General features: G+C 39.3%; 59 protein-coding genes, 10 tRNA genes and 1 other annotated feature (1 of these 70 running past the window's edge). Of the genes, 26 read left to right on the top strand and 43 right to left on the bottom strand.

Annotation, left to right across the window (positions count from 1 at the left end):
* From iscA to ADA56_RS03180, 21 genes are all read right to left on the bottom strand, one after another.
* Positions 1–70, bottom strand: the beginning of a protein-coding gene (gene iscA / locus ADA56_RS03275; protein WP_049369202.1) for an iron-sulfur cluster assembly protein IscA. The gene continues 254 nt to the left of window position 1, outside the view; only the first 70 of its 324 coding nucleotides appear in the window; its start codon is at positions 68–70; the stop codon falls past the left edge of the window.
* A gap of 50 nt (positions 71–120) precedes the next feature.
* A complete protein-coding gene (gene iscU, locus ADA56_RS03270; RefSeq protein WP_005696665.1) occupies positions 121–504 on the bottom strand; it encodes a Fe-S cluster assembly scaffold IscU in 384 nt (127 codons plus the stop codon).
* 54 nt (positions 505–558) lie between these two features.
* A complete protein-coding gene (locus tag ADA56_RS03265) occupies positions 559–1773 on the bottom strand; it encodes an IscS subfamily cysteine desulfurase (protein WP_049369200.1) in 1215 nt (404 codons plus the stop codon).
* Positions 1774–1836: 63 nt separating this feature from the next.
* Complete coding sequence (gene iscR / locus ADA56_RS03260; protein ID WP_049369199.1) at positions 1837–2292, bottom strand: Fe-S cluster assembly transcriptional regulator IscR; 456 nt, start codon at positions 2290–2292, stop codon at positions 1837–1839.
* Positions 2293–2351: 59 nt separating this feature from the next.
* On the bottom strand, positions 2352–3071 hold the full coding sequence (gene trmJ / locus ADA56_RS03255) for a tRNA (cytosine(32)/uridine(32)-2'-O)-methyltransferase TrmJ (RefSeq protein WP_152671321.1): 720 nt from the start codon (positions 3069–3071) through the stop codon (positions 2352–2354).
* 122 nt (positions 3072–3193) lie between these two features.
* Positions 3194–3269 (bottom strand) — tRNA-Lys (locus ADA56_RS03250).
* A 30-nt stretch (positions 3270–3299) separates the two neighbouring features.
* Positions 3300–3375: transfer RNA gene (locus ADA56_RS03245), tRNA-Lys, on the bottom strand.
* A 25-nt stretch (positions 3376–3400) separates the two neighbouring features.
* A tRNA-Lys gene (locus ADA56_RS03240) sits at positions 3401–3476 on the bottom strand.
* A gap of 25 nt (positions 3477–3501) precedes the next feature.
* Positions 3502–3577, bottom strand: a tRNA-Lys gene (locus ADA56_RS03235).
* Between the two features lie 25 nt (positions 3578–3602).
* Positions 3603–3678: transfer RNA gene (locus ADA56_RS03230), tRNA-Lys, on the bottom strand.
* Between the two features lie 25 nt (positions 3679–3703).
* Positions 3704–3779: transfer RNA gene (locus ADA56_RS03225), tRNA-Lys, on the bottom strand.
* Between the two features lie 175 nt (positions 3780–3954).
* Positions 3955–4422: a peptidoglycan-associated lipoprotein Pal gene (gene pal, locus ADA56_RS03220; protein WP_005696669.1), complete on the bottom strand. Its 468-nt coding sequence runs from the start codon at positions 4420–4422 to the stop codon at positions 3955–3957.
* 24 nt (positions 4423–4446) lie between these two features.
* On the bottom strand, positions 4447–5730 hold the full coding sequence (gene tolB / locus ADA56_RS03215; protein ID WP_049369198.1) for a Tol-Pal system beta propeller repeat protein TolB: 1284 nt from the start codon (positions 5728–5730) through the stop codon (positions 4447–4449).
* Positions 5731–5771: 41 nt separating this feature from the next.
* On the bottom strand, positions 5772–7019 hold the full coding sequence (gene tolA, locus ADA56_RS03210; RefSeq protein WP_049369197.1) for a cell envelope integrity protein TolA: 1248 nt from the start codon (positions 7017–7019) through the stop codon (positions 5772–5774).
* An 18-nt stretch (positions 7020–7037) separates the two neighbouring features.
* Positions 7038–7457 carry a colicin uptake protein TolR gene (gene tolR, locus ADA56_RS03205; RefSeq protein WP_032803822.1) on the bottom strand — a complete coding sequence of 140 codons (420 nt, stop codon included), beginning with the start codon at positions 7455–7457 and terminating at the stop codon, positions 7038–7040.
* A 78-nt stretch (positions 7458–7535) separates the two neighbouring features.
* On the bottom strand, positions 7536–8222 hold the full coding sequence (tolQ, locus tag ADA56_RS03200; protein WP_049369196.1) for a protein TolQ: 687 nt from the start codon (positions 8220–8222) through the stop codon (positions 7536–7538).
* 20 nt (positions 8223–8242) lie between these two features.
* Positions 8243–8671 (bottom strand): tol-pal system-associated acyl-CoA thioesterase, encoded by a 429-nt coding sequence (gene ybgC, locus ADA56_RS03195; RefSeq protein WP_014064911.1) that lies wholly within the window; start codon positions 8669–8671, stop codon positions 8243–8245.
* 71 nt (positions 8672–8742) lie between these two features.
* A complete protein-coding gene (gene ybgE / locus ADA56_RS03190) occupies positions 8743–9030 on the bottom strand; it encodes a cyd operon protein YbgE (RefSeq protein WP_049369237.1) in 288 nt (95 codons plus the stop codon).
* Positions 9031–9032: 2 nt separating this feature from the next.
* A complete protein-coding gene (locus ADA56_RS09790; RefSeq protein ID WP_101494276.1) occupies positions 9033–9131 on the bottom strand; it encodes a cytochrome bd oxidase small subunit, CydX/CbdX family in 99 nt (32 codons plus the stop codon).
* 11 nt (positions 9132–9142) lie between these two features.
* Positions 9143–10282: a cytochrome d ubiquinol oxidase subunit II gene (gene cydB / locus ADA56_RS03185; RefSeq protein ID WP_049369195.1), complete on the bottom strand. Its 1140-nt coding sequence runs from the start codon at positions 10280–10282 to the stop codon at positions 9143–9145.
* Between the two features lie 14 nt (positions 10283–10296).
* Positions 10297–11862 carry a cytochrome ubiquinol oxidase subunit I gene (locus ADA56_RS03180; protein WP_049369194.1) on the bottom strand — a complete coding sequence of 522 codons (1566 nt, stop codon included), beginning with the start codon at positions 11860–11862 and terminating at the stop codon, positions 10297–10299.
* Between the two features lie 458 nt (positions 11863–12320).
* On the opposite strand from ADA56_RS03180, the gene ADA56_RS03175 reads away from it, so the two are divergent.
* Positions 12321–12632 (top strand): DUF5339 domain-containing protein, encoded by a 312-nt coding sequence (locus ADA56_RS03175; RefSeq protein WP_049368010.1) that lies wholly within the window; start codon positions 12321–12323, stop codon positions 12630–12632.
* Between the two features lie 55 nt (positions 12633–12687).
* Here ADA56_RS03175 and ruvB read toward each other — a convergent pair whose 3' ends face one another.
* The 8 genes from ruvB to aspS form a co-directional block, all read right to left on the bottom strand.
* Positions 12688–13695 carry a Holliday junction branch migration DNA helicase RuvB gene (gene ruvB, locus ADA56_RS03170; protein WP_049369193.1) on the bottom strand — a complete coding sequence of 336 codons (1008 nt, stop codon included), beginning with the start codon at positions 13693–13695 and terminating at the stop codon, positions 12688–12690.
* 13 nt (positions 13696–13708) lie between these two features.
* A complete protein-coding gene (gene ruvA, locus ADA56_RS03165) occupies positions 13709–14320 on the bottom strand; it encodes a Holliday junction branch migration protein RuvA (RefSeq protein WP_049369192.1) in 612 nt (203 codons plus the stop codon).
* A 58-nt stretch (positions 14321–14378) separates the two neighbouring features.
* Positions 14379–14951 carry a crossover junction endodeoxyribonuclease RuvC gene (gene ruvC / locus ADA56_RS03160; RefSeq protein ID WP_049369191.1) on the bottom strand — a complete coding sequence of 191 codons (573 nt, stop codon included), beginning with the start codon at positions 14949–14951 and terminating at the stop codon, positions 14379–14381.
* 50 nt (positions 14952–15001) lie between these two features.
* Entirely contained in the window at positions 15002–15436 is a 435-nt protein-coding gene (locus tag ADA56_RS03155; protein ID WP_049369189.1) for a hypothetical protein, read from the bottom strand.
* Positions 15437–15453: 17 nt separating this feature from the next.
* The gene (locus tag ADA56_RS03150) at positions 15454–16194 is read right to left on the bottom strand and encodes a YebC/PmpR family DNA-binding transcriptional regulator (RefSeq protein WP_005697071.1); all 741 of its coding nucleotides are present in this window, start codon (positions 16192–16194) and stop codon (positions 15454–15456) included.
* Between the two features lie 35 nt (positions 16195–16229).
* Positions 16230–16700: a dihydroneopterin triphosphate diphosphatase gene (gene nudB / locus ADA56_RS03145; protein ID WP_049369187.1), complete on the bottom strand. Its 471-nt coding sequence runs from the start codon at positions 16698–16700 to the stop codon at positions 16230–16232.
* A gap of 101 nt (positions 16701–16801) precedes the next feature.
* Positions 16802–18070: an NRAMP family divalent metal transporter gene (locus tag ADA56_RS03140; RefSeq protein WP_049369185.1), complete on the bottom strand. Its 1269-nt coding sequence runs from the start codon at positions 18068–18070 to the stop codon at positions 16802–16804.
* Between the two features lie 268 nt (positions 18071–18338).
* The gene (aspS, locus tag ADA56_RS03135; protein ID WP_049369183.1) at positions 18339–20105 is read right to left on the bottom strand and encodes an aspartate--tRNA ligase; all 1767 of its coding nucleotides are present in this window, start codon (positions 20103–20105) and stop codon (positions 18339–18341) included.
* Between the two features lie 184 nt (positions 20106–20289).
* On the opposite strand from aspS, the gene cmoA reads away from it, so the two are divergent.
* A complete protein-coding gene (gene cmoA / locus ADA56_RS03130) occupies positions 20290–21015 on the top strand; it encodes a carboxy-S-adenosyl-L-methionine synthase CmoA (RefSeq protein WP_049369181.1) in 726 nt (241 codons plus the stop codon).
* A gap of 67 nt (positions 21016–21082) precedes the next feature.
* On the opposite strand, the gene ADA56_RS03125 is transcribed toward cmoA, so the two are convergent.
* Positions 21083–23728 carry a GDYXXLXY domain-containing protein gene (locus ADA56_RS03125; protein ID WP_049369179.1) on the bottom strand — a complete coding sequence of 882 codons (2646 nt, stop codon included), beginning with the start codon at positions 23726–23728 and terminating at the stop codon, positions 21083–21085.
* Between the two features lie 166 nt (positions 23729–23894).
* Here ADA56_RS03125 and gloA point away from each other — a divergent pair, with 166 nt between their 5' ends.
* From gloA to priC, 4 genes are all read left to right on the top strand, one after another.
* Complete coding sequence (gloA, locus tag ADA56_RS03120) at positions 23895–24302, top strand: lactoylglutathione lyase (RefSeq protein WP_049369177.1); 408 nt, start codon at positions 23895–23897, stop codon at positions 24300–24302.
* 10 nt (positions 24303–24312) lie between these two features.
* The gene (gene rnt / locus ADA56_RS03115) at positions 24313–25002 is read left to right on the top strand and encodes a ribonuclease T (protein WP_080972330.1); all 690 of its coding nucleotides are present in this window, start codon (positions 24313–24315) and stop codon (positions 25000–25002) included.
* A gap of 116 nt (positions 25003–25118) precedes the next feature.
* Positions 25119–25246 (top strand) — a sequence feature (His leader region).
* A 104-nt stretch (positions 25247–25350) separates the two neighbouring features.
* A complete protein-coding gene (locus ADA56_RS03110; RefSeq protein WP_049369173.1) occupies positions 25351–26703 on the top strand; it encodes a Na+/H+ antiporter family protein in 1353 nt (450 codons plus the stop codon).
* A 39-nt stretch (positions 26704–26742) separates the two neighbouring features.
* Positions 26743–27324 (top strand): primosomal replication protein PriC, encoded by a 582-nt coding sequence (gene priC, locus ADA56_RS03105; RefSeq protein WP_049369170.1) that lies wholly within the window; start codon positions 26743–26745, stop codon positions 27322–27324.
* Between the two features lie 68 nt (positions 27325–27392).
* Here priC and ADA56_RS03100 read toward each other — a convergent pair.
* Both ADA56_RS03100 and rne read right to left on the bottom strand, forming a co-directional pair.
* Positions 27393–27482 (bottom strand) — tRNA-Ser (locus ADA56_RS03100).
* A 155-nt stretch (positions 27483–27637) separates the two neighbouring features.
* Positions 27638–30451 carry a ribonuclease E gene (gene rne, locus ADA56_RS03095; protein ID WP_049369168.1) on the bottom strand — a complete coding sequence of 938 codons (2814 nt, stop codon included), beginning with the start codon at positions 30449–30451 and terminating at the stop codon, positions 27638–27640.
* A gap of 426 nt (positions 30452–30877) precedes the next feature.
* Between rne and rluC the strand changes: the two genes are divergently transcribed.
* The 3 genes from rluC (at position 30878) to hflX (ending at position 33594) form a co-directional block, all read left to right on the top strand.
* The gene (rluC, locus tag ADA56_RS03090) at positions 30878–31858 is read left to right on the top strand and encodes a 23S rRNA pseudouridine(955/2504/2580) synthase RluC (RefSeq protein WP_049369166.1); all 981 of its coding nucleotides are present in this window, start codon (positions 30878–30880) and stop codon (positions 31856–31858) included.
* Positions 31859–31944: 86 nt separating this feature from the next.
* Positions 31945–32229 (top strand): RNA chaperone Hfq, encoded by a 285-nt coding sequence (hfq, locus tag ADA56_RS03085; RefSeq protein WP_005697164.1) that lies wholly within the window; start codon positions 31945–31947, stop codon positions 32227–32229.
* A gap of 9 nt (positions 32230–32238) precedes the next feature.
* Positions 32239–33594, top strand: coding sequence for a ribosome rescue GTPase HflX (hflX, locus tag ADA56_RS03080; RefSeq protein ID WP_049369164.1), 1356 nt, complete (start codon positions 32239–32241; stop codon positions 33592–33594).
* Here the strand turns inward: hflX and ADA56_RS03075 are convergent.
* The 6 genes from ADA56_RS03075 to mepM all read right to left on the bottom strand — a co-directional run bounded on the left by ADA56_RS03075 (position 33584) and on the right by mepM (position 39844).
* Positions 33584–34534, bottom strand: coding sequence for a sigma 54-interacting transcriptional regulator (locus ADA56_RS03075; protein ID WP_049369159.1), 951 nt, complete (start codon positions 34532–34534; stop codon positions 33584–33586). The two genes, hflX and ADA56_RS03075, sit on opposite strands and share 11 nt — an antisense overlap.
* 119 nt (positions 34535–34653) lie before the next feature.
* A complete protein-coding gene (locus ADA56_RS03070; protein ID WP_049369158.1) occupies positions 34654–35562 on the bottom strand; it encodes a siderophore ABC transporter substrate-binding protein in 909 nt (302 codons plus the stop codon).
* Positions 35563–35576: 14 nt separating this feature from the next.
* Positions 35577–36338, bottom strand: a complete 762-nt coding sequence (locus ADA56_RS03065; RefSeq protein WP_049369157.1) for an ABC transporter ATP-binding protein — start codon at positions 36336–36338, stop codon at positions 35577–35579.
* On the bottom strand, positions 36329–37288 hold the full coding sequence (locus ADA56_RS03060) for an iron chelate uptake ABC transporter family permease subunit (protein ID WP_049369156.1): 960 nt from the start codon (positions 37286–37288) through the stop codon (positions 36329–36331). Before ADA56_RS03060 ends, ADA56_RS03065 begins: the two co-directional genes overlap by 10 nt.
* Complete coding sequence (locus tag ADA56_RS03055; RefSeq protein ID WP_049369155.1) at positions 37281–38234, bottom strand: ABC transporter permease; 954 nt, start codon at positions 38232–38234, stop codon at positions 37281–37283. The genes ADA56_RS03060 and ADA56_RS03055 overlap by 8 nt, the downstream gene beginning before the upstream one ends.
* Before the next feature lie 134 nt (positions 38235–38368).
* Positions 38369–39844, bottom strand: a complete 1476-nt coding sequence (gene mepM, locus ADA56_RS03050) for a murein DD-endopeptidase MepM (protein WP_049369154.1) — start codon at positions 39842–39844, stop codon at positions 38369–38371.
* Positions 39845–40022: 178 nt separating this feature from the next.
* On the opposite strand from mepM, the gene znuC reads away from it, so the two are divergent.
* From znuC to tilS, 5 genes are all read left to right on the top strand, one after another.
* A complete protein-coding gene (gene znuC / locus ADA56_RS03045; protein WP_049369153.1) occupies positions 40023–40814 on the top strand; it encodes a zinc ABC transporter ATP-binding protein ZnuC in 792 nt (263 codons plus the stop codon).
* Between the two features lie 9 nt (positions 40815–40823).
* Positions 40824–41609: a zinc ABC transporter permease subunit ZnuB gene (gene znuB / locus ADA56_RS03040; protein ID WP_005699689.1), complete on the top strand. Its 786-nt coding sequence runs from the start codon at positions 40824–40826 to the stop codon at positions 41607–41609.
* 87 nt (positions 41610–41696) lie between these two features.
* The gene (accA, locus tag ADA56_RS03035) at positions 41697–42644 is read left to right on the top strand and encodes an acetyl-CoA carboxylase carboxyl transferase subunit alpha (protein ID WP_049369151.1); all 948 of its coding nucleotides are present in this window, start codon (positions 41697–41699) and stop codon (positions 42642–42644) included.
* Between the two features lie 117 nt (positions 42645–42761).
* On the top strand, positions 42762–43628 hold the full coding sequence (gene pdxY / locus ADA56_RS03030) for a pyridoxal kinase (protein ID WP_049369150.1): 867 nt from the start codon (positions 42762–42764) through the stop codon (positions 43626–43628).
* Complete coding sequence (gene tilS, locus ADA56_RS03025; protein ID WP_049369148.1) at positions 43628–44920, top strand: tRNA lysidine(34) synthetase TilS; 1293 nt, start codon at positions 43628–43630, stop codon at positions 44918–44920. Before pdxY ends, tilS begins: the two co-directional genes overlap by 1 nt.
* A gap of 15 nt (positions 44921–44935) precedes the next feature.
* Here the strand turns inward: tilS and mutH are convergent, their stop codons facing one another.
* The 3 genes from mutH to ADA56_RS03010 all read right to left on the bottom strand — a co-directional run bounded on the left by mutH (position 44936) and on the right by ADA56_RS03010 (position 47616).
* Complete coding sequence (mutH, locus tag ADA56_RS03020) at positions 44936–45607, bottom strand: DNA mismatch repair endonuclease MutH (protein ID WP_049369146.1); 672 nt, start codon at positions 45605–45607, stop codon at positions 44936–44938.
* On the bottom strand, positions 45604–46143 hold the full coding sequence (locus tag ADA56_RS03015) for a methylated-DNA--[protein]-cysteine S-methyltransferase (RefSeq protein WP_049369145.1): 540 nt from the start codon (positions 46141–46143) through the stop codon (positions 45604–45606). The genes mutH and ADA56_RS03015 overlap by 4 nt, the downstream gene beginning before the upstream one ends.
* Before the next feature lie 90 nt (positions 46144–46233).
* Positions 46234–47616 (bottom strand): porin, encoded by a 1383-nt coding sequence (locus ADA56_RS03010; protein WP_049369143.1) that lies wholly within the window; start codon positions 47614–47616, stop codon positions 46234–46236.
* 209 nt (positions 47617–47825) lie between these two features.
* Between ADA56_RS03010 and ADA56_RS03005 the strand changes: the two genes are divergently transcribed.
* The 10 genes from ADA56_RS03005 to mtgA all read left to right on the top strand — a co-directional run bounded on the left by ADA56_RS03005 (position 47826) and on the right by mtgA (position 55530).
* A complete protein-coding gene (locus ADA56_RS03005) occupies positions 47826–48113 on the top strand; it encodes a YfcZ/YiiS family protein (protein WP_049369142.1) in 288 nt (95 codons plus the stop codon).
* A gap of 153 nt (positions 48114–48266) precedes the next feature.
* Positions 48267–49304 (top strand): phosphoribosylformylglycinamidine cyclo-ligase, encoded by a 1038-nt coding sequence (gene purM, locus ADA56_RS03000; RefSeq protein WP_049369141.1) that lies wholly within the window; start codon positions 48267–48269, stop codon positions 49302–49304.
* A 68-nt stretch (positions 49305–49372) separates the two neighbouring features.
* On the top strand, positions 49373–50011 hold the full coding sequence (gene purN / locus ADA56_RS02995) for a phosphoribosylglycinamide formyltransferase (protein ID WP_049369139.1): 639 nt from the start codon (positions 49373–49375) through the stop codon (positions 50009–50011).
* 111 nt (positions 50012–50122) lie between these two features.
* Positions 50123–50878, top strand: a complete 756-nt coding sequence (locus tag ADA56_RS02990; RefSeq protein ID WP_049369138.1) for a hypothetical protein — start codon at positions 50123–50125, stop codon at positions 50876–50878.
* Position 50879: 1 nt separating this feature from the next.
* Positions 50880–51434, top strand: a complete 555-nt coding sequence (locus ADA56_RS02985) for a septation protein A (RefSeq protein ID WP_049366418.1) — start codon at positions 50880–50882, stop codon at positions 51432–51434.
* Positions 51434–51898: an acyl-CoA thioester hydrolase YciA gene (gene yciA / locus ADA56_RS02980; RefSeq protein WP_049369137.1), complete on the top strand. Its 465-nt coding sequence runs from the start codon at positions 51434–51436 to the stop codon at positions 51896–51898. Before ADA56_RS02985 ends, yciA begins: the two co-directional genes overlap by 1 nt.
* An 11-nt stretch (positions 51899–51909) precedes the next feature.
* Positions 51910–52206 carry a YciI family protein gene (locus ADA56_RS02975; protein ID WP_049368043.1) on the top strand — a complete coding sequence of 99 codons (297 nt, stop codon included), beginning with the start codon at positions 51910–51912 and terminating at the stop codon, positions 52204–52206.
* A 66-nt stretch (positions 52207–52272) separates the two neighbouring features.
* The gene (locus ADA56_RS02970) at positions 52273–54465 is read left to right on the top strand and encodes a transglycosylase SLT domain-containing protein (protein WP_049369135.1); all 2193 of its coding nucleotides are present in this window, start codon (positions 52273–52275) and stop codon (positions 54463–54465) included.
* Positions 54466–54497: 32 nt separating this feature from the next.
* A complete protein-coding gene (gene trpR, locus ADA56_RS02965) occupies positions 54498–54806 on the top strand; it encodes a trp operon repressor (RefSeq protein ID WP_049369133.1) in 309 nt (102 codons plus the stop codon).
* The gene (mtgA, locus tag ADA56_RS02960; protein WP_049369132.1) at positions 54784–55530 is read left to right on the top strand and encodes a monofunctional biosynthetic peptidoglycan transglycosylase; all 747 of its coding nucleotides are present in this window, start codon (positions 54784–54786) and stop codon (positions 55528–55530) included. The genes trpR and mtgA overlap by 23 nt, the downstream gene beginning before the upstream one ends.
* 55 nt (positions 55531–55585) lie before the next feature.
* On the opposite strand, the gene ADA56_RS02955 is transcribed toward mtgA, so the two are convergent.
* Together ADA56_RS02955 and gltX are read right to left on the bottom strand one after the other, a co-directional pair.
* A tRNA-Ala gene (locus ADA56_RS02955) sits at positions 55586–55661 on the bottom strand.
* Positions 55662–55741: 80 nt separating this feature from the next.
* Positions 55742–57184, bottom strand: a complete 1443-nt coding sequence (gene gltX / locus ADA56_RS02950; protein ID WP_049369130.1) for a glutamate--tRNA ligase — start codon at positions 57182–57184, stop codon at positions 55742–55744.
* A 172-nt stretch (positions 57185–57356) separates the two neighbouring features.
* On the opposite strand from gltX, the gene ADA56_RS02945 reads away from it, so the two are divergent.
* Both ADA56_RS02945 and ADA56_RS02940 read left to right on the top strand, forming a co-directional pair.
* A tRNA-Val gene (locus tag ADA56_RS02945) sits at positions 57357–57432 on the top strand.
* Positions 57433–57476: 44 nt separating this feature from the next.
* Positions 57477–57552, top strand: a tRNA-Val gene (locus ADA56_RS02940).
* Positions 57553–57671: the final 119 nt, after the last annotated feature.

Here is a 57671-nt window from a genome sequence, read left to right as displayed (position 1 = left end):
TGCCTTTTCCACGGTTTGCAAGAAAAGTACGAACTCGTTCTGCTGCTTTTTCAGTGAGTGTTATAGACATATTCTGATCCTTAAATTGATAAAGTGCGGTCATTTTCAACCGCACTTTGATTACTTACCTTGTTTATTTTTATAGTCAGCGATAGCGGCTTTAATTGCGTCTTCTGCTAAAATCGAGCAGTGAACTTTTACCGGTGGTAATTCAAGTTCTTCCGCAATTTGACTGTTTTTAATTGCGCCTGCTTCATCTAACGATTTACCTTTTACCCATTCCGTAATTAAAGAACTTGATGCAATCGCAGAGCCACAACCATAGGTTTTAAATTTCGCATCTTCAATAATGCCGCTATCATTTACTTTGATTTGTAACTGCATAACGTCACCACAAGCCGGTGCGCCAACCATACCTGTTCCAACTGAATTATCTTTTTTATCCATCGAACCTACGTTGCGTGGATTTTCATAATGATCGATAACTTTTTCGCTGTACGCCATATTATGTTCCTTTCCTAAATAAGTTGCTATCAGGCAGCCTAGCCGCCTTTAAAATTAGTGGGCTGACCACTCAATAGTATTTAAATCAATGCCTTCTTTGAACATATCCCAAAGTGGCGATAATTCACGAAGTTTTGCGACTGCATTACGTGTTAAATTAATGGTGTAATCAATTTCTTCTTCCGTTGTCCAACGACCAAGTGTGAAACGAATTGAGCTATGTGCTAATTCATCATTACGACCTAATGCACGTAGTACATAAGATGGCTCTAAACTCGCAGAAGTACAAGCAGAACCAGAAGAAACTGCCACATCACGTAATGCCATCATTAAGGATTCACCTTCAACATAGTTAAAGCTGATGTTTAAGTTATTTGCTACGCGGTGTTCCATTGAACCATTTACATAGGTTTCTTCAATTTCTTTCAAGCCATTATATAAGCGATCGCGTAAAGCTCTGATACGAGGAATCTCTGTCGCCATTTCTTCTTTTGCAATACGATAAGCTTCACCCATACCAACAATTTGGTGTACAGGTAATGTACCAGAACGCATGCCACGTTCGTGACCACCACCATGGATAATTGCTTCTAAACGAACGCGAGGTTTACGGCAAACATATAGTGCCCCGATACCTTTTGGTCCGTACAATTTGTGGCTAGACATTGACATTAAATCAACCGGTAGTTCAGCGAGGTTAATTTCTACTTTACCAACACTTTGTGTCGCATCTACGTGGAAAATCGTTTTATTTGCACGGCAAAGCTCACCAATTGCTTTAATATCCTGGATCACGCCAATCTCATTATTCACGTGCATAATCGACACAAGAATCGTATCTGGACGCAATGCCGCTTTGAATTTCTCAAGATCGATTAAACCATCTTCTTCAGGATCTAAATAAGTGACTTCAAAGCCTTCACGTTCTAACTGACGACAAGTATCCAATACAGCTTTGTGCTCTGTTTTACAAGTAATAATGTGTTTACCTTTTGTTTGATAAAAGTGTGCGGCACCTTTAATTGCAAGGTTATCTGCTTCTGTTGCACCTGAAGTGAACACAATTTCACGAGAATCTGCGCCAATCAAATCCGCAATTTGATTACGTGCAATATCAACTGCTTCTTCAGCTTGCCAGCCAAATTTATGTGAACGAGATGCTGGATTACCGAATACACCATCAATGGTTAAATATTCCATCATTTTTTTAGCTACACGTTCATCCACTGGACATGTTGCTGCATAATCTAAATAAATTGGTAATTTCATTTTCACTCCTAAATAACTACTAAAAATGCTATCAATTTGACCGCACTTTAATCTACTTTCCCATTATTGGTTGACTACAATTAAGTCATCAAAATCTTTGTGAGCTTTATGCTTCCCAGCTTTTTTCTCTACAAGCTCAGCTAAGGTGATCTCATCTAAAAAATCAGAAATGCGATCACTTAAATCTTGCCATAAAGTATGAGTTAAACACTCTACTCCGCCTTTGCAATTTCCTTTACCAAGGCATCTTGTCACATTAATGTTCTCATTTACGGCTGAAATTACCATACCGATAGAAATTTGATCAGTTGGTAACGCTAAACGATAGCCACCACCTGGGCCGCGAACGCTTTTTACTAATCCACTACGACGCAATTTTGCAAATAATTGCTCAAGATAAGAAAGTGAAATATTTTGACGTTCTGAGATATCCGCTAAACAAACTGGATTTGTTCCTGCGTGTAGTGCAATATCTAAAATTGCGGTAACCGCATATCGTCCTTTAGATGTTAGTTTCATAAAGCATCCCTATAAATCGCCATCTAGGTAGTTTACCTATCTGACTATGATAGTCAATTTTACTCTTTTTGCAGATTAAGGCGTTTTTCAACCGCACTTAACATTCCTCGCAAAATATTTAATTCATTTTTTTCTAGAGAAGAACGGTTATAAAGTCGTCTTAACTTTTGTATAACCCCTTGATTTTGAATAAAACCAAGAGACTGATACACCTGTTCCGTATGAGCAAAAAAATATTCCATTTCTTGTGCTGTTGGATAGATATTTTCTATTGTTGAAAGTGTACTTTCCGTTTTATCTTTTGCTAAAAATGCCATTCGCATTTCATAACTTACCAACTGAACTGCCATCGCTAAATTTAGCGAAGAATATTCAGGATTAGCAGGGATATTTAAATGATAATGACATTTAAGTAATTCTTCATTTGTGAGTCCAACACGCTCACGACCGAATACGATCGCCACTTGACCTTGATGTGTACAGGCTTTCTCCGCACATTCTCTTGGCTCAATCAGTGTACTTTGTAAATGGCGTAATCTCGCACTGGTTCCAATTACTAATGAGCAATCTTCTATTGCTTGTTCAAAAGTATCAACAATATGGGCATTACGCACAACATCATCGGCGCCTGCTGCTAATGCAATAGATTGCTCATCTACCGATTTTGGTGAGACCAAATAAAGATTGGATAATCCCATTGTTTTCATCGCACGCGCCGCTGAACCGATGTTCCCGCTATGTGATGTTTCAACCAAAACAATTCGAATATTTTGTAACATTTTATGCCCGACTTAAATTTGTGGATATTCTACCATAATAACCGCCAAATATAGTCAAGAATTTTGAAAATATTTTAATTTTTTGTAAATTTATTAACAAATAGGAGGAATAAAATGTTGACTGGTGGGCTGTGAGAGGCTCGAACTCTCGACCGACGGATTAAGAGTCCGCTGCTCTACCAACTGAGCTAACAACCCAACCGGTTAAATAATGATCTGTAAAATAGATGGTGGGTCGTGAAGGATTCGAACCTTCGACCAACGGATTAAAAGTCCGCTGCTCTACCGACTGAGCTAACGACCCATTTGGGAATTCTTCGAAATAAAAGTGGTGGGTCGTGAAGGATTCGAACCTTCGACCAACGGATTAAAAGTCCGCTGCTCTACCGACTGAGCTAACGACCCATTTGGGAATTCTTCGAAATAAAAGTGGTGGGTCGTGAAGGATTCGAACCTTCGACCAACGGATTAAAAGTCCGCTGCTCTACCGACTGAGCTAACGACCCATTTGGGAATTCTTCGAAATAAAAGTGGTGGGTCGTGAAGGATTCGAACCTTCGACCAACGGATTAAAAGTCCGCTGCTCTACCGACTGAGCTAACGACCCATTTGGGAATTCTTCGAAATAAAAGTGGTGGGTCGTGAAGGATTCGAACCTTCGACCAACGGATTAAAAGTCCGCTGCTCTACCGACTGAGCTAACGACCCACATCATTTCGTAACAGGTGCGTATATTACCGATTTTATTTTCTGACGCAAGAAAAATCTGAAGAAATTGTGTTAATTGCGTGAATACTCGTCAATTTCTGACAATATCTTCGCACAAATAAAAAGGAGAGTATTTCTACTCTCCCTTTTTCTAAGAATCAAAATTCTCTAAAAATTAGTATGCTAACACTGCACGACGGTTTTTAGAGTATGCTGCTTCATCGTGACCTAACACTGCAGGTTTTTCTTCACCGTAAGAAACAGTTGATACTTTACCAGCGTCAACACCTTTACCAGCTAAGAAACCTTTAACTGCGTCAGCACGACGTTGACCTAAAGCGATGTTGTACTCTGGAGTACCGCGTTCGTCAGTGTTACCTTCAACAACAACTTTAGAAGCTGGAGTTGCATTTAAGTATGCAGCGTGCGCATCTAAGATTTGAACGTATTCACCTTCGATATTGAATTTATCGAAACCGAAGTAAACGGTGTTGTAACGTTGTTGAAGATCTTCAACAGAGTAACCACCGAAAGTTTGACCGTTGTTAGCACCGTTGCCTGCTGCATCGTTGTTTGATGAGCTACATGCTGCTAATGCAGCTACTGAACCAGCAACTAATAATGATTTAACAAATTTGTTCATTAGATTTCTCCTCAATGAGTTTTTTTATTTAGTCAAGTATGGAGACCAAGCTGGAAATTTCACTTGGCCATTACTTCCTGGAAGACTCGCTTTAAAGCGACCATCTGCAGAAACTAATTGTAACACCTTTCCTAGCCCTTGTGTAGAGCTGTAAATAATCATGATACCATTAGGAGAAATACTTGGGCTTTCACCTAAGAAAGATGTACTTAATACTTCAGAACTACCACTGGTGAGATCTTGTTTCACCACGTTGTTATTACCGTTGATCATCACGAGTGTTTTACCATCACTACTGATTTGCGCACTACCGCGACCACCAACTGGTGATGCACCACCACCACTTGCGCTCATGCGATAAACTTGAGGCGAACCGCCTCTATCTGAAGTAAAGAGAATTGAGCTACCATCTGGAGACCATGATGGTTCTGTATTATTACCCGCACCGCGAGTTAATTGAGTTGGTGTACCACCATTTGAGCCCATTACATAGATGTTTAATAAACCATCTTGTGAAGAAGCAAATGCGAGTTTAGAACCGTCCGGAGAGAATGCTGGCGCACCGTTATGTCCTGGGAAAGAAGCAACCACTTTACGAGAACCTGAACCTAAGTCTTGTACAACAAGTTGTGATTTTTTGTTCTCAAAAGATACATACGCTAAACGTTTACCATCTGGAGACCAAGCTGGAGACATAATTGGTTGTGAGCTACGATTTACGATAAATTGGTTGTAACCATCATAATCTGCTACACGAACTTCATAAGGTTGTGAACCACCATTTTTCTGCACTACATAAGCAATGCGAGTTCTGAATGCACCACGAATACCGGTTAATTTTTCAAATACTTCATCACTCACAGTATGCGCACCGTAACGTAACCATTTATTTGTTACTGTATAGCTATTTTGTGCAAGTACCGCACCTGGTGTACCTGATGCGCCTACAGTATCAACCAATTGGTAAGAAATGTTATAACCGCTACCAGTTGATGTCACTTGACCTACCACAACAGCATCAATACCTAAAGCAGTCCAAGCTTCTGGTTTCACTTCTGCTGCAGTCGTTGGTTGTTGTGGCATTTGGCTTACTGGAATTGGGTTAAATTTACCACTATTACGTAAGTCATCCGCAACAATTTGACCAATATTTTCAGGTGCAGAACCTGCGAAAGGAACAACTGCGATAGGACGAGCGCCATCAACACCTTCATCAATCACAATTCGAACTTCATCTTCTGCTATTGCTGTGCTTGCAAATGCAAACATCACCACAAATAGCCCCATAACACGTTTGATCAATTTCATTTAATCACCTTATTTTAACGTTGTTACTTTCCTAAAACCGATTATCGAGCATTGATATCAAAATCGATAGTCGGCGCTTTATATTTCTCATAAATAGCATCAGATGGTGCTGCTGGAACTTTTTTCGTTCTCGCTACCGCACTTAATGCTGCAGTACAAATATCATCAGGTCCAGAAACGCGTTGATAGCCTAAAATAGTACCATCTCGACCGAGTTGGATTTTAATGCTACAAACTTTACCGGCAAAGCTTGGGTCTTTTAAGAAACGGCGTTGAATTTCTCGTTTAATGACACCCGCATATTGGTCACCAACTTTACCACCATCTCCAGCACCAAGTCCTGCACCACTACCTTGTGTACCACCTTTATTTGCATTACCACCTTTAGATGCACTACCACCACCGACATCACCGCCGTTCATGAAGTCATCTAAAGCCGCTTGATCTGCTTTACGTTTTGCTGCGTCAGCTTTTGCTTTCGCATCAGCCTTCGCTTTTGCTTCTGCATCCGCTTTAGCCTTTGCTTCAGCCTTCGCTTTTGCCTCTGCATCTGCTTTCGCTTTTGCATCAGCCTCAGCTTTTGCTTTAGCCTTAGCATCTGCTTCAGCTTTGGCTTTAGCATCTGCTTCTGCCTTGGCCTTCGCTTTTGCTTCAGCATCGGCTTTCGCTTTTGCCTCAGCCTTCGCTTTAGCATCTGCCTCAGCTTTTTCTTTCGCTTTTTGAGCTTCGGCTTGTGCTTTAGCTTTTGCCTCTTCCTCAGCCTGTTTAGCGGCTGCCGCTAAACGTTTCGCTTCTGCATCAGCTTTTAACTTCGCTGCTTCAGCTGCTTGTTTAGCTTTCGCTTCTTCAGCTTGTTTCTGTTTTTCTAACGCCTCTTGACGAGCAAGTTCTTGTAGCTGTTTTTGCTTTTCAATTTCTTGCTGCTTTTGTTTTTCAAGTTCTTTTTGACGTTGAATTTCCTGCTGACGCTTAATCTCTTCTTGTTTCGCAATTTCTTGCTGATTTGGTTCAGGTTCAGGCTCTGGTTTTTTCTCTTCGACTACAGGTTCTGGTTTTTTCTGTTTATCAGTTTGACCTTTTTTCTGTTGTTGAATACGTCCCCATTCCTGCGCTGCGCTGCTGGTATCGACCATCACAGCTCCCATGGCATCACCTTCACCTTCTCCACCACCCATTATTTCAACGGTTTGATAAAGAGAGCTCCAAATCAACAAACCAAACAATGCAAGGTGCATCGCAATAGAGATGACAAACTCATTTGCACGTTTTTTTCGTCGATTATTCTGCACGGTTTTACCTACTTATTCTTAAATTGGGTTGGTCATTAAACCCACAGACTTAATGCCGGCAAGATGTAGTAAATTCAGTGCTTTAATCACTTCTTCATAAGGTACATCTTTTGCTCCGCCCACTAAGAACATTGTGTTATTGTCTTTATCAAATTCTTGTTTTGATAATTGGGTTACCATTTCTTCGTTAAGGCCTTCTTGGCGTTGACCACCAATAGAAATTGAATACTGCCCTACACCCGCTACTTCTAAGATAACCGGTGTTTTATCTTCATTTGATACATTTTGACTTTGCACCGAATCAGGGAGTTCCACTTGAACGCTCTGACTGATAATCGGCGCGGTTGCCATAAAAATTAACACTAAAACTAAAAGAACATCGAGAAATGGCACGATGTTAATTTCAGATTTAATGTCTTTACGCTGACGACGAGCCATAATTTCCTCTAAAACTTCGCTAAAATCCACCGCACTTTTCGTTTTATTTATTAAGTGCGGTCAATTTTTCATTTATTTTTAATGGGGCGCTTTACCAAAAGCTTGACGATGTAAAATTGTGGTGAATTCATCAATGAAGTTACCATAATTTTGTTCAATCGCATTTACACGTAAGCTTAAACGGTTATACGCCATTACAGCTGGAATCGCCGCAAACAAACCGATTGCTGTTGCGATCAAGGCTTCTGCGATACCTGGAGCAACCATTTGTAATGTTGCTTGTTTCGCACCACTTAATGCCATAAATGCGTGCATGATCCCCCAAACGGTACCAAATAAACCGATATATGGACTTACAGAAGCCACTGTTGCTAAGAAAGGCACACGACTTTCAAGCGCTTCTACTTCACGATTCATCGCAAGGTTCATCGCCCGAGTCGTACCTTTGATGATTGCTTCTGGTGCATTCGCATTCACTTGTTTTAATCGAGAGAATTCTTTAAAGCCGACAAAGAAAATTTGTTCGCTACCTGTTAATACTTCACGACGATTAGATAAACCATCATAAAGTTTATTTAAATCTTCACCAGACCAGAAACGATCTTCAAAAGTGTTCGCTTCTTTTAACGCGCTCGTCAAAATACGGCTACGTTGAATGATGATTGCCCAAGAAATAATTGAGAACGAAATTAAGATCACAATTACAAGTTGAACAACGATACTCGCTTTTAGAAAAAGATCTAAAAAGTTCAATTCTGCAGTCATTGCATACTCCGAAAAGTTATTTACTTTAAAAATGCCGCTTTTAATTCTTCAGGAATTGCGACAGGTTTCATTTTGCCTAGATCAACACAGGCTACCTTAACAGTAGCCTTTGATAACACCACCGTCTCACGAACTAACCGCTGTTCAAAGAGGATTGTCGCCCCTTTCACTGCCGTTATTTCAGTTTCGACAATAAGATAATCATCCAATTTTGCCGGAATACAATAGTCAATAGACATGGTTTTGACCACAAAAGCGACTTGTTGTTCCTGCAATAATGATTGTTGGGAAAAATTAAGCGTTCTTAAATATTCTGTTCTCGCACGTTCAAAGAAATGTAAGTAACGTGCGTGATACACTACTCCGCCTGCATCCGTATCCTCATAATAAACACGAACCGGAAAGGTAAAACATTGGTTATTCAAAATAATGCTCAAATTATCAGCCATAACAAGCCGCTTATTTTAGAACCTGTTCATAAGATGTGCAAGATCCAAATAATAATATTTGTCTATCGTTCTTATAAAAACCAATGCTGAACAATGGCAATTATTGTGGTGAAATAACCAATAAATGGCAAGAAAACGAGCTGCCATATTGCTCGGCGAATATCGAATCCGATACCGTGGATCCACAAATTAATCAATCCCCAAAAAATCGCAAGAATCCAAGCTGGATGTGCAGTACGAAGTGCGGTCGAAAATTGATTTAAATTAAAAAAGAAAGCCGCGGTTAAAAATAACGCTAAAATAAACGAAAGGGTTCGCAAGGAACCCTTATTACTTAATTGATAGAGTGAATTAATCATCATTACTCGTCAAATTTGCCTGACTTTTCTTTACCAATGGTCAATTTAGCACTCACCATAACTGCAGCCAACACACCCACTACCCAAATTACATATAACATATTGTTTCTCCTTAGTATAATGAGTTTTTGTTGTCTTCAACAAAGCTTTCATCCAAGCGACCAAACATTTTGTAGTATGACCAAGTGGTGTAAAGCAATGAGATGGTAACGAATACTAATACCAAGTAGAACATTAAGTTTAATGTTAATTGACTTGATGTTGCATCCCACATTAACAAGCTTTGTTCTGGATGAGTACTTGAAGGCATTACAAATGGGAACATTGATACTGCCGCAGTGATAATCACACCAGCCATTGTTAATACTGAGAAGAAGAACGCGAAACCGCAACGATTTGCTTTAGATGCAACCACATTCAATAATGCACCAACTACTACTAATGCTGGGAATGCCCATAAAGCTGGATTTTCATTGAAGTTTTTGAACCATGCACCTGCTTCAACTGCCACTTGTTTACCTGAAGCTGGCGCTGATGCTGCAAAGTGATCAATCACGCTAGTCACCACATAACCGTCTTTGAAAGAAAGCCATACACCTGCAAGTACAAAAGTAATTAATGTCACTAATGCACCAATTTGTGTAATTGCTCTTGCGCGATCACGCAATGCTGCAGTGGTTTTCATTTGTAACCAGTTCGCACCGTGAGTCACTAACATTGCAAGGCTTAACACACCGCAAAGTAATGCGAATGGGTTTAATAATGCAAAGAACGAACCTGTGTAAGTTGCTTGTGAAAGCTCATTTAATTCAAATGGTACACCTTGTAATAAATTACCAAATGCTACACCGAATACTAATGCAGGTACAAAACCACCCGCAAACAAGCCCCAATCCCACATAGCACGCCATGTTGGATTATCAATTTTCGCACGATATTCAAAACCAATTGGACGGAAGAATAACGCAGCTAACACTAAGAATAAGGCAATATAGAAGCCTGAAAACGCTACAGAATAAACAATCGGCCATGCCGCGAAGATTGCACCACCAGCAGTTAATAACCAAACTTGGTTACCATCCCAGTGTGGAGCAATAGAGTTAATCATAATACGTCTTTCTACTTCTTTCTTACCTGCTACGGGTAAAAGTGCGGTCACGCCCATATCGAATCCATCTGTTACAGAGAAACCGATAAGCAATACAACAACTAGCACCCACCAAATAATACGTAGAATTTCATAATCAAGCATAATCCATCTCCTGCTTATTTAGATGATTGCTCAAAATAGTATTTGCCGGTTTTCAATGCACTTGGACCTAAACGTGCATATTTAAACATCAAATACATTTCCGCAATGATGAAGAAGAAGTAAAGTACACAAATTAAACCGATAGAGAACCATAAGTCACCTACACTCAAGTTAGAGGCAGACACACCTACCGGTAATACTTCATAAATCGCCCACGGTTGACGACCAAATTCAGCTAAGAACCAACCAAATTCAATCGCTAAGAATGGTAATGGAATACCCCAAAGCAATGCTTTAAGTAATAAGCGAGAAGAAGTGACTTTGTTACGTAAATTTTGAACAAATGCACCAAAGGTCAGTAAAATAATTAAACCACCTGCTGCTAACATACCACGGAACGCCCAGAAGTTAGGACCTACGTTTGGAATAGTATCACGTGCTGCTTGTTTAATTTGTTCATCCGTTGCATCTACAACTTTATCTGTATAACGTTTTAATAATAAACCGAAACCTAAATCACCTTTGACTTCATCAAATTTAGCTTTAGTTTCTGGATTTACTTGGCCTGCTGATTTTTTCTCTGCTTTTAATTGTGTGAATAAATCATAAGCAACCATACCGTTACGAACACGACCTTCATTTTTTGCTTGAATTTCTTTCAAACCAACAATTTCAGTGTCTAAAGAACGCGTTGCAATTAAACCACCTAAATATGGGATTTCAATCGCAAAATCATTTTTCATTTCTGCAGTATTTGGAATCGCCACTGGGTGGAATGGAGCTGGTGCAGGATGAGTTTCAAACTCAGCTTCCATTGCAGCTAATTTCACAGGTTGTGCTTTACCGATGTCGTAACCTGATTCATCACCCATAATTAATACTGCTGATGCAGCGATAAAGCCAAAGGTTGCTGCTACAGAGAATGAACGTTTAGCAAAACCAATATCACGGCCTTTTAATAAATAGAATGCACTAATACCTAATACAAACATTGCACCGGTTGTATAACCCGCTGTTAATGTGTGTAAGAATTTACTTTGAGCAACTGGATTTAACCAAAGATCTAAGAAGCTGGTCATTTCCATACGAACGGTTTCAAAGTTAAATTCTGCCGCTACTGGATGTTGCATCCAACCATTTGCCACTAAAATCCACATTGCAGAAAGGTTTGAACCAAAGGCTACGCAGTAAGTTGCGAGTAAGTGTTGACCTTTAGTTAAACGATCCCAACCGAAGAAGAATAGCCCCACGAAAGTGGATTCTAAGAAGAACGCAAGTAATGCTTCGATCGCTAATGGCGCACCGAAAATATCACCTACATAGTGAGAATAATAAGACCAGTTTGTCCCGAATTGGAACTCCATGATAATACCGGTCGTTACCCCTAGAGCAAAGTTAATACCAAATAACTTACCCCAGAATTTAGTCATATCTTTATATACTTCTTTGCCCGTTTTAACATAAATGGTTTCCATGATCACAAGAACGAAAGATAAACCTAATGTTAATGGTACAAAAATGAAGTGATATAACGCAGTTAACGCAAACTGCAAGCGTGAGAGATCAACAACGTCTAACATCTCAACTCCTTGTATAAATCTACAAGATTTTCACTTTATGATTACCAAGGATAATCCCAAATAATCACCCCAAACTACTCAACAAAAGTCGTTAAGAAACATTGAATTATTTACGTAATAATTGCCTTTTCTATTCTCAAAACAGAATGCAGTAACCGATTACAATATAAACATTCAAAATTTTGCCATATTCTACTACTATTTATGCGGATAAAAAATAGAAAAAACCGTTATATTGATCACATTTTTTGATATAAGTTACAAAATACCCTATTTTGCATAACAATGACAAAATTGATCCACATCAAATTCTGTATTTTTTTCTCAAAATGGAAAAATTTATCTATCACAAGGAAACTTTATTTAAAAAAAATGGACAAAATAATCACTAGACAGGGCTGCAAGATTTTGCTATTTTTTAGCCTAATAATATTTGGAGAGATTTGTAGGGATTTACAATGAAAAAAATTTGCGTAATTTTGACCGCACTTTTCGGTTCTATGGCATTATCTGCCACCGCAGCACCTCTTACAGAAAACAAAGCTGCTCTTCCACAACAATGTACACAGTTATTTAAAGAAACAGAAAATTTGATTGCTCAAGCAGAAAAACAGCCTGGCACTCATACTCAAGTAGGTAAAATCAAAAGTAAACTGAACCAAAGCAAACAGCAAATTCTTGAAATGGAATTAGCGACTCAACAAAAAAGCTGTGATGTGGGTTTAGCAAGATTAAATAGCATGAAGAGCTATACTGAAGGAACTAACTAAGTAGGTTTCAAAAAGAAAGGACATATTGATATCAATATGTCCTTTTTTCTATCTCTTATTCTAACGGCTTCTGAAGCCCGAAGTGTCGATAAGTTAATGAAGTCGCAATTCGACCTCGAGGGGTTCGCTGTAAAAATCCTTGTTGAATCAAGTAAGGTTCTAAAACATCCTCGATAGTGTCTCGTTCTTCACCTATTGCTGCAGCCAAGTTATCTAACCCAACTGGTCCACCATCAAAACGTTCAATCACAGCGGTAAGCAATTTTCTATCTAAGTAATCAAAGCCTGCATCATCTACATCTAACATTGAAAGCGCTTGTTTCGCAATGTCTGCCGAAATAATGCCATCATTACGCACATCAGCAAAATCTCGAACGCGACGCAATAAACGGTTTGCAATGCGAGGCGTGCCACGTGAACGACGCGCCACTTCAAAAGCCGCTTTATCTTCTAATTCTAGATTTAAGCAAGAGGCACTTCTTGTCACAATAGAAGTTAAATCTTCAACGGAATAAAATTCTAAACGCTGAACAATACCAAAACGATCACGCAATGGTGAAGTTAACGAACCCGCTCTGGTTGTCGCACCAATTAATGTGAAAGGGGGCAAATCCAATTTAATTGAGCGTGCAGCAGGGCCTTCACCGATCATAATATCCAACTGATAATCTTCCATTGCTGGATAAAGCACTTCTTCAATCGCAGGGGAAAGACGGTGAATTTCATCAATAAACAACACATCATGCGGTTCAAGATTTGTCAGCATTGCCGCTAAATCTCCCGCTTTTTCAAGAACAGGACCCGATGTTGTGCGAATATTTACACCCATTTCATTCGCGACAATATTAGCTAGCGTCGTTTTTCCTAAACCTGGAGGGCCGAAGATCAAAAGATGATCTAAGGCATCTTGCCGCAATTTTGCCGCCTTAATGAAAATATCCATCTGCTCTCGTACTTGTGGCTGTCCCACATAGTCCGCTAAAAGCTTTGGACGAATCGCACGATCGATGACATCTTCATCCATCTTTGCCTGACTGCTAATAATTCTATCTGCTTCGATCATATCTGTTTAATCTTTATAATGCGGCTTTTAAGGCTTCGCGAATTAATTGCTCACTGCTTAAATCCGCTTTAGCCACTTTTTTCACCATTTTTTCAGCGTCGGTTAGTTTATAACCTAACGCAATCAATGCAGCAATCGCTTCATCAGCTGAGCTCTCCGCTTGACGTAATTCTGAAGTTGAAGGAATGTGTTTGCTCTCCACAAAGAAATCACTTTGGCGAACATCTTTAAACTTCCCTTTTAACTCCACCAATAAGCGTTCAGCCGTTTTCTTGCCCACACCAGGAATTTTAACTAATTTTGACAGTTCTTCTCGTTCAATAGCATAAGCAAACTGATCTACTGACATTGCAGATAAAATCGCGAGTGCCAATTTAGGACCAACACCATTGGTTTTAATTAATTCACGGAATAAAGTGCGGTCAGTTTTTTGGGCAAATCCAAAAAGAAGATGAGCATCTTCACGCACAACAAGATGAGTAAATAATGTGGTTTCTTGCCCGATTTCAGGTAAGTCATAAAAACTGGTCATTGGTAACAATAATTCGTAACCGACTCCTTGTACATCAAGCAAAATTTCAGGAGGTTGTTTTTCTAATAAGATGCCTTTTAAACGACCGATCATAAGATTTCCATGTAAAAAAATTTTGCATAGAATAAAATAAAACTGGATATTAATCCAGTTAAATTTTTAATCTAAATCGACCTCGGCTGTATCTTGTTTTTAAAAGTGCGGTCATTTTTTCGTGTGTTTCTGTGGTTTTGACCGAGCCTGCAATATGCAAGGAATGTTGAATGGTATGAGCATGAGTGATAGCAATGGCTAAAGCATCTGCCGCATCAGCTTGTGGTTTATCTGAGAGCTTCAAAATTCGTGTCACCATGTCTTGAACTTGAGCTTTATCTGCAGAACCAATCCCAACGACAGTCTGTTTCACCAAACGAGCGGCATATTCAAATACCGGTAAATCATGGTTCACGGCTGCCACAATCGCCGTACCACGTGCTTGCCCGAGTTTTAAAGCTGAATCCGCATTTTTAGCCATAAACACTTGTTCAATGGCAAACATATCGGGCTGAAATTGTGTGATGATTTCTGTCACGCCAGCATAAATTCGTTTTAAGCGTGTAGGTAAATCCTCTACCTGCGTGCGGATTGCTCCACTGCCGAGATATTCTAAATGTCGACCATTTTGTCTAATCACACCATAACCCGTTACACGAGAACCTGGGTCAATGCCTAAAATAATACTCATAAACTCTCAAAAATAAACGGCCGGTCAATGCCGGCCGTTTTTAGCGTTAATTATTGGTTTGCTTTTGCAGTTGCTTTTGCATCTACATCACAGTTTTTCACAACAATTTTATCTGCTTTTTTACCTTTGATTAAAAGATTTACTGGCACAACAGAATCAAATTTATCTAAAGTTAAACCACTATCTACATTCCAAACATATTTGCCAGAAGTAAATGAAGTGAAGTCTTTTTGAGCTGCATCACGAGCAAAATCTTTCGCGATAACTTTGTTACCCACCATCACCATTGCTGCTGTTGGCTCTTGGTTTTCGAATTGATAAACTGCAGTTACAGTTTTCTTGTTACAGGTATAAACTACTGTTTTATCAGTTACAGTAGGGGTTGCCATTTGTTCCGCTTTGTTTTCCATTTTTGGTGCATCGCTTGCACATGCTGATAAAACAACAAGAGCGGCCATTGCTGGTAATACTTTAGCAAATTTCATTATAAATCTCCTTAAAATTACAGCTGAGCTGCAACTTCATCACTAATTTCACCGTTATGATATACGTTTTGTACATCGTCACAGTCTTCTAACATGTCAATTAAACGCAACAATTTAGGCGCAGTTTCAAGATCAAGATCAACTGTTGTTGATGGAATCATTGTCACTTCTGCGTTATCAATTTTAAACCCTGCTGCTTCGATTGCATCGCGCACAGAACCTAAATCTTCCCACGCAGTATAGATTTCGAATGAACCATCATCTTGTGGTTGAACATCATCTGCACCGGCTTCAATTGCCGCCTCCATTAACGCATCTTCTTCACCTTGGCTAATTAAAATCAAGCCTTTTTTGCTGAATAAGTAGCCCACAGAACCTTCAGTCCCTAAGTTACCACCACATTTAGTGAAACTTGGGCGAACCTGTGAGATGGTTCGATTTGCGTTGTCACTTAGACACTCAACCATCACAGCAGTTCCACCTGGACCATAACCTTCGTAAATTCTTGTTTCCATATTGGTGTCATCACCACCGCCTACACCACGTTCAATCGCACGGTTAATGGTGTCGCGAGTCATGTTGCTCGATAAGGCTTTATCTACTGCTGCACGTAAACGCGGGTTTGCACTGACATCACCGCCACCAATTTTTGCAGCAGTCACTAATTCACGAATTAATTTTGTAAAAATTTTACCGCGTTGCGCATCTTGTGCGGCTTTACGGTGTTTAATATTTGCCCACTTACTATGGCCTGCCATGTTGTTTTCCTTCTTATCTTAAAAATGTTTGTAAATTATATCCTCTTCAATAGAGGAAAGCCGTTCATCAAATATTTTTTGATGGCCTCGGCATTATTCGGCGATTTTGTCATTTGGATCGCTTGTTCAGGTGAAACCCATTGATACGCCAAATGCTCACTTAATATCGGCTCAAATTCCTGCTCAACTGCCAATAAAAACCAATGTTCATGACAGTGAGTCACATTCGGTGCGTATTTATAGCGGAAATGCGGGAAAATTTCAAATTCTATACTCTCTTTACAATCAAAAAGTGCGGTCGAATTTTCTTCTATTTTTAATCCAACTTCTTCCCAAACTTCTCGAATTGCTGTTTCTCTTGGTGTTTCGTTGGTTTCCAATGTCCCCGTAACGGATTGCCAAAAAGTGGGATCATCTTGGCGCAGAAGCATAAGAACACGATGCGTGCTTTCCGCATAAATTACCACGAGAACTGATTGATTATTTTTATATTTCAAGCTCGTCATCTACATAATTGAGAATGGGCAGCATCATACCTTTTCTACTAAAAACTTTCAAAAAAATTACCGCACTTTAAAACTAAAGTGCGGTAATTATCTCAATTATTTTAGTTTAACCAGCCAGCTTGTTGGGCGATAAACAAGCCTGCAAAGGCGGTTAAGTAAAATAAACCAATAAGGGATAACCACAATAATCCGCCTTTTACACTGTGTTTCGCGTGCTTAGTCAAAGATAAATTCAACCAAGCAAAGATTGGTGCAGAAACAAATGAAGCAATCATCGCGAATTTCAGCATTGGGCCTACTGCATTATTAAAGTAGAAAATAATCGCTAAACCAGATAACGCCGCAAAAATCATACCGATATTAAGAATTCTCACAGAGCTTTCTTGTTTACCGAATAAGATACGCAAAGATTCAACATTGGTACGAGAGTAACCATCAATTACTGTAATTGTTGTACCAAACATACACATGAACGCAATTACTGCAATTAATAAGCGAGACCATTCACCGATAGTACTTGCATACATATTGATAAGTTGTGCGATATATTTTCCGCCCACCATCTCTACGGTTTCAGGCGAACCATATTGTACCAATGCGCCAAGAGCTAAGAAGACAACAGCTAAAATGGCTGTACCGATGTACCCTACGTTGAAGTCAAACAAACCATCTTGATAAGACACTTTGGTTAAACGGCGTTTTGCCACCACCCACATAGAATTAATTGCAGAAATTTCAATTGGCGCCGGCATCCAGCCCATCAAAGCAACTAAGAATGCTAATTTGCTTAATTCCCATGGAGAAGGTGGCACAAAATCAGGTGCAGCTACGCCATGGATACCATTACGCATAAAGGCAATCACGACGGCGCTCACGGTTGTTACCGTTAAAGCAATCATGATGATTTTAGATAAGCTATCTAATAGACGGTATTTCCCTAACAATAAAATACCGGTTGTCACAAGAATCACTAATGAGCTTAATACTGGCATTGGGAGTGGAATTGGTGTAATGAAGGTTAAAATTGCTGCTGTTAATAACCCTACTGCAGCAGTATTAATCACTGTCGCAAAAATGTTTAAAGCTAAGAATAACCAAAGATAGAATTTCCCTTTTTGACGGTAACCTTCTAATAAAGTATTACCCGTATCTAGAGTATATTGAACACCGAAACGGAAGAAAGGATATTTGAATAAATTAGCAAGAATAACAATGCTCACTAATTCCCAACCATAGATCGCACCCGCTTGGGTGGATGCAATAATATGCGAACCACCGACAGCCGCTGATGCCATCACGATGCCAGGACCTAAGGCAGAGAATTTACTCGCCCATGTTGATTTTTCTACTGGAGTTGAAACTTCACTCATAAAATTTTCTCTTATAAATTGACCATAAACCGAAAAGGCCTTATTTATAATAGAATTTTATCCTTGAGTAAAGTAAACAAAATCCACTTAAAAGCACCAATGAAAAATAAAAATCTAATTATTTTAATTTTTTAGAATATAACTTCAAAACAAATAAGTTTCGCCAGTATTCATACCAAAAAACTGATGTCTTTAAGTGAATAAAATTTTTTTGAAAAAAAGAAAGTGCGGTCAAAATTGACCGCACCCTATATTATAAATTTTAAACTTATTCAGCTTTCACAACCTGAATACTCAACTCACCTAACGCTTGCGGATTCGCAAAACTTGGTGCCTCTGTCATTAAACAAGCTGCCGCCGTTGTTTTCGGGAATGCAATCACATCACGAATATTTTCAGTGCCTGTTAAAAGCATGGTTAAACGGTCTAACCCAAATGCTAAACCAGCATGTGGCGGCGTACCGAATTTTAATGCATCTAATAAGAAACCAAATTTTTCGCGTTGTTCTTGTTCATTGATACCAAGAATGCGGAATACGGTTTGTTGCATTTTCGGATCGAAAATACGAACTGAACCACCACCTACTTCATAGCCATTAATAACCATATCGTAAGCATTTGCTACCGCATCGGTTGGATTCGCTTCTAATTGCTCCGGCGTAAAATCTTTTGGTGAAGTGAATGGGTGGTGCATTGCGGCAAGATTACCCTCTTCATCACGTTCAAACATTGGGAAATCAATCACCCAAAGCGGTTGCCATTCATCTAAACGAGTTAAGCCAAGATCACGACCTAATTTCAAACGTAACGCCCCCATTGCATCAGTGGTGGTTTGCCATTTATCTGCACCGAAGAATAAGATATCGCCAGTTTGAGCTTTCACACGTTCAGCTAAGGCTTTCCATACCTCTTCATTTAAGAATTTCGCAATCGGGCTTTGTACGCCTTCAAGGCCAGCATTAATATCATTTACTTTCGCCCAAGCCAAACCTTTTGCACCGTAAATACCAACAAATTGTGTATATTCGTCAATTTGTTTACGGGTAATTTCTGTACCATTTGGTACACGAATGACTGTCACACGACCGTTTGGATTGTTTGCAGGCTCATTAAATACTTTAAATTCAACATCTTTAACGATATCAGCCACATCAACTAATTCAAGCGGGTTACGCAAATCTGGTTTATCTGAACCAAAACGAGTCATCGCTTCTTGCCAGGTCATTTGTGGGAATTTGCCTAAATCCACACCAATAATGTTTTGCCATAAGCCGTGCACCATGCGTTCCATGATCTCACGTACTTCTGGTGCAGTTAAGAAAGAGGTTTCCACATCGATTTGAGTAAATTCAGGCTGACGATCTGCACGTAAGTCTTCATCACGGAAACATTTCACGATTTGATAATAACGATCAAAACCAGACATCATTAAAAGCTGTTTGAAAAGCTGTGGTGATTGCGGCAACGCATAGAATTTGCCTTTATGCACACGGCTTGGCACTAAATAGTCACGCGCACCTTCTGGCGTTGCTTTGGTAAGCATTGGGGTTTCAATATCAAGGAAACCATTGTCATCCATAAAACGACGCACAAAACTGGTGATTTTTGCACGGGTTTTCAAACGTTGTGCCATTTCTGGACGACGTAAATCTAAATAGCGATATTTTAAACGTTGTTCTTCGGTGTTATTTTGGTTGAAGTCTAATGGTAAAACGTCAGAAGCATTGTAGATGCGTAATTCTTTCGCTAACACTTCCACTTCGCCTGTCGCCATATTTTTATTAACTTGATTATCAGGACGCGCGATCACTTCACCTTTAATTTGAATACAAAATTCATTACGTAAGCCTGAAGCTGCAGTTAATGCTTCTTGATATTTCGGGTCAAAACAAACTTGTACAACACCATCGCGATCACGCATATCAATAAAAATTAAACCGCCTAAATCGCGACGACGATGAACCCAACCGCTTAATGTTACTTCTTGTCCAATATGGTTGCGGTTTAATGCACCGCAATAATGTGTACGCATCATTTCTATATTCCTTTCATTTTTCTAAAAATGGATAATTAACGCGTTGATTATACGGAAAAAGACATGCCTTTTAAATTGAAAAGCGAAATTTATTTGATCCTTTAAAAACTTTCACTAAAATGACCGCAGTTTTTTGCATTTTATCTAAATAAATGCCCTCTCAATACAACAACAGAATTCAATCATGATGAAAGATACAATTTTTGCCGCCCCGATCGAAAAACTGGGCGATTTTACTTTTGATGAAAGCGTGGCGGAAGTTTTCCCCGATATGATTCAACGCTCAATTCCTGGCTACTCCAACATTATCACGGCGATTGGTATGTTGGCAGAACGTTTTGTGACTGCTGACAGCCAAGTCTATGATTTAGGCTGTTCACGCGGTGCAGCAGCCCTTTCTATGCGACGTAATATTAAACAACCGAATGTGAAAATTATCGGTGTCGATAATTCTTTGCCGATGGTGGAACGCTGCCGTCAGCACGTTGCGGCTTATCATAGTGATGTACCCGTAGAAATTCTTTGCAATGATATTCGTCAAATTGAAATTAAGAACGCCTCAATGGTTGTACTCAACTTCACGTTGCAATTTTTACCACCAGAAGATCGCGTAGCCTTGCTCACAAAAATCTACCAAGGTTTAAACCCAAATGGTGTATTGGTGCTCTCTGAAAAATTCCGTTTTGAAGATGGAAAAGTGAATGAGTTGCTTATTGACCTCCACCACCAATTCAAACGTGCTAACGGTTACAGTGAGCTTGAAGTGAGCCAAAAACGCACCGCACTTGAAAATGTAATGCGTACTGACTCGATTAACATCCACAAAGAGCGGTTAAAAAACATCGGATTTTCACACGTCGAATTATGGTTTCAATGTTTTAATTTTGGCTCAATGATTGCAGTGAAATAATCATAACCTAATCAATCATCTAAAAAATAAGGGCGTATCAAATACGCCCTTATTTGTCACCAATGCTTTATAGCCCTTTTAAATCCTTATCTAATAAACGAGCTAGCAACAAAATACCGTCTTTAAAGCGATATTCTGCATATTCTGCTTGTGCATAATATTCACCTTTTCCTTCTGCAAAGAAATAATCTTGGCTTGGTAATTTAGGAAGCCAACTACCATTATAACGAATTGGCAAATAAACATTTGGTGTGCAATGTTTAAAATCTGTTGGTATTTCTGATTGCGCCTCACAAAATGTCGCAACATGATTTTTATCAAGATGAACAAGGATATAAGCTTTATTTCCCGAAGGACTTGATTCATCTATACCTGTGGTTTCAGTGGTTTCATTAGATTCAAGAGTATCAATAGATTCATTGCTTTCAAGGGATTCATTCGATTCAGGTAAAACCTGACTTTGCTGAAACTCAGATAAAATAGCGTAATTCAATATCATATAATCGCCTTGCATCAATGAACGAGGATCCACAGGGGCGATTTTTAAAACAATAGGCTTACCGGTAGCCAGCACATCTTCAAATTGCTGCACTTTATAGTTCACCGCCCCCAATAATGCAATCACAAAGACGCCAACAAGCCAAATCGGTGCTTTAAAAACAGAATGGTTTTCGACCGCACTTTGTGAAGGCGCTTTATAACGTGCATGCAAGAATAAAGTAACAATCGCAAAAATAACGGCAAAGCTTACTAGCAATACCCCTTTATAGAGTAATGGGATGCTCAATTGGTAATAGAACCCACCTAAATAAACAACAAAGGCAAATACCAAAAGACCGAAGAACGCACGGCTGTCCGTCCAATAAACAAGCAATAATAACGCTGTTAAATATAAAATGACGGGTATCCCAACAAAGCCTAATGCAAACAAGGTTAATACTAATAAAATTAACACTGCTTCTGTGTGTTTGGATTCACTATGCTTATTCATTAGTACATAGACAATTAATGGTAATGCACAGATAAGCAGATATAAGATATGGCTAACATCAAACTGGAAGTGTGACCAAAATTGTCCACTTAAAACTTGCAACACATTATCAAGACTCATCGCGTCTGCTGGCATGACATCACTTGAAACATCTGTATCAATAAGGCCATAATCTACCCAAGGAATCGTCATATACGACGGCACAGAGATCCATAGAGAGAATAATACTGTTCCCCAGGCAATAGGCTTTAAATGAATTCGCGCTGATTGATGAGGTCGCATGACCCAATAAAAGAGTACAATCGAACTCAAGAGCTGGATTTTATTAAACCATCTGTTATTAAACCATGTGTTAAACCATGCGTTATTCAAGCTGTAATTATGGAAATATAGATTATAGGAAATTTGCCAAAAAACGAGAAGCTGGGTAACCAGTAGAATCCTCACTAAAGAATTCGGCATCAATTTGTAGCTAACAATAATAATGACTGAAAAAATCAGTGTGGAAATAAAGATACCGAGATTTGAATCTTTGCTAAATTCATTTCCTAATAAAAGAAAAAAATCATCAAATTTAACAAGCAAATAGAATCCTAAAAAACTGTTTGCGATTAGAAAAAATAAACCTGCTAAAATTGTAGTGTATTCATTTTTATTTAAAGTAATCAACCAAGCTATACCAAATAAAAGAATACCAACGATGAATGCACTAGACGCATCTAAACCTAAAAATAAAAATAACCAAACACCTATAGTCACGAAAGCTATCAATAAAGCTATCATCCATAGTATTGAAATCGCCCAATGGGATTTCTTATTATTTGGATATTCTTGTTTATAGCATTTCACTAACCACTTGATTGCCATGACTGTGAAAATAAAGCCAATCAATCCTAAAACCACCCCCTCTTCTACACCACGAATCAAAAGAGATGCCAAAAAGCAATAAGCGCCAAGTAAGGCTAGGACTGAAATAATTAAATTAATAAAATCAAAGCGATATTTGTGATATACATAAAGTGCGATTAAGGCAGGAATAGCAATTAGCAAAGAACTGAGAGGTGAACGACCAAGCTCACCCCAAGCATAAGCATAAAAGTACACATCATAAATTACTATTAAACCGAATAAACTGGCAAAAGTCAGTACTAGAAATACTTTGGGTAAAATGCGCCAATGTTGATCATGAAAAGTTTTACTGAATAATTCCGATATCACAAGTAATCCAGCATTAATCAACACGGCATAACACATTGAGTTATACGAGTTTTGTTCATTAAATAAATAAAACGCAACATTGGCGGTGGCGGCAAATAATAATGCAGAGGCCACATTCGGAAATAATAATAAAAATGGAAGTTGGCAAAGTGTCCAAACAGCAAATAACTGCCATACATCGGCCCCTGTTTGATAGGTTTGGCCGACTAAGGCAAATAAACCGCCAATCAAGACTGAAACAACAAAAAAGATACTATATGTCTTCCACTTTAGTTTTTCTTTGGCTTGTCGACGACTCTCTCGAATAAAGCAATAAATACCTAATACTACTGTCACCACAAGCAATGTTTGTAAGCCATAAATTTTGGCTAAATCAGAAAAATAATCTAAATTAGCTGCAATTAACGTGACTACTCCACTCGTTAAAAATCCCACAGTTAATAATAAAAACAGTAAATTTAAATAACGTTGCCAAGAAAGATTAAAAAGGCCTGTTGTATTCATTCATTTTTTCCTTTTTATAAAAAGATTAGTATTATCTTAGCATAATAGTAAGGTAAATAAATCAATTAAAAAATATGATGCAATTTATCCTATGTTGAAGATTAATTCGCGCCAAATCGCATTCTATGGCATAATTTAGCGAACACAATTAAAGAAGGAAAACGACATGAGAATTTTACACACGATGCTTCGAGTAGGTGATTTAGACCGCTCTATTAAATTTTATCAAGATGTTTTAGGTATGCGTTTATTACGTACAAGTGAAAATCCTGAGTATAAATATTCACTGGCCTTTTTAGGTTATGAAGATGGCGAAAGCGCAACTGAAATTGAGTTAACATACAACTGGGGCGTAACTGAATATGATCTTGGTAATGCTTACGGGCATATTGCTATTGGTGTAGATGATATTTACGCAACTTGTGAAGCGGTACGTGCTCATGGCGGTAAAGTGACTCGCGAAGCCGGCCCGGTTAAAGGCGGCACAACTGTGATTGCATTCGTTGAAGATCCGGATGGTTATAAGATCGAATTTATCGAAAACAAAAGTGCAAAATCAGCTTTAGGGAATTAAGGAATATATTGTGTCAAATACACCTGAAATTCCTTATCATCACCAATTAAAAAATCGCTTCCGTGGCTATTTCCCTGTCATTATTGATGTGGAAACAGCTGGGTTTGATGCAAAAAAAGATGCACTTTTAGAGCTTGCCGCTATTACCTTAAAAATGGATGAAAATGGCAATTTACAACCTGACCAAAAATGCCATTTTCATATTGAACCATTTGAGGGGGCAAATATTAATCCCGAATCTCTCAAATTCAATGGGATTGATATTCACAATCCATTGCGTGGTGCGGTATCTGAATTAGATGCGATCACGGGATTGTTCCAAATGGTGCGTCGTGGACAAAAAGATGCTGAATGTCAGCGTTCTATTATCGTGGCACACAACGCGGCTTTTGACCAAAGTTTTGTCATGGCTGCGGCTGAACGTACGGGCGTAAAACGCAATCCATTCCACCCTTTTGGGATGTTTGATACCGCAACGCTTGCCGGTTTTATGTTTGGGCAAACGGTACTCGTCAAAGCATGCCAAGCGGCAAAAATTCCTTTTGATGGCAAACAAGCACACTCTGCGCTATATGATACTGAACGTACCGCAGAATTATTTTGCTATATGGTGAATCACTTAAAAGATCTCGGGGGATTCCCGCATATTGCTCAAACAGATGAAACGGAAAAAACAGATGAAAATCAGACCGCACTTTAATTTTTAAAATTTTTTAGAAAAAAACTTGCAATCATTTCTGGTTTACCGTATTTTAAAAAGTAATTCAATTTAGTTATCTAAATAAGAGAGTTTCAAATGAACTTTATCCTTCGTCACCATCATCGCCATTCAACTGAATAATCTTTCAGGCTGTTGGCGTGCTTGGAAGATTTCTTCCGAGCTGACAAGATAAAGTTCAAAAAAATCTTACCCCTCGGAAGGCAACTTTCGAGGGTTTTTTGTTTTATTATTAATTTACAGGAGTTTATTACTATGCGACATTTAACCTTAAATCAATTTTCTTTTATGCGACCTTTTTCTTTTAATTAATCAATAAGGAACAACAATATGTTATCGAATCCCGTTGTTATTTCAATTGTCGTGCTACTGGCGTTAAGCTTGCTGCGCGTAAACGTAGTTATCGCACTGGTGATTTCCGCTCTGACTGCAGGCTTATGTGGTGACTTAGGTTTAGGAAAAACCATTGAAGCCTTTACAGGTGGTTTAGGTGGTGGAGCTGAAGTAGCGATGAACTACGCCATGTTAGGCGCATTTGCCATTGCAATTTCAAAATCTGGCATCACTGATTTGCTTGCCTACAAAATCATTACCCGAATGAATAAAACACCAACCGGCAAAAATTTAGCTTGGTTTAAATATACGCTACTGAGTATTTTACTTTTATTCGCTATTTCATCCCAAAACTTACTCCCAGTGCACATTGCGTTTATCCCGATTGTTGTGCCACCGTTACTTTCTATTTTTAACCGTTTAAAAATCGACCGTCGTGCAGTCGCTTGTATTATTACCTTCGGTTTAACAGCAACTTATATGATCTTACCTGTCGGTTTCGGTAAAATCTTTATTGAAAGCGTTTTAGTTAAAAATATCAATCTTGCTGGTGCATCACTCGGTTTACAAACTAGTGTTGGTGAAGTTTCTTTTGCTATGCTTATCCCTGTTATTGGTATGATTCTTGGTTTACTCACCGCCGTATTTGTTACCTATCGCAAACCGCGCGAGTATGTTGTGACAACGGCAGAACCCACTACAGCTGAAATTGAACAACACATTGCGAATATTAAACCTATTCAAATTACCGCAAGTGCGGTCGCCATTGTCGCCACTTTTGCCACCCAGCTTTTCACAAGCTCTACAATTATTGGTGGTTTAGTCGGTTTAATCATTTTCGGGGCATTCGGTATCTTCAAACTCAAAGAAAGTAACGACATTTTCCAACAAGGTTTACGCTTAATGGCAATGATTGGCTTCGTTATGATTGCTGCCTCTGGTTTCGCGAATGTGATTAATACCACAAGTGGCGTGAAAGAATTAGTTGATGCACTTTCAACCGGTGCGATTCAAAGTAAAGGCGTTGCCGCATTCTTAATGTTACTCGTTGGGTTATTGATTACCATGGGTATTGGTTCTTCTTTCTCAACTGTACCAATTATTACCTCAATTTATGTACCACTCTGTCTCTCTTTTGGTTTCTCACCACTTGCGACAGTAGCTATCGTAGGTGTAGCAGCAGCATTAGGGGATGCGGGTTCACCGGCTTCTGACTCAACACTTGGGCCGACATCCGGTTTAAATATAGATGGTAAACACGACCACATTTGGGATTCTGTTGTGCCAACCTTTATTCACTACAATATCCCACTATTAGCGTTCGGTTGGATTGCAGCCATGACCCTTTAATCGTTATAATCCCTGCATACATTATGCGGGGATTTTTTTATGTCTATTCAATCATTACTCAATGCGCTCGAGCAAAAAGTACAGCAACTGACTCAAGCCTATCAAACTGACTCTGATAAAAAAATCAACGCGAAATTTAACCGCACTTTATTTACCGAAGATTTTGAAACCGTCGGTTTTTATCTCAAAGAAATCCAACAAAGCTTAACTAAGCTATGTAAAATTACTCATCAAAATGAAGAACAAATTGTATTTATGGCAGAACATCTTTTAGGGCAATGTACCGCCTTGACCGAAGCCATGAATCGCAAGCATAAAAAGCCCATTCAGCCGAAAATAGCAGAGCCACAAGTTGCAAGTAGTAAATCACAACATAGCATTCATCGTCTCCCTCCTAGAGAGCGTCTAGAAAAGTATTATGAAGCCTTGCAGCAACTCACGGAAAAATACGAAGAAGCTAAAGCACAAGCGGATACGGCACAAACAGATATTCAACGAGATATGCATAAGCAAACTGCGGCAATTTATTTAACGCGCCGTCAAAAATGTTTAGAGGCGATTGAGACCTTAGAAGAATACCTTGCCTTTAAAGAAGCCCAAGAAAGTGCGGTCAAAAAATAAGATATTTTTTAATAGACTGAAAAGCAAAAATCCCTAAATCTTTCGACTTAGGGATTTTTTGAATTTGATGGCGGAGGAAGTGAGATTCGAACTCACGGAGGGCGTAAACCCTCGCCGGTTTTCAAGACCGGTGCCTTCAACCACTCGACCATTCCTCCGTGATTTAAGCGAGGTGAATAATACGTTTTTTCCCCCATCCCGTCAAGCAAGAAAATAAAAAAATTATCTGACTGACTACTTTTAAATCACTATGTTTTAAAAATACACAAAATAAAAAACGGAACCTACTGGCTCCGTCTTTATGATTAAGATATTACTCTGATTTCGCTTGTGTCGCTTCAGAATAAATATGACTAATTGCACTATGATGGCCTGCGGCGCCTTTACCGTTAAAGTAATAGCGAGACTCCGTCCATTCTACAATTGGGAATGGTTTAGACTCTTCATCTGGTGCTTTAGCTAATGTCATCGCTGCTTTAGTGTGTTGTACCGCTGAAATGGTACCTGCACGACCAGTGAACACATAAGAGCGAACAAACTCTGTTTTCTCTTGTGGTTCAACTTCTGTCGTTGCAACTTTAGCAACAGGTTCTGATTTATGATGCAAGCGTTCTAATGATTCTTGCACTTTCTGTTGAACAGCTTCATTTGCCGGTTGAGTAATGAAATCTAACGCTGGTTGTGCTTCAACTGATTTCTCTTCCACGACAATACCTGTTGCTGGCGTAATCACACCTTTTTTCGTTTTTTCTTGCTCAAGCAATTCATCCACCGATAAGAAATTATTTTCTTTCGGTGCATTCACAGCAGAATAATCGATGCATACTTTACCGCTTGCTAATTCAGGCGAAGCAACTGCCGCAAATAATGGCATTGGTGACTTCACTTCATTACGACGACGGCGTTGATTATTCGATGTACGTAAATGACGTGGAGTACGACGCTGACGTTCTTGACGTGGTTTATCTTCAGCATTATCAGCAACATTGTTTTCAACTACTTCATTTTGAACAGTCTCAACAACTGGTACTTCAACCGCTTCAATAGCATTCTCATTTACGTTATTTACATTGTCATCAATACGAACACGTTTACGTAAATCACGACGTTGACGACGCTCTGCTACTGGTTTTTCTGCTTTTTCTTCTTGACGATTATCATCAGAAACATTAGCGAAATTAACCGCACTTTCAGATGTCACTTCTTCATTCGCGTTACGGCGATTGCGACGATTATTCACACGCTCGCGAGTTGGACGCGCATTTTCTTCATCTGTATTTTTCGCATTATCGTTATTTTCGTTATTGCGAGAACGACGATTATTACGACGATCTTGATTACGACGATTATTACGGTTGTTGTTACGATTGTTGCGGTTGTTTTGGTTTTTCTCTTCTTCTTTTGGTTCAGAAGAAAATAAACCTTTAATTGCGGCAACAATTTTTGCAAACAATGACGGTTCTTCTGATTTACGCTCAACTGGTGCTGGTGCAGCCGTTGGAATCGATAGAGATACTGCTGCACTTTCCATTACTTGCTCAGAGGTCACTGCTGCAGTTTCGATATTGCGAGAAACAAGAGACTCTTCAGGTACGAAAGCATCTTCTTGTGTTTCATGGAATTTTGCTAAGTTGTAGCTTAATTCATTAAGTTCTTCACCTTCACGTACGCGGAACACACTGAAGTGCGGGGTTTCCATCGCTTCATTTGGTACTACAATAATCTCTACATCATGGCGTTTTTCGATGCTGCTTACTGCTTTACGTTTTTCGTTAAGTAAGTAAGACGCAATTTGTACAGGCACGATAGTGTGTACTTGTTTGGTATTTTCTTTTAACGCTTCTTCTTCGATTAAACGTAAGATTGAAAGTGATAAGCTTTCGTTATCACGCACTTTACCTGTACCTTGACAGCGTGGGCAAACATGGTGAGAAGACTCACCTAATGATGGACTTAAACGCTGACGTGACATTTCCAACAAGCCGAAGCGAGAAATACGGCTAATTTGAATACGCGCACGGTCTTGACGCACGGCATCACGGATACGGTTTTCTACTTCACGTTGGTGACGAACTGGTGTCATATCAATGAAATCGATGACCACTAACCCACCTAAGTCACGTAAACGTAATTGACGAGCAATTTCATCTGCGGCTTCAAGATTCGTATTTAATGCGGTTTCTTCAATGTCACCACCACGCGTTGAACGCGCCGAGTTGATATCGATCGCCGTTAACGCTTCTGTCACATCAATGACAATCGAACCACCAGAAGGTAAACGCACTTCACGTTGGAAGGCGGATTCAATTTGTGACTCAATTTGATAGTGACTAAATAACGGCACTTCACCTTGATACAATTTCACACGATTGATGAAATCTGGACGTACAAGTTTGATGTGCGCTTTCGCTTTTTCAAATACTTTCGGGCTATCAATTAAGATCTCACCGATATCACGACGCAAGTAATCACGGATCGCACGAACGATCACATCACTTTCTTGGTGAATTAAGAACGGCGCCGGACGGCTTTGTGAAGCTTGTTTAATCGCTTCCCAATGATGTAATAGTACTTTCAAGTCCCATTGTAATTCTTCTGGTGATTTACCCACACCCGCTGTACGCACGATAAGGCCAACGCCTTCTGGTACATCTAAAGAACTCAATGCTTCTTTTAATTCGATACGTTCATCGCCTTCAATACGGCGAGAGATACCACCTGCACGCGGATTGTTTGGCATAATCACCAAATAACTACCGGCAAGGGAAACAAAAGTGGTTAAGGCTGCGCCTTTATTGCCGCGTTCTTCTTTGTTCACCTGAACGATCACTTCTTGGCCTTCAGTCAAAATATCACGGATATTTGGACGACCTTGGAACACATAATCAGCAGGGAAATACTCGCGGGCAATTTCTTTTAAAGGAAGGAAGCCATGGCGCTCTGCACCATAATCCACAAAGGCAGCTTCTAAACTCGGCTCTACGCGAGTGATTTTTCCTTTGTAAATATTGGCTTTTTTCTGTTCATGACCCGGACTTTCAATATCCAAGTCGAATAAACGCTGGCCATCGACCAACGCAACGCGCAACTCTTCTTTTTGAGTCGCATTGATTAACATTCTTTTCATTGTCAATTTCTCGTTTGAATTATCTAAAATACCTTGAAAATTAACCGCACTTTACAGATTGACTGACCTTAGCCATCGACCTCGTGTTTCTCGCGAACAGTCAATCTCACGACTGTGTGTTGCTGGGTGCATTGATAGCATACTCAATTGTTATCTAAGACAATTTTCGTAAAACAATGCGGTGTGTTAATTACGCATTGCAAGGAAGCGTTAACCTTCAAGAAAAATATGTTGATTATCAATGTCTTATGCCATTCGCCGCATTGAGTTTTGACCAACATACAAAATCGCTTTCTAAATGCCAAATTTTAGGCGCAGAAAGACGCTCTATTATCCACATTCAGGGCTAAATTAGCAAGGCATTCTTGCTATTATCACCAGGGATATTGTGATATGATTCAGCCCAATTTTTAAAGGACAGATTCAATGACTGAAAAACAAGAAAAAATCATCAATCAATCCGTCAAAATGCTCACCGCTTCTGAGGATGAAGCAGGACAACGCATTGATAATTATTTATTGGCAAAATTAAAAGGTGTGCCAAAAAGTTTGATTTATCGCATTCTGCGTAAAGGCGAAGTTCGTGTGAACAAAGGACGAATCAAACCTGAATATAAATTGCAAAATGGTGATGTGGTGCGTGTGCCACCAGTTCGTGTTTCTGAAAAAAATACCGCGCCGATTTCTAAAAACTTGAATAAAGTCGCTTCCCTTGAAAGCCATATTATTTTTGAAGATGATTGTTTATTAGTATTGAACAAACCTTCTGGCATTGCGGTTCATGGCGGGAGCGGCTTGAATTTTGGTGTGATTGAAGCCTTGCGTACATTACGTCCTGAAGCCCGTTTTTTGGAATTGGTTCATCGTTTAGACAGAGATACATCAGGTATCTTGTTAGTAGCGAAGAAACGCTCTGCCTTACGCAACTTACACGAACAACTTCGTGTTAAAACGGTACAAAAAGATTATCTCGCACTCGTGCGTGGACAATGGCAATCTCATGTAAAAGTCGTACAAGCGCCTTTATTAAAAAATGAGCTGGCCAGTGGTGAACGCATCGTTAAAGTCAGTGAGCAAGGTAAACCTTCAGAAACGCGATTTGCCATTGAAGAACGCTATCAAAATGCGACCTTAGTAAAAGCGTCGCCTGTAACGGGAAGAACCCATCAGATCCGAGTTCATACTCAATATGCAGGTCACCCAATCGCGCTGGATGATAAATACGGTGATAAAGAATTCGATAAATATATGCAAGATCTCGGACTCAATCGTTTGTTTTTACATGCATTTTCCATTCGATTTGAACATCCTAAAACGGGCGAAACATTACGTTTCAATGCACAACTAGATGAAAAAATGAAAACAATTCTGAAAAAACTGCGTGAAAGCAAAGAGATAAACCCATAGACAAGAAAAATGTTTATTGCTATATTTGGTGATGGAGACAACTCGTTTCTATCATTAATTAACATATAACAACAAAGGATAGCAAAATGGCAAAAGGACAATCATTACAAGATCCTTATTTGAATGCGTTACGCCGTGAACGTATTCCTGTTTCGATTTATCTCGTTAATGGGATTAAATTACAGGGTCAAATCGAATCATTCGACCAATTCGTGATTTTATTAAAAAACACGGTTAATCAAATGGTGTACAAACACGCAATTTCGACTGTGGTTCCAGCACGTTCTGTTTCTCACCACAATAATAATGGCGGTCATCATGCAGCACAAACTTCTGATGCTGTAGCAGAAGTAGAAACACAAGCAGAATAATTCTGTTCAATGAACGATTTCATCAGTTTAAGTGCGGTTGAAAATTCACCTGAAATTTCAACCGCACTTTCGTCATCTAAAACAGTCGACAATAGCCAATCGACAAAAGATAAAGCTGTCGTCGTACATGTTTTCTTTTCTCAAAATAAAAACATTGAAGATCTACAAGAATTCCAACTTTTAGCGGAATCTGCCAATGTTGAGATTTTACAAATCATCACCACAAGCCGAGCTACGCCACAAGCAAAATATTTTATCGGTGAAGGAAAAGCACAAGAAATTGCGGATGCAGTGAAAGCCTTAGATGCCGATGTTGTTTTGGTGAATCATCAATTAACCCCTGCACAAACCCGTAATTTAGAAAGTATCTGCCAATGCCACGTAGTGGATCGCACTGGGGTGATTTTAGATATCTTTGCCCAACGAGCCCGCTCGCACGAAGGGAAATTGCAAGTTGAATTAGCTCAACTTAAGCATTTATCCACTCGATTAGTTCGCCGAAAAACCGGCTTAGATCAGCAAAAAGGAGCGGTAGGATTGCGTGGCCCTGGCGAAACGCAGTTAGAAACAGATCGCCGTTTAATCAAAGTTCGAATTGCGCAGTTGCAAAATCGTTTGGCGAAAGTCGAAAAACAACGCAACCAAAATCGCCAAACCCGACAAAAAGCAGATATTCCGACCATTTCTTTAGTGGGTTATACCAATGCGGGGAAATCAACACTATTCAATTTCATCACGCAAGCCAATGTCTATGCGGCGGATCAGCTTTTTGCTACCCTCGATCCCACATTAAGACGTTTACAAATTCAAGATGTTGGTACGGCCATTCTCGCCGATACCGTTGGTTTCGTTCGCCAACTTCCCCATGATTTAGTTTCCGCTTTTAAATCTACGTTGCAAGAAACGGTAGAAGCCAGTTTGTTATTGCACGTCATTGATGCAGCAGACGCTCGAAAGATCGAAAATATTGAAGCCGTGAATTTAGTGTTGGAAGAAATTAAGGCTGATAAAGTGCCTGCATTGTTGGTGTATAACAAAATTGATTTATTGGAAAATGTGGCGCCTCATATTGAATATGATGACGAGAATAAGCCCGTTGCCGTTTACCTTTCAGCACATTCAGGTGAGGGATTAGATCTACTACTTGAAGCCATTAAAGTGCGGTTGAAAAACGAGATACTTTCTTTCACCCTCACACTGCTCCCACAAGAGGGCAAAATCCGCCACGCACTCTATCAATTAGACAGCATTCGTCACGAACAAATTTCGGATGAAGGTGAATTTATCCTCAATGTACAAATTGATAAAGTCGAATGGCTTAAACTTTGTAAACAATTCCCTAAACTGTCAGAAATTATTTACTAATACCGTATTGTTTTAATTTATTGGCGATCGCCGTGTGTGATACGCCTAATCGTTGCGCCAATTTTCGCGTACTTGGATACTGGGCATAAAAAGCGCGGAGTACACTCGCCTCATATTGTCCCATGATCTCATCTAGTGTTTGCTCACCAAAATCATCCGCAGAAATGACCGCACTTTGTACAGGTTTTAAATTTAAACTTTCAATATCAAGCTGGTTATTCTTCGCTAAGGAACAGGCGCGATACAAGACATTGTAAAGCTCTCTCACATTACCTTGCCAAGGCTGACCTTTCAAATAATTTAGAAAATCAGCATCATATTGCGGCATTGAAATCTTAAGCTGCGTGCTAATTTCTTGTAAAAAACCGTCCGTTAAAGGCTGAATATCTTCTACTCGTTCACGCAGTGGTGGCACATTTAGCGCTAAAACATTTAAGCGATGGAATAAATCACTGCGTAATTTCCCTTGTTCTAACAGTTTTTCCATCGGTTCTTGTGAAGTACAAATCACTCGAACATTTGCATGATGTTCTTTTTCTTCCCCCACTCGACGGAAAGAACCATCCGTTAAAAAACGCAATAATTTTGCCTGTAAACTTAATGAAAGCTCAGCAATGCCATCCAGCAACACCGTGCCTTCGTTAGCATATTCAAAAAAACCGATGGTTTCACTGTCACCCACTTTACGTCCAAACATTTCGCTTTCCGCATCTTCATCCGGCAGGCCTGCACAGTTTACTGCAATGAATTTTTTCTCACGGCGCAAGCTTACAAAATGACAAGCTTTGGCTAATAAGTCTTTACCCGTGCCCGTTTCACCCTGAATTAAAAGCGGCACATCAAACATCGCAAAATGTTGTGCATTTTCGACCGCACTTTTCATGGAAAAGCTTTGAGTGACAAAGCAAGAAAAAGGATCTTGTGGATTAAATGTCAGCATAAAATAAGCTCTGTTTTATTAAATGATGCCGATATGATAGGAAGTTTATTGATATGTGTAAAGATTAATTTACATATAAAAAGGGCAATCCTTGACTGCCCTTTTAGATGATTTTTGTATTATTTTTTCACTGCACGATCAAGTTCTTGTGCGATGATTTCCATACTTTCTAAACCACCAAACGCAAGATACCAATTGGCTGCATCAAGATACACAATGTGTCCATCTTTATACGCTTTGGTTTGTTTGATGATATCGTTATCCAACACTTTTTGTGCATTGTTGGCTTTTTCTGTAATCGCCGCAGTACGATCCACGACAAGTAAAAAGTCTGGATTTTTTTCTAAGATATATTCAAAACCAACACTTTGGCCGTGCGTAGACGATTTGATACTGTCATCAATCGGTTTAAAACCAAATTTTTGATACACCATACCATAACGAGAACCGTCACCAAAGGCACTGATTTTACTTTCATTAACCAATACCAATAATGCTGTTTTGCCTTTCGCATCTTTGGCGACTTGGTCAACCTTACTTTCTAATGCTGAAAGTTTTTCTTTCGCAACATTTTCTTTACCAAAGATCTGACCAAGTGCGGTCACATTTTGTTGAAAACTCGGGTAGTAATTGTTGTAATCATTTTCAACATTAAATACTGGTGCAATTTCTTTAAATTTGTCGATCATTTTTTCTTGACGTTTAGACGCGATGATCAAATCCGGATTGAGTTCGTTAATTTGCTCCAATGATTGTTCTTTCAAATCACCGACATTCTTATATTTTTTGTCTGCAAATTCTGAAAGATAGCTTGGAATTTTTCCACTTTGTGGGAAGCCCACGATTTTATCTTGCACACCTAATGCACGAAGTGTGTCTGCTGCACCGAAATCAAGCACAATGACACGCTGTGGATTTTGTGGCACAACCTGCTTTCCAGCGGCATTTTCAACGGTAATATCTGCAGCTTGTGCAATACCGGCAAATGCAAAGAGTGAAAGTGCTAAAGTTGATAATGTTTTTTTCATGAAGATTTCCTTATTTATCTAAAATAAACGGCAATTTTATGGTTGTCGATATCCTGAATAGGTATCGCCATATCGTAAATATCTTGTAGCACGGGCGATTGCATAATGTGGTTAACTTCCCCTTGGTGCACTAATTTTCCATTTTTCATGGCAACAATGTAGTCTGAGTAACAAGAGGCGAAATTAATATCATGAATCACAATCACCACGGTTTTGTTGAGTTCTGTCGCTAATTTACGCAAAACTTGCATGATCTGCACAGAATGTTTCATATCCAGATTATTTAATGGTTCATCCAACAAAATATAATCCGTATCTTGTGCAAGTGTCATCGCAATATAAGCGCGTTGTCGCTGCCCACCACTTAAATTATCGATATATTGATGACGAATATCATCTAAATTCATATAAGCAATGGCATTATCAATAAAAGTGCGGTCAGTTTGGGTTAAGTTTCCTTTGCTATAAGGAAAACGCCCAAAAGCGACTAAATCTTCAATGGTTAGACGCAAATTAATGTTGTTAGTTTGCTTTAAAATCGCAAGTTGTTTCGCAATATCGCTACTTTTCTTACGATTGAGCAATTCACCGTTGAGATAGATCTCGCCACTATCAGCATTCAACAAACGGCTCATAATAGACAGCACCGTACTCTTCCCCGCGCCATTCGGCCCGATAAAAGACGTAATTTTCCCCGTAGGAATGGTAACGGACACATTATCCACCACCTTTTTGCTTCCGTAACTTTTCGTAATATTGCGAATTTCTATTGCCATTTTTTGTTTGCTCTTAATAACAAATAAATAAAGTACACACCGCCGACAAAATTAACGATGATGCTTAATGTCGTGCGGAACGTAAAAATATGGGTCACTAATAATTGCCCTAAAACCAAGGTAATGATGGAAATTAACATTGCGGCAGGAATGAGTACCTTATGACGATAATCACGAACAAATTCAAAGGTCACGTTCATCACTAATAACCCAAGGAACGTAAGTGGGCCAACAAGTGCGGTCGACACTGACGTTAAAATTGCCACGAGAATTAACAGGACTTTTAAGGTCTTTTGATAATCGATACCTAAGTTAATGGCATTTTCTCGCCCTAACGCCAACACATCAAAGCAATGCCAATATTTTAAACTGAAAACAATCGTCGTCACTAAAATGGCTAATGCGACCCACAAGATTTTAGTATTGATTCGGTTGAAACTTGCAAAGCCAATATCTTGTGCGATCTGAAATTCATTTGGATCAATCAACACTTCCATAAAGGTCGTTAAGCTACCAAAGAAGGTGCCGAAAATAATCCCGACAAGCAACAAGAAGAAAATATTTTGGTTTTCTTTCTTAAACAGGAAGTGATAAAGCACTAATGAAAACGCCATCATTAATCCCGTACACAAGACAAACAATGCAATCGAATTCATAGAAAGCAATGTGCTTGAACCGAAAAGGAAAATAATCGCCGTTTGAATCAGTAAATACAGCGAATCTAAACCTAAAATACTCGGCGTGAGAATTCGGTTATTCACAACCGTTTGGAAAATCATTGTAGCAAGTGCAATTGCCGCGCCTGTAATCACAATCGCAATTAAGGATAAGGCACGATTTTCCAAGGCATATTGCCAACGGTTTGGTAAGTTGTAGCCTAAATAGAGTGCAAGAGAAACAATGGCTAACAACGACAATACAATCAGTTGAGAAGAAGATTTCTTAGCCATTTCTATACCGTTTTAATAATAAAAACAAGAAGATACCACTGCCAAATACGCCAACTACGGCATTAATGGAAATCTCATAAGGATAAATCACACTTCGACCTAAAATATCGCAGAATAAAACAAATACGGCACCCAACAAGGCGGTATGAGATAACACTTTCTTCAAGTTATCCCCTAAATAAAGCGTGACGATATTCGGAATAATTAACCCCAAGAAAGGGATCACGCCAACAGACACGATAATAATCGAAGAGACCACTGCCACAATGAGCAATCCGAGATAAAGTACCTGGTTGTAATTTAGACCTAGATTAACCGCAAAATCTTTCCCCATCCCGACAATAGAAAAACGATGCGCAAATAAATAAGCCACAATGAGTGTAGGAATACTGAAATACAACAATTCATAGCGACCAGACATCACAAGAGAAAAGTCCCCTTGTAGCCACCCGGATAAGTTTTGCAATAGATCTTCTTTATAAGCGATAAAGGCGGTAATTGAACTGATGATATTACCGAACATAATCCCCACTAAAGGCACAAAAATCGTGTCCTTGAATTTCAAACGGGACAGAATCGTCATAAATAATAATGTGCCAAGGAAAGACACGATGACCGCAATGGCGGTTTTTAACAACATTGAAGCTGTTGGGAAAAACAGCATGGCCATTAAAATCCCTAATCTTGCACTATCCATGGTGCCCGCAGTGGTGGGAGAAACAAATCGGTTTCGACTGAGTTGCTGCATCACTAAACCACAAATACTTAGGGATGCGCCAGCAATTAAGATACTAATTAAACGAGGCACGCGACTAATTAAAAAGATCTGCCATTGATTACCTTCAAAATTCAGTAACCCTTGCAAATTAACGGTACTTACCCCGAGAAAAAGTGAAATAAAGGAAAGCACGATCAACAGAAAAATCAGATAACGTCTCTTAATCATAAAAATGAGAATAATTCTAAAATGCAAAGAGAATAGCATATTGAGGAAAAAGAGAAAAGATGAAGTGCGGTCAGTTTTCAGCTAATTTTTTAGGCCTATAAAAAATGCGGTCAAATTTGACCGCATTTTATTCACTATAATTTTAATGTTCTTTCAACTTCTTTCGCTCGGACTAAGAATTGCTTACGCTCTGCAGTTGCCATACCGCTGCTGGTACCTGGTAATTTCACCGTAAGCGGGTTCACCGCTCGCTCATTGATATGAAACTCGTAGTGCAAGTGAGGCCCCGTTGAAATACCCGTATTCCCTGTTAATGCAATACGTTCCCCTTTCTTCACAGCTTGCCCTGCTCGAACTAAAGCACGACTTAAATGCATATACACCGTTTGATATTCACGACCATGACGTATCACAACATAACGTCCTGCACCACCGGCTTGGTAAGCCACTTTTTCCACCACACCTTCTGCTGGCGCAATAACTGGTGTACCTGGTGCGACAGCAAAGTCTACCCCTTTATGTGGGCGAACACGTCCCGTTACTGGATGGCGGCGATTTGGGTTAAATGGTGACGAAATACGTGCTTGGCGTTGTAATGGATAACGCGCAAAGCCTTTACCAAGAGTTTCACCTTGCTTATCGTAGTAACGACCATTCGCCGCTTGAATACCATAATAACTCTTACCATCGGCTATAATATGAATCGCTTCAACGTTACCTTGCCCCGTTAATTTATCGCCTAAATATTCGCGAGACACTAAAATCGCAAATTTAGTCCCTTTACTGAGTTTTTGGAGACTCACCTGCCACTGTAACGCAGAACTTAATTGGCTGATTTGACGACCATCCAAACCTAAATCACGTAAACTTGAAGCAAAGGATCCGTTAATCGTGCCTTTTAGCACTTCTTTCTTCCAGATACTTTTCTTCTCTAGAATTTGGCGTTTAAACTTACCGTCTTCCGTGCGTTCATAAATACGTTCTTCTTTTTCAGACACCAACCAGTTTAAATACTCCAGCTGATCTTCTTTATCTAAAATCCAATAGAACTGCTGACCGGCGCGTAAGTTTTTTAATTCAGGATATTCGGCAATTAAATTTTTCGCCGTATCATCTTCTAAACCAGAAAGCTCTAACACGTCTTTTAAAGAGTCGCCACGCACCACGGTATGACTAAATTGATCGGTAATACGCAATGCCTGATCAGCTACATCTAAAATGCCACTGAGCGCATCTTGTGCATCTTTTGGCAAATCAGTTAGCTCATCAAACTGTGGTTTAATTTCATCTACTTCATCATCTTTGGCTTGAAGATCATCATCGTAAGAAGTCGCATCTTCCGTATTCGCATTCTGCTTAGTTTCAGGATGTTCGCCTGCTTGAGTTTGTTGCTTATCTGATTCTGTTTTTTCAGGTGTAAGGGATTGATATTGAACGTTATCCACCATCTCTGGCTCAAGATTACTTTGCAAAGAAGGATCATAATCAGCGGTATCTTTAAAAGCGAGGAAAATACCCGTTAAAATAAGCAAAAGTGCGGCAAAAAAAATCGCCGCTTTTATACGGGATTTTCGTTTCCGTCGATCTCTAGCTAATTTAACGTGTTGCAAAATAGATACCTTTAAAATGAATAAAAAGCTTTTCGCTCTTCAGACTACAAACTCTAAAAAAAATTCATTTTACCCTAAAAATGTCAAATCTTATGCCTAAATATTAGGCATAGTCAGAATTTCTTGAGAAAAACAAGGAAATGAGCTATTTTAGTGAGCCATTTTTAAAGGGGGGATTATGCAGATTCACGCCATTCAACCAGCCCAACCAACACCATTAATTACGCTGAAAAATATCAATGTGGTCTTTGAACAAAAGACAGCATTACGGGATATTAATTTCAGCATTTATCCTAATTCAATTATCACCATTGTAGGCCCAAATGGTGGGGGGAAATCGACCCTCTTGAAAACCTTATTAAAATTACAACCGCCGACATCCGGTGAGGTGATTTATAGCACCAATGTCAGAATTGGCTATGTCCCACAAAAAATTCACCTCGATCACAGCTTACCAATGACGGTTGAGCGTTTTCTGGCACTCAAAAAAGGTGTTAAAACGCAAGAAATATCAACCGCACTTGAGCAACTCTCTATCACTCATTTGAGAAAAAATAATATGCAAAAACTCTCAGGTGGGGAAATGCAACGCGTGTTATTAGCTCGTGCGATTTTGAACAAACCCAATTTACTGGTGCTAGATGAACCAACTCAAGGGGTCGATATTAATGGTCAAGCTGAACTTTATCAGCTGATTCACCGTACTCAACAAGCCTTAAATTGTGCGGTTTTAATGGTTTCCCATGATTTGCATATCGTGATGGCGGACAGTAAAGAAGTGTTGTGCATCAATCAACATATTCGCTGTGCCGGCACACCCGAAAGTTTATCGAATGATCCAACATTTATACGCCTTTGGGGCAACCAAATCTCACAAAATGTGGGCTTTTATACGCACCATCATAATCATCATAATATGCACGGTGATGTTTGTAGTTGCAGTGCCAATCCATCTGAATGCCAACAATAAGGAAAAATCATGTTTGAGATTTTATTTCCCGCCTTGCTTACAGGCTTACTGCTTTCCTTAATTACCGCACCACTGGGTGCTTTTGTGGTGTGGCGTAAAATGGCTTATTTTGGTGATACCCTTTCCCACTCAGCCTTGCTTGGTGTGGCGTTAGGGATTTTCTTACAAATTAACCCTTATGTTGCCATTGTAATTTTGACGATTATTCTCGCCGTATTAATGGTTTGGCTCGAAAGTAACACGCAATTTTCAGTGGATACCCTTTTAGGCATTATCGCACACAGTTGTCTTTCCCTTGGTGTGGTTACGGTTGGCTTACTAAAAAATGTCCGCGTAGACTTAATGAGTTATCTTTTTGGGGATTTGCTCGCCATTAATTTTAACGACTTACCTTATATTGGCACGGGTGTCCTCATTGTATTAGGCACACTGCTTTACTTCTGGCAAGCCTTACTCTCCACCACTGTCTCACCTGAACTGGCTCAAGTGGAAGGCATTAACATCAAAAAAATGCGATTTATCTTGATGATTTTGACCGCACTTACAATCGCATTAAGTATGAAGTTTGTTGGAGCCCTGATTATTACATCACTATTAATTATTCCAGCTGCAACAGCAAGACGTTTTGCAAAGACACCTGAACAAATGGTATTTATTGCCATTTTAATCAGTATGCTTTCCGTCGTTGGCGGGTTATTCCTTTCCGCCTTTTATGATACCGCTGCGGGGCCTTCTGTCGTGATTTGTTCCGCATTTTTGTTTTTGTTATCATTACTAAAAAAGGAATATTTATAATCCGCTCCAACCAGTGAAAACCATTTGCACCGCACCTTAAATCTTGATAAAGTGCGGGCAACTTTTGACGATATTTTAGGATAAGAAATGAGCCAAGAATATTTAGATTTTGAATTACCTATTGCTGAACTTGAAGCCAAAATTGAAGCACTACGTTCAGCATCTGATGACAAAATTGATTTACACGATGAAATTAAACGCTTACAAAAGAAAAGCGATGAATTAACCAAAAAAACCTTTGCAAATCTTGATGCATGGCAGGTTTCTCGTATGGCACGTCACCCAAATCGTCCATATACGCTTGATTATATCGAACATATTTTTACTGATTTCCAAGAACTTGCAGGCGATCGTGCCTTTGCAGATGATAAAGCAATCGTAGGTGGTCTTGCTCGTTTAGATGGTCGCGCAGTAATGATTATCGGTCACCAAAAAGGTCGTACAGTAAAAGATAAAGTAACACGTAACTTTGGTATGCCGGCACCTGAAGGCTATCGTAAAGCATTACGTTTAATGCAAATGGCTGAGCGTTTCAACTTACCTATCATTACCTTTATCGACACACCAGGGGCTTACCCGGGCATCGGTGCGGAAGAACGTGGTCAATCTGAAGCCATTGCTCGTAACTTACGTGAAATGTCTACCTTAAAAGTGCCTGTTATCTGTACGGTAATCGGTGAAGGCGGTTCCGGTGGTGCATTAGCCATTGGTGTGGGCGACAAAGTGAATATGTTGCAATATTCAACCTATTCTGTTATCTCACCAGAAGGCTGTGCTTCTATCTTATGGAAAAGCGCAGAAAAAGCGTCAACCGCAGCCGAAGTCATGGGCTTAACCGCAACTCGTTTAAAAGAGTTAGGTTTAATTGATAATATCGTTCCAGAACCATTAGGTGGTGCGCATCGTAATTATCATGAAATGGCACGTAATTTAAAACAATGTCTCGTTGAAGAATTAAACGAATTAGATACCTTCGACAAAGATGGCTTATTAGAAAGACGTTACGAACGTTTAATGTCTTACGGTTATTGTTAATAATGTATAAAAAGAGCGGTTAATTTACCCGCTCTTTTTTTGTGTTTTGAGAAATAATGCATGGATGTCAGAAAATGCATCAATGCTAAAATAAAAATAACGTAAAAGGAGTTCAAAATGAAAAATGTATTAGCAATTCAATCTCACGTGGTTTATGGATTTGCCGGTAATAAATCAGCCACGTTTCCAATGCAGTTATTAGGTGTGGATGTATGGGCACTCAATACTGTGCAATTTTCTAATCATACCCAATATGGTAAATGGACCGGAATGGTTATTCCACAAGAACAAATCGGTGAAATTGCCAATGGTTTAGATGCGATTGGGAAACTGCAAGAATGTGATGCGTTACTTTCCGGCTATTTAGGTTCAGCGGAACAAGTTGATCAAATTATCTATGCTTTAGAGAAAATCAAAGCTCGTAACCCCAATGCACTTTACTTGTGCGATCCAGTGATGCCAAATGCCGAAAAAGTCTGCGTAGTAGCTGATGGTGTACGTGAACGCTTAATTGAAAAAGCCATTCCTCGTGCGGACATCATGACCCCAAATCTTTCCGAACTTCGTACACTTTCTGACTTTCCTATCAACACCTTTGACGACGTACTCAAAGCCGCCAATGCATTAGTGGCTAAAGGTGTGAAAAAAGTGTTGGTCAAACACTTAGGAAAAGCAGGTAAATTAAATGATCCTGATACCTTTGAAATCATTATGGCGACACCTGAAGGCGTATGGCATTTAAGTCGTCCGCTTTATAAATTTAACTTTGAACCAGTTGGTGTGGGTGATTTAATTGCGGGTACTTTCTTGGCACATTACTTAAACTGTGGCAACGATGTTGAAGCTTTTGAAAAAATGAATAATGCTGTTGCTGGCGTAATGAAAACTACGTTTGATTTGAAATCTTACGAACTCCAACCGATTGCTGCTCGTTTTGAGATCTTAAATCCAAGCACAAACTACAAAGCTGTTAAAGTTGCCTAATGGATCTTTTTTCATTATTCCAAGCACAAATTCCAACCACCGCCAATAAGCTGCTCATTGCTTTTAGCGGTGGTTTGGATTCCACTGCACTGCTTTCTTTAGTTAAAAAACTCAGCAAAAAACGACCGCACTTAAGCCTGCGAGCTATTCATATCCATCATGGATTAAGCCCGAATGCGGATACTTGGACGGCTCATTGCCAACAACTCTGTGAACAATTTGCGATTCCACTTATTATTGAAAAAGTCAAAGTGGAAATGCACGATGGTATTGAGGCTGGCGCAAGAGAAGCCCGTTATCAGGCCATTTCAACACATATTCAGCCTGATGAATATCTTGTCACAGCGCATCATTTAAATGATCAAACTGAAACCTTTTTCCTTGCATTAAAACGAGGTGCCGGGTTACAAGGTTTAGGCGCTATGCAAAAAGAAAGTCAATTATTCGGGATGCCTATTCTGCGTCCACTCCTTTCTTTTAGCCGTAATGAATTAGAAGATTACGTACAGCAAGAAAATCTGTCTTGGGTCGAAGACGAAAGCAATCAAGATAATCATTACGATCGCAATTTTTTACGCAACCAAATTTTGCCTGAATTACGCCTACGCTGGGGGCATTTTGATTATGCGGTTCAGCGTGCCGCACAACATTGTTTTGAGCAACAGCAACTGATTAATGAATTATTACAAGATTGTTTTAAGCAGCACATTCTTGAGGATCAAAAACAATTTTCGCTCGTAAACTTTCTAGACTATTCATCGCCAAAACAAACCGCACTTTTGCGAATGTGGTTAGCTAAAAATCAGATTGTCATGCCAACACAGGTTCAATTAATGCATATTATTGATGATGTGATTAAGGCTAAAGCGGATGCCTCTCCACTATTTCAACTTGGGGAACATATTATTCGCCGTTATCAACAATGTCTCTATTTAACGGGAAAATTCACTGATTTGTCGCAAACTTGTCTTGATATGCCGCTAAATAAACAGATTACCTTGCCTGATAATCTTGGTACAATTTATGCAACCCACAATGCGAAAGGCATTTTAGTGCATTGGAATGACGAACAGGTTCAACTTGCCGACACACAGGAGCCGATTCAAATACGATTTGCTTATACTGGCAAAGTAAAACGCCAGCATAATCGCCCTGCTGAAACCATGAAAAAAATTTGGCAAGAGCTCGGCGTTCCACCTTGGCAACGAAATCGTATTCCACTCCTTTTTTATGGTGAGACTTTACAAAGTGCGGTCGGTTTTTTCCGTGTTTTTCAACGTGGAGAGAAATAAAAAATGGGTGATGATTCACCCATTTTTATGATTAAGAAAAGCGTTTAAAATACCTGCTGTAAACTCTTTCCGTAAATAAAAACCCAGTGGCAAGGTATCAATTACTTCCCCATTTTGACCGATGCCTTTCGTAATGGCTTTACTATTGGCGCCTTTTGGACGCAGTTGCATAACTTCACCAATACGCGCCGTAATCTGATCTAACTTTCCGAGCACAATATAATCCATCAACTCTTCCCAATCTTGGCGTAATTGATGTTCTTGTTCAGTCGAAGGACGCCATAAAATAGGCTGACCAATATGGCGCTCACGCAAAGGAATGTCTCGACTACCTTCAATGGGAATCCACAAGACTTTCGATAATTTATGACGAACGTGCGAATTTTCCCAATTTACTCCTGAGTTTTGCACCAAGGGCGCAAGGCTCACAAAGGTGGTTTCCAACGGAAAACCTTCGGCATTGATGGGTAAGGTTTTTAATTCGATGCCTAAATGGGAAAAGTCCTGCTCTGCTTTACTGCCGGCAGTCGCTCCTAATGCGGTTTCAAGCAACATTCCAACCCAACCTTTATCGCGTTTTAAATCTGGAGGAACGGAAATATTTAACTCATCTGCAAGTTCGCCAAAGGTTAACCCCGCAATAGATTGCGCTTTTTCTAATAAGGCTTGTTCGGTTTGTGGGATCATTCGTGGTATTTCTTCAATAATTTCGGTTTAACGTATTCTACGCCTTTGTCGATGTAAGGAATATTTTCTAGTTTCAATAAAAAGCGTTTTGCCGGCAATCCACCACCAAAACCAGTGATTTCACATTTTTTCCCTAATACACGATGACATGGAATGATAATACTAATGGGATTACTCCCGACAGCTCCGCCAACGGCTCGCACTGCCTTAGGGTTATTAATGCTTTCTGCTAATCCACCATAACTCGCCGTTTTTCCATAAGGAATTTGACGCAATGCTGCCCAAATCGCTTGTTGAAATGCGGTACCTTTAGGCGATAAAGGAATATCGGAGAAACTTTCTAGTTCGCCATTAAAATAACGCATTAAAGCGCCCCGCACTTTTTCAAAAAGCGGTAAATCCTCTCTCAAAATCCAATTGGGATTCGGCGTGGTTTGTTCTAATTCACAATCTAAATTCGTTAAATATTCACCATCAGAAAGCATCAATAACCGACCAATTGGTGAGTCCATATAAGCATAAAAAAGTGCGGTCATTTTTCTCTCATTTTTTATAAAGTCATATAAGAAAAAAGCACACCGAACATACATTCGGTGTGCTGCGTATTATGCTAAATTTTTTACAAATTAGAAACTGTAGTTTAAGTTTAAACCGTAAAGGTTAGCACTTGCTTTAGAGGTATAATTCGCTGTTACTGTCGCTAAGCCACCAATTGATTGGTTTTCGGTAAAGTGAATTTTTTTACCACGTAAGTGTGCAAAGCCCGCATCAATAGAAAGATTAGGGGTAAATTTATAAGTTGCCCCTACGCTATACCACATACGATCAGTATCTGGAATAGATGCACTTGCATGCTCTGTTGGTGCAGCAGCTTCATCATAAGCAATACCGGCACGAAGCGTTAATTTGTCATTTACATTATAGGTTGCACCTAATGCATAACGAGAATTGCTACGGTATTTTTCATCTTTATGGAAAGCCACTTCACCGTCATTAAATGTTGCGTGTAACTCTTTGAAACGGCTCCAGTGTGTAAATTTGTAGCTGTAGTGTAATGCCAAATTATCTGTAACTTGGTGGAAACCTGATAATTCTAAATAATCGGGTAAGTGTAATGTTAATCCACCAGGACCTGTACGCCCATTTCCAATCGCTGAATCATCTTCAAAATCAATATCAACTTTTGAATGATAGGCTAAACCAACACGGTTATTTTCATTGAATTCGTACACTAAACCGGCATTCCAACCGAATCCCCAGGCAGAGCCTTCTAAATGAGTCACTACACTATCCTTTTCCAATGAACGTAATCTTGCTAAAGATGCAGCTGTTGTTCGATTGAGCAATCCCATAGCTCTAAGACGAGGGGCCATGACAGTCATAACATCTGGATTCTTCGCTGCATCTGATAAAATTCCAGCTCGACGTTGAACTTCTGCTTTAGCATAAATAGCATTAAATCCTAATCCTGCACTTAACCCTTGAGTTACTTTATATGAACCACTTAAATTTAAATTAATTGCGCTTAAATCTGTAGTCCCACCAAATGCACCTGCATCATAGGTATTACTGTATTCGCTTTTCAATCCAAAATTCACATTCATTCCACCACCGATAGCAAATTTGTCATTGATTGGTGCTACAAAATACATATTAGGAATCAGTGAACCAGGAACAACATTATTATAATGCGCAGAACCTGTTGCTAAAGTACCTGTTGGATTTTTTGGGGTTCGATTCAACGGAGAAGTCACTGTAACAGGGCCACTCATGTGAATTTTAGAATCCACATAAACGCCGCCCACAGAGAATTGATTAGTTTTGAATAAGCTCATTAATGCAGGGTTAGTGGCAACTACTGCAGCATTATCAGCAATTGCGGCTTCACCCGCATAAGCACGACCAAGACCTGATGTAGAAACTTCTGCTAATTGGAATGCGGCAGCATTTGCACCGCTTGCTGCTAACAATGTGGTCATTGCTAATAGCGTTTTATTAAATTTTGTCATTTGGAACCTTTTGTTATTAATAATAATGAAAAAAGCCGCGAGATTCTAAAACTCCAATAAATGGAGTGCAAATTATTTTAGATTAATTTTAAAGTGTTCCGACCAGTGATAAATAAATGATATTTAAATTAAAAAAATGTGGCTACTTTGGCAGAGCGTTTTAAAAATGCTAGAATAGAACCAATCTTAATTTTAAATAAGGAAATCCTATGACAGTAACATGCAAAGCAGAAGAATCTCTCACTTGTAGTTGTGTTGATGTGGGTACGATTATTGACGGTTCAGATTGTTCTGTTGATATTCATCAAACCTATGCCAATAAAGCTGAAGCTGAAGCTGCACTTAATCGTTTCATTGAAAAAGCTCGCAAAACAGAAAGCGATCCTTGCGAAATTAAAAGTGAAATCACAGAAACTGAAAATGGCGCAAATTTAACAGCTCGCTTTACATTTAGCTGCCAAGCTGAAGCGATGATTTTTGAATTAGCGAATCGCTAAAAACACGTTTAAAAATAACCGCACTTTATCCTTTAAAATAAAGTGCGGTTATTTTTTTAGTTAAAACCCAATTAAATCACTATCGCAAACGTTTGCTTAATCTGATACAATCACGCAGTTTTATCATTTAACCTAAAAATATAGGATAACATTGTGAGCAAACCATCATTAAGTTATAAAGATGCAGGCGTGGATATTAATGCCGGTAATGAATTAGTTGAACGTATTAAACCACACGTAAAACGAACCACCCGTCCTGAAGTCATCGGGGGATTAGGTGGGTTTGGTGCTTTGTGTGCCATTCCAGGCAAATATAAAGAACCTATCCTTGTTTCTGGCACAGACGGAGTAGGAACCAAATTACGTTTAGCCATTGACTTAAAAAAACACGATACCATCGGTATTGATTTGGTTGCAATGTGTGTTAACGATTTAGTCGTACAAGGTGCAGAGCCATTATTCTTCTTAGACTACTATGCTACAGGAAAACTTGATGTGGATGTTGCTTCAGATGTGGTCAAAGGCATCGCTGAAGGCTGTGTACAATCGGGTTGTGCATTAGTGGGTGGTGAAACCGCTGAAATGCCGGGTATGTACCACGCTGGCGATTATGACCTTGCCGGTTTCTGTGTGGGTGTGGTTGAAAAATCAGAAATCATTGATGGCAGTCAAGTTAAAACGGGTGATGCTTTAATCGCACTTGGTTCAAGTGGCCCGCATTCAAATGGTTATTCTTTAATTCGTAAGGTCATTGATGTTGCTGACGTCAATCCAGCCACTGAGCAATTAGATGGTCGCCCATTAAGTGAACAAGTGCTTGCGCCGACAAAAATCTATGTAAAATCTGTTCTTGCGTTAATCAAACAAACGGAAGTCCATGCTATCGCACACTTAACCGGTGGCGGTTTCTGGGAAAATATCCCGCGTGTATTACCGAAAAATACTAAAGCTGTCATTGATGAAAGCAGCTGGGAATGGCAACCGGTGTTCAAATGGTTACAAGAAAAAGGCAACATTGAAACCTATGAAATGTACCGCACATTTAACTGTGGCGTGGGTATGGTGATTGCATTACCACAATCACAAGTGGAAACCGCTTTAGCGATTTTAAAACAATCCGGTGAAAATGCATGGTTGATCGGTCATATCGAAAGTGCGACAGATAACGAACCACAAGTCATTATTAAATAATTTCTCTTTTCCATTTCAGGGCGAAAATTTCAGAATGAAAGGTTCGCCCTTCTTTTATGTAGAATAATATGAAAAAAATTGCTGTCCTGATTTCAGGGCAAGGATCAAATCTTCAAGCAATAATTGAGGCTTGTCAAACTGGTTTTATCCTAGGAAAGATTGTGACTGTCATCAGTAATAAAATCGATTCATTTGGCTTAGAACGTGCTGAAAGTGCGGGCATTCCTAGCCGCGTTTTTTTACGTCAAGATTTTACGTCCAATCTCGATATGGATAAGTCTATCGGTAATTATTTAGAGGATCTCAATGTTGATCTCATTGTGTTAGCCGGTTATATGAAAATCTTAACCAAACCATTCACACAACGTTTTACGGGGAAAATTTTAAATATTCATCCTTCCCTTCTACCAAAATATCCTGGATTAGATACCTATCAAAGAGCACTTGAGAATGACGACAGCGAACACGGTACAACCGTGCATTTTGTCAATGAAGAGATCGATGGCGGCGCTATTGTATTACAAGCTAAAGTGCCTATTTTCCCTGGTGATACCGTCGAGGAGATAGAGCTTCGAACTCGTGAACAGGAATATCACATTTATCCTTTAGTGATTAAATGGTTTGTCGAAGGGCGGTTAAAACTCATTGAAAATCAAGCTTATTTAGACGGAAAGCCGTTACCACAGAATGGTTACGCTAATGAGTAAAGCAATATGCGCTCTTGAAAAGAGTGACTCAAATCACCATTAAACAATCTGATTTTATGAAAAAAACAATAAACCCTGTATAATCGGGGTTTTATTATTATGAGATATAATATGCCAATTAACTTTACTCAGATTTTTCAAGATAGCCTCAACTTTATGCGTAATCAGCGAAAAACGGTGCTGATTTTCGTTGGAATTTTTGTCGTCTCACAATTGATTAATGCATTAGTCAGTGTCCCAATGCCGAGTTTGGGTGATAATCCTAATCCATCACAACAGGACATTATTGATGCATTAAGCAAAGTAGAGCCAACTGCACTGATTGGATCTTTTTTATTCCAACAATTGTTGATGTCTTTTATTGCAACCTTAGGGATTGCAACTATTCATCATATTAGTCAGCAAAATGAAAATCCGATTAATCAAGGTCTCATGCTGACATTACGCCGTTTTTTAGGTGTGGTCGTTTTAGATATTTTTATGAGTTTGCCACTTTTATTTGGCCTTGCTGATGTTATGAGCTCATTTTTAAGCAAAAATGCCCTCTCCCCTCTAGCCTTTGTTTCAATGGTATTTGGTTTATTTTTCTTTGTTCGCCTATGCTTATCCCCTGTGCATTATATTGCCTCCAATCAATCTATCGGGCAAAGTGCTTTACAAGTATGGCGTGCGGGTATTAAGCGTAATGGCGTATTAATTATTTATGCTTTACTCACTTATTTACTTCTTCCTTTAGTAGTGAACACCATTGGTGCAATCTTAGGTTCATCATTTTTAAGTACTCTCGTTGGTATCTTGGCTGCATTATTTCAACTATTTATTTTGGTATTTACTTACCGTTTTTACAGCTTATTTATGAAGGCATAATATGAAACAACTTCTTGAATTTATTCCTCTTGTTCTCTTTTTCATCACCTACAAAATGTTTGGTGTGCGTGATGCTGCGATCGTATTAGTAATTGCAACCATTGTTCAAATGATAGTGCTAAAACTAAAATATGGTGTAATTGAGAAACAACAAAAAATCATGGCGATTGCTGTCATCTTTTTTGGATTGCTTACTGCTTATTTTAATGAAATCAAATATCTACAATGGAAGGTCACCATTATTAATGCTCTCTTTGCCATTGTGTTATTGGTTGCACAATTCCAATTCAATACGCCACTGGTGAAAAAGTTATTAGGCAAAGAAATCCAATTACCGGATAATGTGTGGAACAAATTGAATGTAGGCTGGGCAGGATTTTTCATTCTGTGTATGCTTGTAAATATTTATATCAGCCAAAATATGTCTGAAGATGCTTGGGTTGATTTCAAATCTTTTGGTTTACTTGGTATGACCTTTGTTGCAACAATCGTCAGCGGTGCTTATATTTACCGTTACTTACCTAAAGATGATCAAAAAAATGACGGGGACAAATAATGGTTTCAAATCTTATCGATAAAGACGGTCGTCAATCTAAAGGCGTATTATTATTACGTACTTTAGCGATGCCTTCAGATACCAACGCTAACGGTGATATTTTCGGTGGCTGGATTATGTCACAAATGGATATGGGCGGAGCAATTCTAGCAAAAGAAATTGCTCATGGTCGTGTGGTCACTGTTGCCGTAGAAAGTATGAATTTCATCAAACCTATCGCTGTCGGTGACGTGGTATGTTGTTATGGTCAATGCCTCAGCGTGGGACGTTCTTCTATTAAAATCAAGGTAGAAGTATGGGTGAAAAAAGTTGCCAGTGAACCAATTGGGGAACGTTACTGCGTGACAGATGCCGTATTTACCTTTGTCGCGGTTGGGAAAGACGGTAAATCCCGCGCTATTCCACGTGAAGGTAATCTTGAACTAGAACGTGCATTAGCCTCTATCGAAGAATTAAATTGTTAAAAGGATAAATGATGTATTACGTAATTTTTGCCCAAGATATTCCTGGCACTTTAGAAAAACGCCTTGCTGTACGTGAGCAGCATCTCGCTCGTTTAAAACAATTACAAGCAGAAGGTCGCTTATTAACTGCGGGTCCCAATCCAGCTATTGACGATGAAAATCCTGGCGAAGCTGGCTTTACCGGCTCGACAGTGATTGCTCAATTCGAAAGCCTGTCTGCAGCAAAAGACTGGGCAGCACAAGATCCTTACGTAGAAGCGGGCGTTTACGGTGATGTGATTGTGAAGCCGTTCAAAAAAGTTTTCTAAATAAAACGAACTCTACACTCAAAGACGGATCTAAATATCCGTCTTTCTCTTTATATGGAATCTCCTATGCGAGCACTTAAACACACGACAATTTCGTTATTTATTTTAACCGCACTTTCAGGTTCAGCTTTGGCCAATCAACATGCTCATAAAAGCAAAACTGAAACTGCACCACAAATTAATCTTGCGGAAGAGCAAGCAAAATGGGCACAACAACAGCATGCTCACGAATTAAAGCTGATTGAACAACGTGCGACTTTTCTGCAATTAGAATCGCTCCTAAAAAGTGCGGTCAAAAATAATCATGTTTCTGATAATGCCAAATTATTCCTGGGTTTAATTGATTCCTTAAAAGGTTATCCATTGCAAGCTGATGCTATGGCAGCTTATTTAGATGCACGTGTAAAAACCGTTAATCGCGATACGGCTCGTGAAGAAGTAAATGCATTACGAACAGACATTGAACAATTTATTCAGCAGCATACCTCTCATTTTCTACGTGGAAAATTAGAACAAAGCATTTTTACGTTATTCACCAATGCTGAAGATACTCAAGCGCTCGCTAAACTCACGCCAAATAATTTGGAAACACAAATTGCCGTGCTCACGGCTAAATATCAAATAGAGGCAGCCAATACCAATCAAACAGCAGAAAACCAATCAAACGATAAGAATAAATCGGCTATTTTATCTGAGTATGAACAACTTTGGCTCAACAACGCTGAGCTTCCTAATGATGCTCAGCTATGGACGGCTTGGTATTCACAGGGTGGACGCACTGAAGAGAAGATCTATCAAAAAGCAGAAATGCTTTTTAGTAAAAATGATGCGAAAGGTCTCGAAATACTCGCTAAAGAATTAGAAAAAATTGATGGTGCGAAAGAAAATGCTCAGGTAAATATCGATTTGGCTCTTTATTTGGATCTCTTAAAAAATCCAGCAAATCTGAAAACACTCGCTGAGAGCCTGCCATTAATGGATGGTAATACGAATAAAATTATCCATAAATTTGCTGTAGTGCTAGGTTTTTCTCGTTATTTGCGAACCATTCCGGAAAATATGAATGAGCCAACCTTCACCCCTTACGAGCAATGGGCGAAAAATTGGCAATTAAACGAAACGGAATTACGTGATTGGAAAATCGCCTTTATTAGCCGTTTCTTTGATAACGAAAGTCCTAATTTTGTGCTATGGCGCGATCAAGAACTTCTCAAACTTAATGCAGATAATCTCACTGAGCGTCGTTTACGTACGGCTATTTGGCAAAAAACGGATTTATTAGCTTGGTTAAATGCCCTTTCAGATGAAGCAAAACAAAAACAAGAATGGCGTTATTGGATGGCTAAAACAACCGCTCAAGCATCCGATAAAGATGCTAAACAACACTTAGAAGCTTTATCGAAAGAACGTGGTTTTTATCCAATGTTGGCTGCGGTCAAATTAGGTCAGTCCTACAAACTGGAAATGCCTAAAATTCCTCAAGAGTCCAATATCCAAGAGAAATATGCAACTGAATTAGCTGAGATTGCAGAACTACGCCAATTAGATCGATTAGGTGCAGCCAAACAACGCTGGCGTTCTCTATTGGAAAAATTACCACAAGAGAAACAACTTGCGTTAAGCCAATATGCGAATGAACAAAATTGGTTTGAATTAGGCGTAGATGGCTCAATTATTGCGAAAGCATGGGATTATATCGACTTACGTTTACCAAATGCTTACAGTCAATATTTTGATATTGCCCTCAGTAATGTGAACCTCAGCGCAACGGAACCTCAAGCTATTGTGGATAATCGTGTAACCAAAACCTTCGCCATGGCAATTGCTCGCCAAGAAAGTGCTTGGAATCCAATGGCACAATCTTCCGCAAATGCTCGAGGATTAATGCAGTTATTACCGAGTACTGCACAAAAAACGGCAGAAAACCAGCAACTTCCTTATAACGGTGAGTTAGATTTATTCAAACCGCTTAATAATATTTTACTCGGTACGGCTCACTTAAATGAGCTGAATGCTAAATATCCAAATAATCGCATTTTGATCGCCTCTGCCTATAATGCGGGAGCAAGCCGTGTAGAAAAATGGCTTGCGAGAGCCAATGGCAAATTGGCCATGGATGAATTTATTGCGTCTATTCCATTCTTTGAAACTCGGGGTTATGTTCAAAACATATTAACTTACGATTTTTACTATCAAAACCTACAAGACAAAGAAAAATTACAAACCTTTAGCAAAGAGGAATACGATCGGCTATACTAGTCGCACTAGTTTAATAGTATAGGATTGTTGATATGTATATTAGTCGCAATTTAGAACAATGGAATGCTTTCCTCACAACCTTGCAAACCGCATTTGAACAAGGGAAAGCACAAGATTTATTAACGCTTCTTCTCACGCCTGATGAGCGCGATGCAGTGGGTTTGCGTTTACAAATCGTGGCTCAGTTATTGGATAAAAATCTCTCCCAACGAGAGATTCAACAGAATCTCAATACCAGTGCGGCAACCATTACGCGTGGTTCTAATATGCTCAAAACAATGGATCCGGATTTTATAAACTGGGTGAAAAGCCAACTCGATGAGCAAGCTGCAAAAAACTAAGCGAATTCTGACCGCACTTTTACATCTTTTTCGCCCATCTTGGTGGAAAAAAAATTGGCAACGGGTTGCGTGGCGTTTTTCTCTCGCAATCCTGGCGTTTTTCATTTGTTTTCGCTTTATCCCTGTTCCCTTCTCTGCCTATATGGTACAGCAAAAAATCGGGCACTTATTACAGCTAGATTTTAGCTATTCAATCAAATATGATTGGGTGAGTCTTGATGAAATCTCACCGAATATGCAACTTGCAGTAATTGCCGCTGAAGATCAAAAATTCCCCCACCATTGGGGCTTTGATTTTGAGGCAATTCAAAAGGCCTTTAAATTCAATGAAAAATCTCGCCGAACCCGAGGTGCTTCAACGATTTCACAGCAAACTGCAAAAAACCTCGTTCTCTGGCATGGACAAAGTTGGTTTCGTAAAGGATTAGAAGTTCCCACAACGGCATTAATGGAAATCTTTTGGTCTAAAGAACGCATTTTAGAAGTCTATTTGAACATTGCTGAATTCGGTAATGGCATCTTTGGTGTAGAAGCTGCCAGCCGTTATTACTTCAAAAAATCGGCAAAGAATTTAACGCAATCAGAAGCGGCATTACTCGCTGCGGTTTTACCGAATCCTATCATCTATAAAGTAAATAAGCCTAGTGCGTTAGTTCGTAAAAAACAAAGCTGGATTATGGGACAAATGAATGGATTAGGTTTGAATTACCTAAAAGAAATGTAGATTTCTCATAAAGAAAAAACCTTGAAACTCACTTTACGTTTCAAGATTTTAAATTTGGTGGAGATAATCGGGATCGAACCGACGACCTCTTGAATGCCATTCAAGCGCTCTCCCAACTGAGCTATATCCCCAAATAACGCAAGCTATGATAAATTTCGGCTGATAAACTGTCAATATTGAAATAATCAAATCCCGCTTATCAGCCTAAATATTAAGCGTTTTGAGATTTAATAAAATCAATGGCACGTTGGATACGCGCTAACACGCGTTCACGACCGATACCCACTAATGTCACATCCATAGAAGGTGATTGGCCTGAGCCTGTTACAGCCACGCGTAACGGCATCCCAACTTTACCCATCCCTACTTCTAATTCAGCAGCGGTTTGTTCAATCGCTTCATGAGTAGAATGTAAATCCCAGCTAGAAAGTGCGGTCAATTTTTCTTTTACTTTTTCAAGTGGTTCAATCGCCGCCGCTTTAAAGTGTTTTTTCACCGCAGCTTCATCAAAACTTTCAAACTCTTCGAAGAAATAACGGCTTGCTGATGCCATTTCTTTTAAGGTTTTGCAACGCTCTGCAAGCATCGTCACGATCTCAGTTAACGCTGGACCATTTGAAGTATCAATACCTTGATCTTTATAGTGCCATGCAAGGTGTTTTGCCACATATTCAGGTGGTAATTCACGAATGTAATGGTGATTTAACCACAATAATTTTTCAGTGTTAAATGCACTCGCTGACTTACTCACATGATCTAATTCGAAGTATTTAATCATTTCTTCACGTGTAAAAATCTCTTGGTCACCATGACCCCAACCTAAACGAACAAGATAGTTAATTAAGGCTTCTGGTAAATAACCGTCATCACGATATTGCATCACACTTACCGCACCATGACGTTTTGAGAGTTTTTGGCCATCATCACCGTTAATCATAGAAACGTGCGCATATACTGGAATTGGTGCACCTAACGCTTTTAAGATGTTAATTTGACGCGGGGTGTTGTTAATGTGGTCTTCACCACGTACAACGTGAGTAATACCCATATCCCAGTCATCCACCACTACACAGAAGTTATAGGTTGGTGAACCGTCAGTACGACGAATAATTAAATCATCTAATTCACTGTTGCTGATTTCAATACGACCACGCACCGCATCATCAAACACGACAGAACCTTCTGTTGGGTTTTTAAAACGTACAACATGTGGCTCATCGGCAGCATGATTGTGATCATGTAAACAATGACGGTCATAACGTGGTTTTTCTTTGTTTTGCTCTTGTGTATGACGTAGTTCTTCTAAGCGCTCTTTAGAGCAATAGCAACGATAAGCCAAGCCTTGCTCAATCATTTCATCAATCACTTGATTGTAACGATCAAAGCGTTTGGTTTGATAATAAGGGCCATGTTCCCAAGCAAGGTTTAACCACTCCATCCCTTCAATGATTGCCGCTGTTGCTTCCGGTGTAGAACGCTCTAAATCAGTATCTTCAATACGTAGTACAAACTCACCGTTGTTATGTTTTGCAAATAACCAAGAATAAAGGGCTGTACGTGCACCGCCCACGTGCAAATAACCTGTCGGGCTTGGGGCAAAACGCGTACGTACTTTGATATTCGGATCTAATTCAAAAGGAGGATCAATTTTCATTTTCTTAATAACCTATTCATTTACAAAAATTACCTTTATTTTACTACGACTTGCGTGAGTTCTAAATAAAAAATCTGATTTTATGCCTATTTTTGCAACAACTAGACGCTTTTTCATAAAAATATATTGACTGAAATCTCATTATACTTATAATGCCAATCCACAACATTAAGGGCGATTAGCTCAGTTGGGAGAGCACCTCCCTTACAAGGAGGGGGTCACTGGTTCGAGACCGGTATCGCCCACCACTTTTTCCAAAGTTGGCTTTAATGTTGTAGAAGTTTGACCAAGCGGGCGATTAGCTCAGTTGGGAGAGCACCTCCCTTACAAGGAGGGGGTCACTGGTTCGAGACCGGTATCGCCCACCACTTTTCTAAAGTGTTCTTTCCGCTCAAACTTTCCCATTATTTAAACGCTTTTCTTATGTGGGCGATTAGCTCAGTTGGGAGAGCACCTCCCTTACAAGGAGGGGGTCACTGGTTCGAGA

It is taken from the genome of Parahaemophilus parainfluenzae, assembly GCF_001055095.1.
Classification (GTDB): Bacteria; Pseudomonadota; Gammaproteobacteria; order Enterobacterales; family Pasteurellaceae; genus Haemophilus_D; species Haemophilus_D parainfluenzae_Z.
This window is presented reverse-complemented; position numbering and strand designations above follow the sequence as displayed.

What these genes read in the sequence shown, in the direction of transcription:
- iscU (WP_005696665.1), bottom strand. Translation starts at nt 504, where the DNA reads ATGGCGTACAGCGAAAAAGTTATCGATCATTATGAAAATCCACGCAAC.
- ADA56_RS03265 (WP_049369200.1), bottom strand. Translation starts at nt 1,773, where the DNA reads ATGAAATTACCAATTTATTTAGATTATGCAGCAACATGTCCAGTGGAT.
- iscR (WP_049369199.1), bottom strand. Translation starts at nt 2,292, where the DNA reads ATGAAACTAACATCTAAAGGACGATATGCGGTTACCGCAATTTTAGAT.
- trmJ (WP_152671321.1), bottom strand. Translation starts at nt 3,071, where the DNA reads ATGTTACAAAATATTCGAATTGTTTTGGTTGAAACATCACATAGCGGG.
- pal (WP_005696669.1), bottom strand. Translation starts at nt 4,422, where the DNA reads ATGAACAAATTTGTTAAATCATTATTAGTTGCTGGTTCAGTAGCTGCA.
- tolB (WP_049369198.1), bottom strand. Translation starts at nt 5,730, where the DNA reads ATGAAATTGATCAAACGTGTTATGGGGCTATTTGTGGTGATGTTTGCA.
- tolR (WP_032803822.1), bottom strand. Translation starts at nt 7,457, where the DNA reads ATGGCTCGTCGTCAGCGTAAAGACATTAAATCTGAAATTAACATCGTG.
- tolQ (WP_049369196.1), bottom strand. Translation starts at nt 8,222, where the DNA reads ATGACTGCAGAATTGAACTTTTTAGATCTTTTTCTAAAAGCGAGTATC.
- ybgC (WP_014064911.1), bottom strand. Translation starts at nt 8,671, where the DNA reads ATGGCTGATAATTTGAGCATTATTTTGAATAACCAATGTTTTACCTTT.
- ybgE (WP_049369237.1), bottom strand. Translation starts at nt 9,030, where the DNA reads ATGATTAATTCACTCTATCAATTAAGTAATAAGGGTTCCTTGCGAACC.
- ADA56_RS09790 (WP_101494276.1), bottom strand. Translation starts at nt 9,131, where the DNA reads ATGTTATATGTAATTTGGGTAGTGGGTGTGTTGGCTGCAGTTATGGTG.
- cydB (WP_049369195.1), bottom strand. Translation starts at nt 10,282, where the DNA reads ATGCTTGATTATGAAATTCTACGTATTATTTGGTGGGTGCTAGTTGTT.
- ADA56_RS03180 (WP_049369194.1), bottom strand. Translation starts at nt 11,862, where the DNA reads ATGTTAGACGTTGTTGATCTCTCACGCTTGCAGTTTGCGTTAACTGCG.
- ADA56_RS03175 (WP_049368010.1), top strand. Translation starts at nt 12,321, where the DNA reads ATGAAAAAAATTTGCGTAATTTTGACCGCACTTTTCGGTTCTATGGCA.
- ruvB (WP_049369193.1), bottom strand. Translation starts at nt 13,695, where the DNA reads ATGATCGAAGCAGATAGAATTATTAGCAGTCAGGCAAAGATGGATGAA.
- ruvA (WP_049369192.1), bottom strand. Translation starts at nt 14,320, where the DNA reads ATGATCGGTCGTTTAAAAGGCATCTTATTAGAAAAACAACCTCCTGAA.
- ruvC (WP_049369191.1), bottom strand. Translation starts at nt 14,951, where the DNA reads ATGAGTATTATTTTAGGCATTGACCCAGGTTCTCGTGTAACGGGTTAT.
- ADA56_RS03155 (WP_049369189.1), bottom strand. Translation starts at nt 15,436, where the DNA reads ATGAAATTTGCTAAAGTATTACCAGCAATGGCCGCTCTTGTTGTTTTA.
- ADA56_RS03150 (WP_005697071.1), bottom strand. Translation starts at nt 16,194, where the DNA reads ATGGCAGGCCATAGTAAGTGGGCAAATATTAAACACCGTAAAGCCGCA.
- nudB (WP_049369187.1), bottom strand. Translation starts at nt 16,700, where the DNA reads ATGACGAGCTTGAAATATAAAAATAATCAATCAGTTCTCGTGGTAATT.
- ADA56_RS03140 (WP_049369185.1), bottom strand. Translation starts at nt 18,070, where the DNA reads ATGAGTGAAGTTTCAACTCCAGTAGAAAAATCAACATGGGCGAGTAAA.
- aspS (WP_049369183.1), bottom strand. Translation starts at nt 20,105, where the DNA reads ATGATGCGTACACATTATTGCGGTGCATTAAACCGCAACCATATTGGA.
- cmoA (WP_049369181.1), top strand. Translation starts at nt 20,290, where the DNA reads ATGATGAAAGATACAATTTTTGCCGCCCCGATCGAAAAACTGGGCGAT.
- ADA56_RS03125 (WP_049369179.1), bottom strand. Translation starts at nt 23,728, where the DNA reads ATGAATACAACAGGCCTTTTTAATCTTTCTTGGCAACGTTATTTAAAT.
- gloA (WP_049369177.1), top strand. Translation starts at nt 23,895, where the DNA reads ATGAGAATTTTACACACGATGCTTCGAGTAGGTGATTTAGACCGCTCT.
- ADA56_RS03110 (WP_049369173.1), top strand. Translation starts at nt 25,351, where the DNA reads ATGTTATCGAATCCCGTTGTTATTTCAATTGTCGTGCTACTGGCGTTA.
- priC (WP_049369170.1), top strand. Translation starts at nt 26,743, where the DNA reads ATGTCTATTCAATCATTACTCAATGCGCTCGAGCAAAAAGTACAGCAA.
- rne (WP_049369168.1), bottom strand. Translation starts at nt 30,451, where the DNA reads ATGAAAAGAATGTTAATCAATGCGACTCAAAAAGAAGAGTTGCGCGTT.
- rluC (WP_049369166.1), top strand. Translation starts at nt 30,878, where the DNA reads ATGACTGAAAAACAAGAAAAAATCATCAATCAATCCGTCAAAATGCTC.
- hfq (WP_005697164.1), top strand. Translation starts at nt 31,945, where the DNA reads ATGGCAAAAGGACAATCATTACAAGATCCTTATTTGAATGCGTTACGC.
- hflX (WP_049369164.1), top strand. Translation starts at nt 32,239, where the DNA reads ATGAACGATTTCATCAGTTTAAGTGCGGTTGAAAATTCACCTGAAATT.
- ADA56_RS03075 (WP_049369159.1), bottom strand. Translation starts at nt 34,534, where the DNA reads ATGCTGACATTTAATCCACAAGATCCTTTTTCTTGCTTTGTCACTCAA.
- ADA56_RS03070 (WP_049369158.1), bottom strand. Translation starts at nt 35,562, where the DNA reads ATGAAAAAAACATTATCAACTTTAGCACTTTCACTCTTTGCATTTGCC.
- ADA56_RS03065 (WP_049369157.1), bottom strand. Translation starts at nt 36,338, where the DNA reads ATGGCAATAGAAATTCGCAATATTACGAAAAGTTACGGAAGCAAAAAG.
- ADA56_RS03060 (WP_049369156.1), bottom strand. Translation starts at nt 37,288, where the DNA reads ATGGCTAAGAAATCTTCTTCTCAACTGATTGTATTGTCGTTGTTAGCC.
- ADA56_RS03055 (WP_049369155.1), bottom strand. Translation starts at nt 38,234, where the DNA reads ATGATTAAGAGACGTTATCTGATTTTTCTGTTGATCGTGCTTTCCTTT.
- znuC (WP_049369153.1), top strand. Translation starts at nt 40,023, where the DNA reads ATGCAGATTCACGCCATTCAACCAGCCCAACCAACACCATTAATTACG.
- znuB (WP_005699689.1), top strand. Translation starts at nt 40,824, where the DNA reads ATGTTTGAGATTTTATTTCCCGCCTTGCTTACAGGCTTACTGCTTTCC.
- accA (WP_049369151.1), top strand. Translation starts at nt 41,697, where the DNA reads ATGAGCCAAGAATATTTAGATTTTGAATTACCTATTGCTGAACTTGAA.
- pdxY (WP_049369150.1), top strand. Translation starts at nt 42,762, where the DNA reads ATGAAAAATGTATTAGCAATTCAATCTCACGTGGTTTATGGATTTGCC.
- tilS (WP_049369148.1), top strand. Translation starts at nt 43,628, where the DNA reads ATGGATCTTTTTTCATTATTCCAAGCACAAATTCCAACCACCGCCAAT.
- mutH (WP_049369146.1), bottom strand. Translation starts at nt 45,607, where the DNA reads ATGATCCCACAAACCGAACAAGCCTTATTAGAAAAAGCGCAATCTATT.
- ADA56_RS03015 (WP_049369145.1), bottom strand. Translation starts at nt 46,143, where the DNA reads ATGACCGCACTTTTTTATGCTTATATGGACTCACCAATTGGTCGGTTA.
- ADA56_RS03010 (WP_049369143.1), bottom strand. Translation starts at nt 47,616, where the DNA reads ATGACAAAATTTAATAAAACGCTATTAGCAATGACCACATTGTTAGCA.
- ADA56_RS03005 (WP_049369142.1), top strand. Translation starts at nt 47,826, where the DNA reads ATGACAGTAACATGCAAAGCAGAAGAATCTCTCACTTGTAGTTGTGTT.
- purN (WP_049369139.1), top strand. Translation starts at nt 49,373, where the DNA reads ATGAAAAAAATTGCTGTCCTGATTTCAGGGCAAGGATCAAATCTTCAA.
- ADA56_RS02990 (WP_049369138.1), top strand. Translation starts at nt 50,123, where the DNA reads ATGCCAATTAACTTTACTCAGATTTTTCAAGATAGCCTCAACTTTATG.
- ADA56_RS02985 (WP_049366418.1), top strand. Translation starts at nt 50,880, where the DNA reads ATGAAACAACTTCTTGAATTTATTCCTCTTGTTCTCTTTTTCATCACC.
- yciA (WP_049369137.1), top strand. Translation starts at nt 51,434, where the DNA reads ATGGTTTCAAATCTTATCGATAAAGACGGTCGTCAATCTAAAGGCGTA.
- ADA56_RS02975 (WP_049368043.1), top strand. Translation starts at nt 51,910, where the DNA reads ATGTATTACGTAATTTTTGCCCAAGATATTCCTGGCACTTTAGAAAAA.
- ADA56_RS02970 (WP_049369135.1), top strand. Translation starts at nt 52,273, where the DNA reads ATGCGAGCACTTAAACACACGACAATTTCGTTATTTATTTTAACCGCA.
- trpR (WP_049369133.1), top strand. Translation starts at nt 54,498, where the DNA reads ATGTATATTAGTCGCAATTTAGAACAATGGAATGCTTTCCTCACAACC.
- mtgA (WP_049369132.1), top strand. Translation starts at nt 54,784, where the DNA reads ATGAGCAAGCTGCAAAAAACTAAGCGAATTCTGACCGCACTTTTACAT.
- gltX (WP_049369130.1), bottom strand. Translation starts at nt 57,184, where the DNA reads ATGAAAATTGATCCTCCTTTTGAATTAGATCCGAATATCAAAGTACGT.